This window comes from Pseudomonas cichorii, from assembly GCF_015471405.1.
In the GTDB taxonomy this organism is placed as follows: Bacteria; Pseudomonadota; Gammaproteobacteria; order Pseudomonadales; family Pseudomonadaceae; genus Aquipseudomonas; species Aquipseudomonas serbiensis.
The window spans coordinates 1-57,671 of sequence record NZ_BLVZ01000014.1; the positions used below are offsets into that span (position 1 = coordinate 1).

Sequence of the window (57,671 nt, forward strand, 5' to 3'; positions counted from 1 at the left end):
TGAATGGGTGTCAGGGAGGGAAAACTCAGACCACTGTAAACCATACTCCAAGTGGAAACTTGGACTGGAGTGGTGTTGATCCTAAAGGTAAGACACGCGCAGACCATGTTCGATTACATGGTGTAGATGATCCCGCAAGACAAGTTACCCACGGAGTATTTGCGGAGGAGCCTATATCTGCTACTGAGCAAGCATGGGCTATCGCCAAACGCGATGGTATAAAACCTCATATTGAGACTCCGGGAAATGGTAATTGGATCTATGACGTCCCATACCCTGATGCTGGTATTCAGGGCGGCAAACCAGGTGCGGCAGCAGGCAATCCAATATTGAACTCTATTAGGATTGTTGTGAAGCCGAATACAAATAAAGTTGTAACTGCATTTCCAATGTGAGGACTGTATGGAAAAAATATTTTACGCAACGGATGCATATATCAAAGAGTATGCACAGGGAGCTTATCTGATAATGATAAAATCGTTATCCGGAGCCATATATGGACTTTCCTGTGAGTTTGAAGTTTACACACAGGACATTGTAAATGCGGCAGTTAAAAAAAATGAAGAGTTTAATATAACCGATGAAAGGTTTGATAAAGTGAACTGGATCGAGTTTGATTCGGAAGTCGGTACCATTCCAGCTAGCTGGGAAGACATCAAGAAAGCAGGACTATCTGATTATGTCATAGGATATCAACTAGAAAGTGAGGTTGAAATTCATAGATTTTCATGATTAGTTGAAACACCGAATCGTGTTCTTCGGCAAGTGACTCAGCCGTATCGATAAGTATCAATGGCGTTGGGGAAAGATTGCTCGAATCACAAAAACTCCTCAGCCTGCATATAGAAGACGTCCAAAAAATAGCGTTAAGAGAACCATACTCGGCGTTATGCTGAAATACTTGAGTTCAAAGCCTTTAAGTATTCACGGATGAATCCGCCTCACCAGAAACGAATTCATTCGCGAAAAAATCTGCATTATCAGCGTGGCTCAACCCGCGCCAACGACCGCTCCAGTTCAGTTTTGGCCATGCCAATCAAATGCACCACCGAAAACGCCAGATCACGTTTCGGACCGTTGAGGCTATCGCCGGTTTCGTATGCAGTGGCAGCAGCGCAACGCAGCAGATCGCTGACATACAACAGGGATTCTTCAAGCGTTATTTGCGGTGGATCAGGGGTTACTTGGGTCATCGGGACGATCTCCATCGGGCCTCCCAATGCTCGCTGCTAAACGGACAAAGGTGGCAGCTTTGATACGGGTTAGCAGACCGGTGACCATCCCAAAACCGGCGCACTCGAAAGTGCCCCGCACAAAGCCGCCATAGACGGAGCTTACGCTGGGATTGGACAAACAGGCTGCTAAACCCGATCGCTGATGTTCAGCGACGACCGCAGCCTAGAGCCCGAAATCACCCTGCGCAAGGCCCCGGGATTTTCTCGGAAACTTCATGCAGAGGAAAGGGAAAAGGGTGTCGGATTTGGTGGCAGGTGACAGGATTTTCGTTAGCGGACGTAAATTTTTCGATGGGTCGGTACACCCCATGGATCTTTATCGTCATCAATACAGTCGTCGCGGCCAAGGCCCCTCCCACAGAATGACGTGCATTCATGCCGGGCGTGCGGCGCAATCCTGTTCTCCAGAAAGCAAAAAACCCGCCGAAGCGGGTCGTTTTGCACACAATACCATCCCGACATCCTGTCAGTAGCCTCCTGGCAATGGCCGATCTTCCCTTATCGCTGCATCGATCCTTCGCTGCAGTTGTTGAATTGGATCCTACATTTGCCACGACGCTGGGGATAGAGCCAATCGCGCCTGTTCGTGTAAGCCTTTGGCTATATGGCGCCGACGTCTAAAAAAGCGTGACTGTTGTCTCAGATTTAGTCATGTTAAGCCGACATCATGAAGATAGCGTTGAGAGTCAGTGCAAGGATCTGCCTGATGACTCATAAAAAAAGAAAAAACAACGAATTAGGGTGAACATCATGAATATGCGCAGCTTATCTATCAGCCGCCGTCTATGGCTGATTCTCATTGTCTCTGTGCTGATGCTCTTTGTGCTCGCGGCCGCCATGCTCAAGCAGATCCATGACGATCTCTATCTGGCCAAGGCCGAGAAAACCACGCATGTGGTCCAGACAGCCAGCGGCATTCTCACTTACTACCAGGGGCTGGAAGCCGCTGGCACCCTGACTCGTGAAGCCGCGCAGCAGCAGGCTCTCAGTACCATCAAGGCCCTGCGTTATGGCCAGAACGATTATTTCTGGATCAACGATCTGCGCCCGGTAATGGTCATGCACCCCGCCAACCCCAAGCTTGATGGCCAGGATCTGTCGGGCGTGAAGGACCCGGACGGCTTTGCGCTGTTCAATGAAATGGTGGCCGTGGCCAAGAGCAAGGGTGCCGGGCTGATTCACTATCGCTGGCCAAAACCGGGTGCCAGCGAGCCGGTGAAGAAGACTTCTTACGTGCAACTGTTCCAGCCATGGGGCTGGATCATCGGCTCGGGTGTGTATGTCGATGACGTGGCTGCCGAGTTCAAGCAACAAATGTGGAATGCCGTTCTGTTCAGTGCAGGCATTGTGTTGGTCCTGACGCTGCTGGTGACGCTGATTCTGCGCAGCATCGTCCTGCCATTGCGCTTGACTGTCAGCGCCATGGCCAATATCGCCAGCGGGGAAAGCGACCTGACCCGCACTCTGGAAACCCAGGGCAACGATGAAATCACCCAGTTGGGCAAACACTTCAATGCTTTCACCGCCAAGCTGCGCAGCGTGGTCATCGAGTTGCAGTCTTCGGCTGTAGGGCTGGGCCAGGCGTCAACCGACCTGGGCCACAGCGCCGAGCAGGCTCAAGAGCGCAGCCAGCAACAATCCCAGCAAATGGATCTGGTGGCCACCGCCGTCAATGAAGTGACCTATGGCGTGCAGGACGTGGCCAAGAACGCCGAGCACGCAGCCAGCGAAATGCGCGATGCCGAGTCCCAGGCGCAACAGGGCCAGGTCAATATCGATAACAGCCTGCGTCAGATCGACCATCTGTCCGGCACCATCGGCCAGGCAGTGGAAGTGATGCAAACCCTGGCCAGCGAAAGCACACAGATTGGTGGCGTACTGGAAGTCATCAGCTCGATTGCCGAGCAGACCAACCTGCTGGCACTCAACGCGGCCATTGAAGCCGCACGGGCCGGGGAACAGGGCCGTGGTTTTGCCGTGGTGGCCGACGAAGTGCGGCTACTGGCCCAACGGACCCAGAAGTCCACGGCCGAGATTCAGGGCATGATCGAGCGTCTGCAACGTCACTCCGACGCAGCGGTCAAGGTGATCGGCGACAGCAGCCGCTCCTCGCAACTGACCATCGAGCAGGCCAATCAGGCCGGTCAGAGCCTGACGTCCATCAGCCAGGCCTTGCGTAACCTCAACAGCCTCAATGCCTCGATTGCCAGCGCCACCCTGCAGCAATCCCATGTGGTCGATGACATCAACCAGAACGTCACTCAGGCCGCGCAACTCTCCCAAGGCACGGCCCTTGCCGCTGAACAGTCCACCGCTGCCAGCCAGCATCTGAGAGGATTGAGCGAACAGTTGAATGGCTTGCTGAAACAATTCCGCGTTTAACTCGTTGTGTTCGACAGGCTGCACGGAACCTCGTGCAGCCTTTGTTGCCTGAGGCCTGTCCATTTATTGCAGGGGGTCGTATGCGCACACTGGAACTGGCAGGTCAAAGCGTCCCCGTACTGGGTCAAGGCACTTGGCACATGGGCGAAGTCAGCCATCAACGCTCTGCGGAAATCGCCGCGCTGTGCATGGGCATCGAACAAGGCATGACCTTGATCGACACCGCCGAGATGTACGCCGACGGCGGCGCCGAAGAAGTGGTCAGGCAAGCGATTGCCGGGCAACGCGACAAGGTATTCGTGGTCAGCAAGGTCTACCCGTTCAATGCCAGCCGCCAAGGCATTCCCAAGGCTTGCGAAGCCAGTCTCAGGCGAATGAATACCGATTACATCGACCTCTACCTGCTGCATTGGCCGGGCGAATACCCGCTGGGCGAAACCGTCGAGGCTTTCGAGCGGTTGCGCGAGGCTGGCAAGATCGGCAGTTGGGGCGTTTCCAACTTCGATGTGTCGGACATGATGGAGCTGGACAACCCACGCTGCGCCACCAATCAGGTACTCTACAACCCCGAGCAACGCGGTATAGAGTTCGACCTTTTGCCCTGGGCCAATGACCGGCATTTGCCGATCATGGCGTACTGCCCGATCGGTCAGGCGGGCGACCTGCTCTATCACCCTGCCCTGCACGAAGTCGCCAATCGTCACAGCGCCACGCCGGCACAGATCAGCCTGGCCTGGGTGCTGCGTCAGCCGAACATGATCGCCATTCCCAAGGCGACCAATCCTGAGCACATTCGCCTGAATATCGAGGCCGAAAAAATCGTCCTGACAGCGCAGGATCTGGCCGACCTGGACAGGGCCTGGCCAACGCCGACCCGCAAGCGGCCATTGGCAATGGTTTAGGCGTAGAGCCCCGGAAACAGCCCGCAATATTCCGTCACAAATATGTAATACCGGCTTGTCATGATGCGCGCTTCACCTCCCCGCTCCGGGCAGGCTTGCACGTGGAAAGCCATGAACCACAGCATTGCGCGGCATCAGGATTCAGACCTTTTCGGCCTGCTCTATGGCTTTCGTTTTTGTCCGGGTGAGCGGGGTCGGGAAATCGATTCTGCCGCTGTCATGGATTACCTGCAAAACACCCCGGACAACGACGACTTCATCTGGCTGCACCTGAACCTGTCTCACGCGGCCTGCGAGCGCTGGATGAAAACCCATCTGGAGCTGCCGGACGAGTTCTTCGAGGCGTTGAACGAAGGCTCGCGCTCGACCCGGATCGAACATATCGATTCAGCGCTGCTGGCGGTGGTCAACGATGTGGTGTTCGACTTCAACATGCTGTCGACCGATATCTCGACTTTATGGGTCTGTACCCGCAGTCACTTGATGATCACAGCGCGCCTGCAACCCTTGCGCTCCGTCGACAAGCTGCGTTCCGCGGTCAAGCGTGGCGAGCAATTTCACTCACCACTGGAGTTGCTGGCCCATCTGCTGAGCGATCAGGGCGAGGTGCTGACCCAGTTCCTGCGCAAGACCAGTATCAGCGTGGACAAGATCGAAGACCAATTGCTGTCCCAGCGCCTGAGCAACAACCGCTCCGAACTCGGAGCGATGCGTCGGGTGCTGGTGCGTCTGCAACGTCTGCTGGCGCTGGAACCCGGTTCACTGATGCGCCTGCTGCACCGCCCTCCCCACTGGCTGCGCGAAGAGGACATGCAGGCGTTGCGTCAATCCACGGAAGAGTCGGCCCTGGTCATCAGCGACCTGACGGCCCTGGGCGAGCGCATCAAACTGTTGCAGGAAGAGATCGCAGCCAACCTCAACGAACAAAGCAGCCGCACCCTTTTCACCCTGACCGTGGTCACAGTGCTGGCCTTGCCGATCAACATCGTCGCCGGTTTCTTCGGCATGAACGTCGGCGGTATCCCGCTGGCCTCGGACCCAGAAGGATTCTGGATACTGGTGGCGCTGGTTGCGACCTTTACCCTGATTGCCGGTCGCTGGGCCTTTCGCAAGCGCGGGGATTACTGAGGGTCCGCTGGCACCTCGCCTTGCGATTGGGTATCGATACTGACCACCACCGACATCCCCGGCCTCAGGCGCTCGGCCGCTGGTTGATCGGGGTCGACAATGATACGTACCGGTATGCGCTGGGAGATTTTCACGAAGTTGCCCGTGGCGTTGTCGGCGGGCAGCAGGCTGAATTCCGAGCCGGCCGCAGGCGAGATACGTTGTACACGCCCGGTGAGCCGGGTGTTGTTCAAGGCATCGACGGTAAAGTTCACCGACTGGCCGAGACGCACATTGGCCATCTGGGTTTCCTTCATGTTGGCGATGATCCACAACCGGTTGGGGACCAGCGCCATCAATTGCGCACCCGAGTTCACATAAGCGCCCAGACGCACGCCAATCTGCCCCAATTGCCCGTCTCGGGGGGCCAGGATGCGGGTATTGTCCAGATCGATACGCGCCAGCTCGATGGCTGCCTGGGCGCTTTCCACCGAGGCCTGCAACGAGTCGCGATTGACGATCACTGTTTGCAGGTCCTCACGTGATATCTGCAACGCGGCCCTGGCCTCGGCCACTGCCGCAATGGCCTGGGCATCGGCAGCACGGGTGACGTCCAGTTCGCTGCGCGATACCGAGCCGTCAGTCACCAGCGCCTGATTGCGACGAAGGTCCGCCGCGCTCTTGCTGCCTTGGGCGATGCTGCTCTGCAAGGCCGCCTGACGCTGGGCAATGGTCGCTTCGGCACTGCGCCGTTGTTGCAGGTTATTGGCCAATGCGGCTTTCTGCACCGCCAGTTGCGCCATGGCCTGTTCCAGATTACGGCGATAGATGCGGTCATCCAGGCGCACCAGCAAGTCGCCTGCCTTGACGAACTGGAAGTCCTGCACCGGCACTTCATGCACATAACCGCTCAACTGCGGACCGATGATGGTCGTCTGGCCGCGAACCAGAGCGTTTTCGGTGCTCTGGATCGGGCTTTTGAACGGCGGCAGTTCCCAGGCATACAGCACGATCAGAACGCCCGCCAACGCGATGCCGGCAAAGATCGCCGACGAGATGATGCGCTTGCGCCTTGAGCGCGGTTCGGTGGTGGGTGGCGTGGTTACCGGAGGCGGCGGCGGAGTATCGGGCGCCTGAATGGCCTCATCATTGTCCTGAGAGCTGGGGGACGGTGTTTTTGGCTGGGTCGGTTCATTCATGAAAGGTTGGCGCCACGGCTAGGGACGGAAGGTGGAGTGACAGGTGAAGCAGGCGTCGGTGCAATGGGTCGGGTGGTCATTTTCAGCCACAGCATGCGGGCTGAAATCCAGATCATCGTCAGCACGGCGATCACTGCAATCAACATGAATACATCGTTATAGGCCAGGACATTGGCTTCGCGGGTCGCCAGTGTCGAAAGTGAGCGAATCCCCTGGGTCGTGCGCAACGCGGGGTCGGCAATGGTCGAAGCATAACCGGCAGCGGCGCTTTGCAGGCGGGACTGCACCAGCGGGTCGATCAGGGTCAGGTGCTCGACCAGATGGCTGGAATGGAATTTCTCGCGTACAACCTGAAAAGTACCCAGAGCAGCAGACCCGATCAGCCCGCCAATGTTCTGGGTGATCCCGAACAGCACGGAAAAACTCACCATGTTGCGCGGGTTGGCAATGACGCCACTGATGCCCAGCACCAGTGTCGGCCCAAGGAAAAACGTCCCGCCGAACGCCAGCAGAAACTGGCTGAGGTACATGTTCGATTGCCGGGTCAGGCTGGTGGAGCCGCTGTCCATCCAGGCTCCCACCGCCATCATGGCCAGGGAAATCAGCAGCGGCTTGATCAGGTGTGCAGGGTTGATGGTCAGGGCGCTGACCGCCAGACCGGCAATGCTGCCCAGTAGCATGACCAGATAAAGGGTATGCAACTGCTCGCTGCCCATGTTCAGCGTCTGCAGGAAACCCACGGCCCCCGTGGACTGCTCCGACAGCACGATGCGAAACAGGATCACCGCCAACCCCAAACGCAGAATCGCGCCACTGCCCAGCCAGCGGGTAATCAGCAAAGGGTTGCTGCGATTATGCTCGATGGCCAGCCCCGCACAGATCAGCGCGATGGAAGCAGCAGAGGCGATGCCTATCCAGGGCGCTTCCAGCCACCACTCGATCCGCCCCAATGACAGCACCGCACACAACAGGGCAAAACCGCTGGCCAGCAGGCCAAAGGTCAGGAAGTCGAGTTTCTCGAACGCCTTGAAGCGATCACCGGGCGGCAGTTTGAGCATCAACACACAGCCCAGCGACAACAGCGCCATGCCCAGCTCGAACAGGTACAAACCTCGCCACTCGGCAATCTGTAACAGGTCTTCGGACACCAGTCGCGCCAGCGGCGTCGCCAGTTGCGCTGTACCGAGCCCGAGTACCAATGCCTTGAGCCGCCACTTCTGGGGGAAGGCCTGGATCATGTAATACAGCCCGAGAGTGCTGAGCGCGGCACCCACCATTCCATGGGCCGCACGCACCGCAACCGCCGACTCGATGTCATTGACGAACAAGTGGGCCAGAGTCACCAGCGAATAGAGCACCAGGAACAACTCGGTGAAGGCGCGCAGGCCAAACTGCTGGCGAAACTTAACCAGCAGCAGGTTCATGGACACGTTGGTCATGACGTAGGCCGCCGGTAACCAGGCAATGTCCGCAGAAGTAGCGCCCAGTGCGCCTTGCAGATAAGGCAGGTTGGCGACCACTAGCGCATTGCCCAGTCCGCCGGTCAGGGCAACGATGACACCCACCAGTGCGAAGGCCCAACGCCTGCGCGTGGAGTGCAGGGGCGTGGAAGGCGAGCCCGGCATGGTCGGCCGCTCATGGGGCTGCCATTGGCGGGGAGCGTATTTATCGTTCATGGATTCCTTTCTGGGGTTTCGCGAATGAATTCGCGCCCGTTCAAGCACTGTAGGAGCGAATTTATTCGCGAAAGGTCCAAACAACAGCTGGCAAATTGCTGCTTCAGACTATGCTTAAGCGCAATTTTGTTTTGCTCATTGGCGCTGTTAGGATCTGCTTCACGCTAAAAATAATAAGTAGAAGAAGAGCAAACGAACAAGGAGTTCAGAATGAGTTCACAGGTGTCACCCGCTCTCTCGGTTCGCAAGCCCAGCCAGAAACCGATTCTGGTCGAGGTGCGCAATCATATCGGCCATCTCACTCTGAATCGTCCCGCCAGCCTGAACGCCATTGACCTGGAAATGATTCGCACCCTGCAACGCCAGCTCGATACCTGGGCCGAAGACCCCACGGTATATGCCGTGGTATTGCGTGGCGCGGGCAGCAAGGCGTTTTGTGCCGGTGGAGATATCCGCTCGCTGTATGAAAGTTACAAGAGCGGACAGAACCAGCACCAGACATTTTTCGTCGAAGAGTATGCGCTGGATCTGGCGATCCATGATTACCGAAAACCGGTACTGGCCCTGATGGATGGCCTGGTACTGGGCGGTGGCATGGGGCTGGTTCAGGGGGCCGACCTGCGGGTGGTTACCGAGCGCAGCCGGCTGGGCATGCCGGAAGTGGCCATCGGTTATTTTCCGGACGTCGGCGGCAGTTATTTTCTGCCCCGCCTTCCCGGCGAGCTGGGGACTTACCTGGGGCTTACCGGCACCCAGATCGGAGCGGCCGACGCCTTGTATTGCGGCCTTGCCGACTGGTCCATGAAAAGCGAAATGCTGCCTCGACTGGACCATATGCTCGACCACCTGAAATGGAAGTCCACGCCTCTCAAGGATCTGCAGGGCGCCATGGCAAAGCTGGCCACTCAGCGCCTGCCTTCTCCGCCACTGGAAGCCTTGCGGCCAGCCATCGACCACTTCTTTGGATTGCCGGATTTACCGAGCATCATCGAGCAATTGCAGCAGGTTACGGTCGCCAACACTCATCAGTGGGCACTGGAAACCGTCCGGCTGATGCAGAACCACTCTCCCCTGGCGATGGCCGTGACCCTGGAGATGATCCGCCGCGGTCGGCATCTGTCACTGCAATCCTGCTTTGCCATGGAGCTGCATCTGGATCGACTGTGGTTCAAGCATGGAGACCTGATCGAAGGCGTACGCGCCCTGATCATCGACAAGGACAGGAGGCCGCAATGGAACCCTTCCAGCGTGCAGGGTCTGAACCCCGAGCATGTGCAGGGTTTCTTCAGCAGTCTGGAGGCGTGAATCATGCACGATATCGAACTCACTGAAGAGCAGGTGATGATCCGCGACATGGCGCGAGACTTCGCCTGCAACGAGATAGCGCCACATGCCCAGGCCTGGGAAAAGGCTGGCTGGATAGACAATGCTCTGGTCGAAAAGCTCGGAGAACTGGGCTTGCTGGGCATGATCGTGCCCGAACAATGGGGCGGGACTTATATCGATTACGTGGCCTATGCCCTGGCGGTCGAAGAAGTCTCCGCCGCCGACGCCGCCACCGGCACGCTGATGAGCGTCCACAGTTCGGTAGGCTGCGGCCCCATCCTCAATTACGGCAACGAAGAACAGAAGCAGACCTGGCTGGCGAAACTGGCCAGCGGCAAGGCTATCGGCTGTTTCTGCCTGACCGAACCCCACGCCGGTTCCGAAGCGCATAACCTGCGCACCCGCGCCGAGTTGCAGGGGGATCACTGGGTCATCAACGGTTCCAAACAATTCGTCAGCAACGGCAAGCGTGCGCAACTGGCAATCGTGTTTGCCGTAACCAATCCCGAACTGGGCAAGAAAGGTCTGTCAGCCTTTCTGGTGCCCACAGATAACCCAGGCTTCGTGGTTGATCGCAGCGAACACAAGATGGGCATTCGCGCCTCGGACACCTGCGCCGTGACACTCAACGATTGCCGGATTCCCGCTGCCAGCCTGCTGGGCGAACGCGGCAAGGGCCTGGCGATTGCCTTGTCGAACCTGGAAGGCGGGCGTATCGGAATTGCCGCGCAGGCATTGGGGATAGCCCGCGCCGCATTCGAGGCCGCGCTGGCTTATGCCCGGGAGCGGGTGCAGTTCGACAAACCGATTATCGAGCATCAAAGCGTGTCAAACATGCTCGCCGACATGCACACGCGCATCAACGCGACACGACTGCTGGTCCTGCATGCTGCCCGCTTGCGCAGTGCAGGTCTGCCCTGCCTGTCCGAAGCCTCGCAGGCCAAGCTGTTCGCCTCGGAAATGGCCGAGTGGGTCTGCTCCAAGGCGATACAGGTTCATGGTGGCTATGGCTATCTGGAGGACTATCCCGTGGAGCGCTATTACCGGGATGCCCGCATTACCCAGATCTATGAAGGTTCAAGTGAAATTCAGCGCCTGTTGATTGCCAGGGAGCTGCGTCATTATCTGGTTTAGGCCTGGCGCTCAGGTGAACCGCTGTCGCCCCAGCAAGGAGATCAGCAAGGTAACCGAGTCGGCATTACTGAGCATGACATCGGTGCGTTTCTGGATATCGGCATAGAACACTTCCCTGGCCTCCTCCAGGGTTCGCTTGCCGGTTATACGCAGGATCGCGTTCTTTGCATCCCCTCGCCTCAGATCCTTCCAGTCATCATTTTCAATCTGCTTGAACAACTGGCTGCGATCGGTCTGGTAGGACAGGGATTTCTGTTGCTGGATGATCTGTTCGTTCTTGATGCGTAGCCGATAGCCCGGAGCATCTTCCAGCAAGTCGACAAAGGGGGCATAGGAATCCACGTAGGCAATATCTTCGGTACCTGCAACCAGATGGGACAATTCATGAATCAGAATCGTCGCACGGTAATGGTCGCCATAGTTGAAACTGCCCGACCTGATGACCTTGACCTTGAAGCGATAGCGGGGCAAACGAAAAAACTGCTCGGTCAGAAAAATCCTTTTCAAAGGGTCTTTGGAAAAGACAAAGGCACTGGATGTCTCATTCCCTCTTTTATTGAATCCGACGATATAACGCTGCGAATTGATGGGCGACAATGACGGGGAAATCAGCTCTTCGTAGATGGGTGTCACGACTTGCTTGACCGCATCGTACAGGCGCGTATCCGGATGCCTGGCATCAAAGAAGCTGGCGACAATATGTTCGACACGAGGATCGAGCGTGCCCTCTGCAGAGCGCCGGTTAAGATTATCAAGGCAGTTTTCCAGGTAACGACGAGCCTGAGTATGCCCCTGCTCGATACATTGCGCCCTGTCACGGTAGATCTGACGAATCTCGTGTATGCCGCGGGCATCGACGACCAGACTCTCACTGACTTCCATTTCCACCAGGTTGTTTTTCATGCGGGTAACAACGCCACCGCCGCCCTTGAGGCCACCCTGCAATTGCAGTGCCCAGTGCTGGTTAGTATCAAGCTTGATGGAAGGTCCGACCTTGTCCTGCATGACGATAAACCAACCGTCCTTGCTGGACTGGACCTGATAGACCTTGCCATTGACGGCGGCGTACTGCCTGCCCGTATTCTCATCCCTGGAAACGTTGAGCACTTCATCCTTGCGGAGCGCGTTCAGAGCGACGTCATGTACCTCGAACGCACTCAGGCGGCTGCGTAATTCCTCGGTAAGCGCATTGGTGCTCCAGGAAAACTCAGGGAAGGACGTGGACTCTGCAGACCCGACTGTCACCTCCTCTTCGGATAAAAGACCTTTATGTGGTTCTTGCCGGGATGAAATCAGCACGCTCAAACCTGCTGCAAGTTCCGATACGGCCTTGCCCCACCTCTGCTCGCCAATGGAAACAGCCGAAGAGTGAAACAGATCGCGGCTCTGCCATACACCGACCAACGCACCGAGACGCCCCGGCACGAATGCCAGTACTTGTTCAACCGCAAGGCCGAACAAGTACTTTGACGAGGTGCGCCGGTTCTCGTCATTGGTAACGCTTTGCTGACGTATATCGAACTTGAAAGCCTCAAGAACCCCCGGTAACAGATACTCCAGCGCATTCCCCTCGCAGGGCTCCAGCATGAAAGTCACCGGCAGCGGGCGCTCAAAGGGAAGGCCCATCGAGTCTTCAATGCTGAAAGGCAGATGTGGCTCGTGAAAGCCACCATGGTCATAGATGTGGCGCATGGTCGGGTCAATGCGGTCAAGGACATACGTCTGGAGACTGCCGGAAGTACACAGGTCGGTCACCAGAGCTGCCTGGTCGGCATACTCTCTGAATGTCCACTGCTCGCACAGCGGCGCATAGATCACCCAGGGCCCCGGCTGCTGCGAAGCTTTAGGAGTAATCACGTAAACGCCAAGAACCGGAGTCGGCTCCCAGCCTTTGGGAGCGGGCAGGATCAGCAAGGGACTCAGCACCACGTCCCACCCACGGACCGGCAAGCGGGCAATACCGTCAGGCATATTGAATACAGACTCGATAAAGTCATATGCCTCAGCCGACAGCTTGTTCCTGAGTTTGAGTACAAATGCCTTCAAGACCTCTGTAACCGGAATCTGCTCGGCAAAGTTACTCTTGCGCACAAGATGGGAAGGGCTACGGTTATCGAGCGCCGAATCGACCAGTTGCCGATAGTCGGTAGCGACATCCAGCGACTGCAACAAGTCTCGAATGTATTCGGGGGTCAACGACGCGCTCAAAGGGCTGCCGTCCTTGTGCGCAATGGAAATGACGCCATCCTGTATGGATGAAAAGCGGTTGATGGAAAAATCGGTGAGCGTTTCGCTTATTTTCTGGGTTGCTGCGGGTATGCCTTGGGGTGTCTGGCCGGTCGCAACAATCGCGGGTACATAGTGCGTCAGGGTCACGATCAGTTGATCGGAGTCCAGATTCGCGCCCGGAAAATCGACCGAAAGCCTCTCGCTCAGCTTTTCCTTTGCATGGTCACGAATATCGGGAATATCAAACAGGAAATCTTCGTGCGTACTGCTGGAGATATAAAAACGCTGCACCAGATTGGTAAGCGTAATCAGGTCATCAAACGAAGATTCGGTCACCCAGGTCGGCGCAATGGCTTTATAGATCAACACCTGAAGAGCCGCGCCCAGATCATTCACTGCCTGACGGGTTCCATCGTCGCGCTCGGTAACCGCGAGCGCTTTGCCAAACAGATCGGGGGTCAGGCCCCAGGTCTGCGCCCGGTTGTAGATAAAATTCACGGTCATCCGCTGTCGCTGGTTTTCAGCCTCCTGTAGCGCGTGAACCAGATGCCCCTCAATCACCTGGAACATGACACGGATACCCAATTCGCCAGGTCGCTCAAGGTACTTGAGCAATGCATGCCTGTCCGCCCCGGACAAGAGTTCAAGCACATTATCGATCCTGTCCACACGTCTCAGGCAGGCCAGCAAATTGTCTGCCAGTGCCTGGCGAGAATCGAATTTCGTCAGACCGTTCAACATTGTCCACAGAACATTGGAGCCGGGTTGCCGGGGGTTGTAGAGCACGAAAGCATTCGCCAGTGGAATCGGTGGCAGATCCGGCTCGTAATGCAATGACAGCATGCAGACCTCGACCCGCTCATCGCCCAGTACCTCGCGCAGGTGCGGCAGCGGTCTGTCCAGCACTTGCTGGAGCATATCCAGGACCTTCGTATCGAATACTTCCAGATGCCGTTCCAGAGAGAGTTCCAGACGTAGAGCGTCTTCACGGGAATGAGTCGCCCATACGCCAGGGTGTATTTGCGTATCGAGTCGACGAGTCGGCAGAGAATAGAAGTCTCGCTGCTGGCGGTCATAACGCTCTGCAAAATCGGGCAGTATCCATTTGAGCATCGACTCGAATAACGTCAGCGGCAAACGGATCTCGGGTTGATTCTGAAGCGCAGCGGCCTGCCCTTTCACCACCGTTCCGTCCAGGAGCGGTACAAGGCCTGGTTGACTGACCCGTTGAAGAGCCAGCGAAACCAGTCGAATCGCGGGCTCGCCGGAGCTGGCCCTCACGACCCAGAGTTCACGCGCATCCAGAGGTTCACCGCCGATCAGTGCCAGATAGCGATCAAGTGCATGACGCATGCACGTCTCCACTCCCGAATGCAGCGTGGCCAGACGCTCCATTCGCGCATCGAGGCTGATCATTCTGTCAGCCCAGGCTTGCAGTACGGGGTAATCGTGATCCCCTTGATCGACCGTCGGGACCGAAGGCAAGTGATCCCAGAGCGGCTCGAATTCAATCTGCCCGGCCTGCCAGCGTCCAGAATCGCGCAGGCGCAACAGCCGGGCATCCAGCAGGCCACGCACATCGAGCGCATCGTCGACCCGGACCGATGCCTTTTGATAAACGATTGCCGGCAGGCCCAGCACATAACGAACATTGCGCTTCTGCAAGCCGATGATCGACCTGATGAATTCGGGGAACCATGGAACAGTCAGTGCATCCACACGCAGCTTGAGCGGGCCTTGCATGTCGATCAGGGGGTGATCGTCCAGCGAGGAAAAACTCAGCAGTTCGGCTCGCCCCTGAACACTGGAGAAATGCTCGCTGATCTGCTTCCTGTCAACGTAATGCCTGAACCCGTACAACGATGAAAACAGATACAGCACCGGTAACTGCTCGACCCGAAACTCGATCAGGAATACACCGACCAGCTTGACCGGCTCCTGATCACCGATACTGACAGCCAGCCTGCTGACCGTGACCGATTTCAAATCCTCAGGCGCACCGGGATACGGCAGCAGTGAACTCAGATGACGGCATTCGTGTCCCGTCAGCGCCCCTTGTTCTGTACCGGTCAACAAGGTCTGGCGCAAGGACTCGGCCAGGGCATGGGCGACAACATCTCGTAGCGTGCGGCCATCATTCGTAACCTGACTCCAGTACTCATCCAGCAACTGCTCGTACGTATCGGTGACGATAGACCTCAACTCATCGAGCGCCTGGACGTATGGCTGCGCCTGGACCGGGGTCAGAATCCGGCCTTGAGCATCCAGAAATCTCAGGACAAGCCCTTTTCCAGGCTCTTCACCCGCATATTTATGGGTCGCGACCTCGACCAGTGTCTGGGTGCATGCCACCAGACTGGTCGTCATGACGCTTTCGGATGAGCGTTCCTCGACGATTTGCACGGGATGGTGGAAGACATCGATATCATTGCCGGGCAGAAGCTGTGCAAGCCTTTGCTGCAAGGCTTTACCGAGCGCAGTCTGCAGGGACGGCATGCCGTGCAGTCGTTCGGACAACCGGTCAAGATGCTGCACCTGTTGCTGGACAACAGACTGCATCTGAACCTCGAACAGCGGGCCATCGATCAAGCGCGCATCGACCTCCAGCGACATTTCCCGGATCTCGTCGAACCTTTTCTTGAGGCTGACGAGCAACGCAGCCCTGCTCTTGAAACGCTCGATACCGAACAACAAGGTACTCAGGAACACCGGAGCTTTGCTGTCCTGCGTATCGCTTATCAATAATGCGCCGGCCAGCTCAGCGTTGGGCGTGGAGCCATCATCCATGACCAGCCTGTCGACACGGGGAGGAGGCACGTCCGACTTGCCGGTTTCGCCCACCAGTCGCTGTAGCCATCTGCCCTCGTCGCCCCGGATACGGGATGTGTCGATTGCCGCCTTGATACTCTGCTCGAATCGCACTTTGAGCGACTCGCTGAAAAAATACGGGGGTGATGACATGTGCCATTTCCTTTTCATGAAATCTCGCCACACGCCGGATGACCGGCGCAGGCAAGGAAAAGAAACAGCTTATGGAGGGCGTCGAAATGGCTGCGTTACATAAAGCAATTGATTGCCGGATATTGAAATGAAGCCTCGAGCAATGTCAGTTGGCGGTGACCTTGCTGTTTTTCTCTACCCAGACAGCGTAGGCATTGATGAAGGTTTGCAGGAACGGCCGGGTCTTCTCCGACAGCGTACCGGCCTCGTCGAAAAAGGTACCTGCATTGCCCAGATAGGCTTCGGGCTGTTGCAGGCAAGGAACGTCCAGAAACACCAGTGACTGGCGCAAATGGTGATTGGCACCAAAACCACCGATCGCGCCGGGTGAAGCACTGATCACCGCGCCCGGCTTGCCACTGAAAGCACTTTTGCCATAGGGCCGCGAGCCCACGTCAATGGCATTCTTCAGGGCGCCTGGCACTGAACGGTTGTATTCCGGGGTAACGAACAACAGGCCGTCTGCGGCTGCAAGCTGTTCGCGAAATCTCGTGTAGGCCTGCGGGGCCGAAGTGCCATCAATGTCTTCGTTGTACAGCGGCAGGTCACCGATCTCGACGATGTTCAGCTTCAGTGTGTCAGGGGCCAGATCAGCCAATGCGAGCGCGATCTTACGGTTGATGGAGTCTTTTCTCAGACTGCCGACCAATACAGCGATGGAGTGAACCTGGCTCATGGAGATATCCGTCATCTGATTCAAGGAACCATCAGGTATAGCCCAAGTCATGTTCAAGAGGCGAATGGAATAGCCCACTATTTTTTCGTGCCCGCCAAACTCACCTATGAATCAGTGGTCTACAAGCCTCGGTGGATTCTTAATCCAACGGTTATCTTCAGTTTCAGAGGTTACAAAGCAGATGGCTTCAGTTCTCGTCGGACAGTTTCATGCAAGAGATGCGGCAGGCCGTATCTACCCGGTGCATGAATTCCAGGAATCACAGCCTGATGAGGCTGACGGCAAGGAGCCTGTCAAAACGTATCGCCTGGCTATCGGAGACAGGGTCAACCATTTGGGCGGGGATGATTTTGAAGTGATCCAGTCCGGCGTGAAGATGACCCGAATCCCATAACATCCGTGTGCAGGTGTGGGACCGGATTTATCCGGGAAGATATTTCTTCGCTCCCACCCTTCAGGGAAATATCAGATACCAGAAAATCGCTGTCTCACGAGTCTGCGGGTCGATGCTGCGGTAACGCATGTGATCGAAACCACCCACCACATACCCGCACCGCTCATACAGCCTGCAAGCCGCCAGATTATTGTTCTGGGTTTCGAGCATGATCCCCGGCAGATTGCGCTGGCGGCTCCAGAACTGCGCCACATCCAGCAAGGATCGGGCAACCCCGCAACGACGTGCCGACTCGTCGACCGCCAGCTCATCGATATGGGCAAAACCATTCCAGTGGGTGCTGAGCACGATATGCCCGACCGCCTGCTCTCCCAGCCAGGCAACCAGCACCGTACTGTCGGCGGCGTCGCGGTAATCGCAGAATTCCTGTGAGTCGATGCCGTAGTTCTTGAGATAAGGCTCTACCGAATCGATGACCCAGGACTCGACACTCTCCCCCACGACCACCCGGGCGTAGCCCTGGACCGTAAAGGTGAACTCGCTGTTGAGGATATAGTCCTCGAAGCATTCGTCTGCGACACGAATGCTCAGTGACGGGTTCGCTACAGTCATTTCACCACTGCCATGTTGGTGCAAACCGTTGCCTGGTCAGGACTGGGCCTGAGCCTTGGCCTCTTGCATCTGAACCCACAACGCTGGCGCGCCGGCCGCCTTGGCAATAATGGCCAGGCGTGCTTCATGCTCTGCCAGCTCACTTTCGGTCGCACGAATGATGCGCGACGGCTGGCGACCTGACAGGCGGCGAATCTCGCTGCCGCGGTTGGCATTCCCACCGCTGGAACCATTGTCATCGCTCGCGTTACCGGCCAGAGACAGGCTGGTCTGCCCACCGGTCATGGCCAGATAGACATCGGCCAGGATCTCGGAGTCGAGCAATGCGCCGTGCAGCTCACGGCCCGAGTTGTCTACGCCATAGCGTTTGCACAAGGCATCGAGGCTGTTGCGCTGGCCCGGGTGACGCTCACGGGCCATCAACAGCGTATCAAGCACCGAGCAATGCTGGGTGATATCGGCCTTGTCGTGCGCGCCCATCAACGCGAATTCGTTGTTGATGAAACCAACGTCGAACGCCGCGTTATGGATGATCAGCCGGGCGCCCTTGATGAAGTCGAAGAACTCTTCGGCGACTTCATTGAAGCGCGGCTTGCCAACCAGAAATTCGTTGGTGATACCGTGAACGCCAATCGCACCTTCATCGCTCTCGCGATCAGGTTGCAGATAGACGTGAAAATGCCGCCCGGTCAGGCGGCGGCCAATCAACTCGACGCAACCGATCTCGATGATGCGGTGGCCGTCGGTGACGGGCATACCGGTGGTTTCGGTATCGAGTACTACGGATCTGTTATCTGTGTTTTGCACTGCCATTGACTGTTGCCTCGTCTACAGGCCGCGATCTTAGCACGCTGCAAGGCCGGATGAGCCGTTCAGCTCATCGGGCAAACGGTCAGCCCTGCTTGATGCCGCGCACCTCATCCACACCACGGTTGGCCAACTGGTCGGCACGCTCGTTGCCGGGATGGCCGATATGGCCACGCACCCACTGCCACTTCACGGTATGACGGCTGACCTGTTCGTCCAGTTGCTGCCAGAGGTCGGCATTCTTGACCGGCTCCTTGGCAGCGGTTTTCCAGCCGCGCTTCTTCCAGTTGACCATCCATTCGGTGATGCCTTTCATGACGTATTGCGAGTCCGTCACCAGGGTCACTTCGCAAGGACGCTTGAGTTCTTCCAGGCCGCGAATGGCACCGGTCAGCTCCATGCGGTTATTGGTGGTATTGGCCTCGCCGCCCCACAATTCCTTTTCGACGCCCTTGTAGATGAGCAATGCACCCCAGCCGCCGGGGCCAGGGTTGCCCTTGCAGGCGCCATCAGTGAAGAGTTCAACGCTTTCGCTCATTACGACCGTTCCAGAATCAAGGGATTATTCGGGCAGGACGACAGGCCAGACCATCAAGGTTGCGGCGTGTTGCGGTTGACCTTGGCCATCGGCAACGGGATCAGCTTGCCCATCGGCTCGCGACGGACCTGACGCAAGGGGCGCAAGCCAACCACCAGTTTGCGCGCCACCAATAGATAGAAGCCGCCGCCCGGACTTTGCCGCCCCTCACCGAGGCTTTCCAGACCGCTGAAGCGTGCCTGCCATGCTGCCGAAGAAAGGGGCGGACGATAACACCCGAAGCGCCGCTTCTCCAGTGCGAACCCCAGCAGGTTCAGCCAGTCGGCGACACGGGACGGTGAAATGCAGCGCGCCTTGCGCAAGGCATCGCGAGCGAAGACATGCCGTAAACCCCAGGTGCTCCAGGGGTTGATACCGATAATCAGCAGGTGCCCGCCCGGCCTGACGCTGCTGGCGGCTTCGCGCAGCAGGCCATGGGGCGAAAGGCAGAAATCCAGGCCATGCTGCAGGACCACCACATCGGCGGCATGCTCGCTCAATGGCCAGGCTTCTTCTTCGCAGACGATCTCTACGCCGGGCAGCGGCGCGCCAAGCCTGACATTGCGTTGTACCTGCTTCGCCACGGGCGGGTTTTCGGCAGATGGCCCGTAATGCACAAGATAACCACCGAAATAACGCCCCAGTTCGTCTTCGAGAATCCGACGCTCCTCCTCAAGCAGGAGTTGTCCCAACGGCCCGGACAGCCACTTGCGGGCGGCCTGGATCAAAGCAAGCCATTCAGGATCGGCCTGGGCGAACGCTTCATCGGTCATTTGAGGTCTCCTTGGGGGTTCGCTTGCAGCCGTATCAAAGACTAAGATGCACCATTGTTTCCCGATGTGCGAACTGCGCCATGATACAGATCCACGCCCTGCACGCTTTCAACGATAACTACATCTGGTTGTTACAAGACCTTTCCACTCAACGCTGCGCAGTGGTCGATCCGGGTGATGCGCAGCCAGTACTCGACTGGCTGGAGCACAATCCCGGCTGGCAACTGACCGATATCCTGATCACTCATCATCACAACGACCATGTCGGTGGTGTCGTGCAGCTCAAGCAGGCCACTGGCGCCAGAGTGCTCGGCCCGGCCACGGAAAACATCCCCGCCCGTGACATCGCGCTGGTGGACAACGACAGGGTATCCGTTCTGGGCCTGGATTTCGCGGTCCATGCCGTCCCGGGCCATACCCTTGGCCATATCGCCTTTTATCACGATGACGCGACGGCTCCCGTGCTGTTCAGTGGCGATACCCTGTTTGCCGCTGGCTGCGGACGCCTTTTTGAAGGGACGCCGCAGCAGATGCATGATTCCCTGAGCCGACTGGCGGCCTTACCCGACAGCACGCTGATCTACTGCGCCCATGAATACACACTAAGCAACCTGCGTTTCGCCCAGGCCGTGGAACCCGAAAATCGGGATATTGCCGAACGTCTGGCGCAAGTCAGCCAATGGCGCAGTGAAAATCGTATCAGCCTGCCTTCCAATCTAGCTCTGGAACGACGCACAAACCCCTTCCTCAGGGTCCGGGAAACATCTGTTAAAGAAAAAGCGGACGAACGGACCGGCCGTGAAAACAGCTCGCCGAGCGAGGTTTTTGCTAGCTTGAGGGCTTGGAAAGATACGTTCTAAAGCGCGTGGAATCGGCACGAAAATTCTGAAAGGTTGACCGTTGGGGGGACGCTTTCTAGAATCGCCCGACATTTTCGCCTGGAAGTCCCCCCCAGCCAATGTCGTCACTTACACGCAAACACCTAAATTCGGACGCATTGACTCGGTTGGCTCAGGCTGTGGCTGTAGCCGCGAGTGCGCTGCTGGCAGGCTGCCAGACCACAAGTCATGTGGAGCCAAGCAGCACTTACCGCACGCCCAACCTGTCCACCGGCATCAAGCAAAAACCCATCTTCATTACCCAGACGCCAAACCAGTCGGCCCCGCCCCAGGATATCTGGGACCGGATGCGCCAGGGTTTCCAGCTGCAACAGAACAACGACCAGAACCCCCGTATCGATCAGCAACGCCTGTGGTTCGCCAACAACCCGTCCTTTCTGGAAAACGCGGGCGAGCGCGGCAGCCTCTATATGCACTACATCGTCGAGCGCCTGGAAGAACGCAACATGCCGCTTGAGCTGGCCCTGCTGCCAGTGATCGAAAGCGCCTACAACCCGATGGCGATCTCCCGCAGCCAGGCTGTAGGCCTGTGGCAGTTCATCCCGTCCACGGGGCGCTACTTCAATCTGCGCCAGACCAGCTTCTATGACGGTCGACGCGATATCCAGGCGTCCACCGTGGCGGCAATGGATTACCTGACCAAACTGCATGACATGTTCAACGGCGACTGGCTGTTGGCACTGGCGGCCTACAATGCGGGCGAAGGCACAGTCAGCCGCGCCATCGAACGCAACGAGAAGCTCGGCCTGCCAACGGACTACTGGAACCTGCCGCTGCCTCAGGAAACACGCGACTATGTGCCCAAGCTGCTGGCACTTTCCCAGGTGGTTCTGTCGCCGGATGCCTATGGCGTCAACCTGAACCCGATTGCCAACGAACCCTATTTCGAAGTCGTCGAGCTCAACAAGCGTGTCGATCTGTCCAAGGTCGCAAGCCTGGCCAATATCGACGAAGACGAACTCATCCAGCTCAACCCGGCCTTCAAGAAGCGCCTGACCATTGATGGCCCTCAGCATTTGCTGGTGCCGACTTCAAAGGCGCACATACTGACAGCAAGCCTGTCGGCCATGAAGTCCGAAGAACTGACCGCATGGCAACCCTACCGCGTACGTCGTGGCGATACGCTCGAAAGCCTTGCCAGCCGTTATCAGGTGCCGGTCAGCTCGATCAAGAGCAACAACAGGCTGGCTGGCAACAAACTCAAGGCCGGTCAGTCCTTGAGCATTCCGGTCCAGCCGGGCATGAAGTCTTCGCAGCCTGTGTTCGAGGAGCTGGCCAGCAACGACAAACCGGCCACCAGCCGCAGCTACAAGGTCAGGAATGGCGACAACCTGTCGAGCATCGCTCAGGCCCACAAGGTTGATGTCGAAGAGTTGCAGCGCTGGAACAAGCTGTCCGGCAACAAGCTCAAGATTGGCCAGACGCTGATCGTTCAGGGCGGCAAGGCCGAGAAAGCAGCCACTGCAACGGCCAGCGCCGAGCCCGAAAAGAAATCCATGCAGTACAAGATCCAGAAAGGCGACTCGATGTATCTGGTCGCCAAGCGCTTCAACGTCGAGATGAAGCATCTCAAGCGCTGGAATCCACGTACCGGTCAGGCCCTTAAACCCGGCCAGACCCTGACTGTCTACCTGCCTCATTGATGACGCCGGCCACCTGCCCTGAAGCAACCTCGGGGCAAGTGGTCGTCCAGACCATCGCTCCCGCATTGCCGGCGGTCTTTTTCCAATCCGGACAAGCTGTTACTGTTAGCGACCCGAAAGCCCAAGCCGTCTGGATCGTGATACGTCCCTTCCTGCTAGTCATCTGTCTGGTCTTGAGCTTCTGTGCCAACGCTGCCATCAGCGAAAGCAATGGCTATGCGCAATTTGGCGTTCTCAAGTACCCGGCCAGTTTCACTCATTTCGACTGGGTCAATCCCGAGGCGCCGAAAGGTGGCACCTTGCGAATCATGGCCTTCGGCACGTTCGACACACTCAACCCTTACACCTTCAAGGGCACCAGCCCTGTGTCGACAGGCAACTTCCTGCAATACGGCGTCAATGAGCTGAACGAACCCCTGATGGTCGGCACCGGCCAGTACGACCCGTCCGGCGACGAGCCCACGTCCAGTTACGGGCTGATCGCACAGTCGGTGGAGTTCAGCGAGGACCGCAGCTGGGTGGTGTTCAATCTTCGTCCCCAGGCGCGCTTTCACGATGGCAAGCCGATCACGGCCTATGACGTGGCCTTCTCCTATCGCACACTGCTCAAGGACGGTCACCCGCAATACCGCACGGCCTTGCAGGAAGTGCAGCGAGTCGACATCCTCAATCGCCATCGCATCCGCTTTGTCTTCAAACGCTCAGGCAATCCGCTACTGATCCTGCGCCTGGGTGAGCTGCCGGTACTGCCGCAGCATTACTGGAAAGACCGCGACTTCAAGGCCACGACTTTCGAGCCGCCACTGGGCAGCGGCCCCTATCGCATTACCCGAGTACAGCCCGGACGCCAACTGGTGTTCGAGCGGGTGAAGGATTACTGGGGCAAGGACTTGCCGGTCAATCGCGGTAAATACAACTTCGATCGCGTCGAAGTGGAGTTCTACCGCGACAGCGATGTAGCCTTCGAGGCCTTCAAGGCCGGTGAATTCGACATTTATATCGAACATCAGGCCAAGAACTGGGCCAATGGCTACAACTTCCCGGCGGTCGCCAATGGGCAGGTGATCAAGGCGCAGATCCCGCACAAGATCCCGACTCAGACTCAGGGGCTGTTCATGAATACCCGGCGCGGCACCTTTGCCGATATCCGGGTGCGTGAAGCACTGGGGCTGATGTTCAATTTCGAGTGGACCAACCGCGCACTGTTCAGTGATGCCTACTCCCGCTCCACCAGTTACTACCCCAACAGCGAGTTTTCCGCGACGGATCTGCCCACCGGCCGCGAGCTGGCCCTGCTGGAGCCTTACCGGGACCAGTTACCCGCCAGCCTGTTCACCGCCCCCTTCAGCCCATCGAAGACCGATGCCCGCGGCATTCCGCGTGAAACCCTGCGCAAGGCACTGGGCCTTCTTGCCAAGGCCGGCTGGACGCTGTCGGAGCGAGGCCTGCTCAATGCGGACCAACAACCGCTGCATTTCGAGATTCTGCTGGTGAACCCCAATCTCGAACGCATCCTGCAACCCTATATAGAAGACCTGCGCCGCATAGGGATCGAAGCAAGCCTGCGCACGGTGGACCGCGCCCAGTACAAACAGCGGCTGGACCATTTCGACTTCGACATGATCCTCATGACCCTGCAACAGACACTCAGCCCCGGCCTTGAACAGTGGCAGTATTTCCACTCCAGCCAGGCCACGGTCAATGGCAGCAAGAACTACGCTGGCGTCGCCAATCCTGTGGTCGACAGCCTGCTCAACAAGCTGCTGGCCGCACAGACGCATGATGAACAAGTCGCAACGGCACGCGCACTTGATCGCGTATTGCTGTCCCAGCATTACAGCATTCCGAACTGGTACCTGAACAATCATCGCCTGGCCTATCGCAATCGATTCGCCATGGTCACCACCCCGCCCTATACCATGGGGTTGCGTGCGTGGTGGCTCAAGACTCCGGAGAAGACCCGATGACCCCACTGCGTTCCCTGTTCATGCAGGCTGGCGGCCTGTTGCTGGCCGGTATCGTCTGCACCGTCCAGGCTGCTCCCCAGCATGCCGTGACGCTGTATGACGAAGCCCCGAAATATCCGGCCAACTTCAAGCATTTCGATTACGTGAACCCCGACGCGCCCAAGGGCGGGATTTTCCGTCAGGCAGGCTTCGGCAGTTTCGACAGCCTTAACCCGTTCATCAACAAGGGCGTGGCCGCTGAAGATATCAGCCTGATCTACGACACCTTGACCAGCCGCAGCCTGGATGAGCCGTTTACCGAGTACGGGCTGATTGCCGGCAAAATCGAAAAATCTCCGGACAATGACTGGGTACGTTTCTACCTGCGCCCTGAAGCGCGCTTCCATGACGGCCATCCGATACGCGCCGAAGACGTGGTATTCAGCTTCGAGTCGCTGATGAAACATGGCTCACCCATGTATCGTGGCTACTACGCCGATGTCGACCAGGTGATTGCCGAAGATCCTTTGCGCGTGCTGTTCAAGTTCAAACACAAGAACAACCGCGAAATGCCACTGATCCTGGGTCAGTTGCCAGTGCTGCCCAAGCATTTCTGGGCCACACGGGACTTCAGCAAGAGCAATCTGGAGATCCCGCTGGGCAGCGGGCCTTACAAGGTCGCCGAGGTCAAGGCCGGGCGCTCGATGCGTTATGAGCGGGTCAAGGATTACTGGGCCAAGGATCTGCCGATCAACAAAGGCTCCTACAACTTCGATGTCCTGACCACCGATTACTACCGTGACAACACGGTCGCTCTGGAAGCCGGCAAGGCCGGGCAGTTCGATTACTGGCTGGAAACCAGCGCCAAGAACTGGGCCACGGCCTACAACACGCCAGCGGTGCGGGACGGTCGCCTGATCAAGGAAGAGTTGCCCAACGGCAACCCCACCGGCATGCAGGGTTTCATCTTCAACCTGCGCAAACCGGTGTTTCAGGACATAAGGGTCCGCGAGGCCCTGACCCTGCTGCTGGATTTCGAGTGGACCAACAAGCAGCTGTTCAACGGCTCCTACAGCCGGACCAAAAGCTACTTCGACAACTCCGAGATGGCCTCCAGCGGCCTGCCTTCGGCACAGGAACTTGCCATCCTGGAACCGTTGCGCGGCAAGATCCCTGACCGGGTCTTCAGCGAAGAATACAAACTGCCGGTCAACGATGGCAGCGGCATGATCCGTCCTCAATTGCGCCGCGCCTTCCAGTTATTGCAGGAAGCGGGCTGGAAGATCGTCAACGACAAGATGGTCGATGCCCAGGGCAACCCGGTCAAACTGGAGTTTCTGCTGGCCCAGACCGAGTTTGAGCGCGTCCTGCTGCCCTACAAGCGCAACCTGAACGATCTGGGTATCGAACTGAGCATTCGCCGGGTGGACGTCTCGGAGTACATCAACCGCCTGCGCTCGCGGGACTACGAGATGATCGTCAGCAGCTACCCGCAATCCAGCTCGCCGGGCAACGAACAGCGGATCTACTTTCACTCCTCCAGCGCCGACAACCCTGGCAGCCGCAACTTCATGGGCCTCAAGGACCCGGCCATCGATACCCTGGTGGACGGCCTGATCAATGCCGACTCGCGTCAGAACCTGATCACCCATACCAAGGCCATGGACCGCGTCCTGCTGTGGGGCTTCTATGTGGTTCCCAACTGGCACATCAAGACCTGGCGCGTGGCCTACTGGGACCATATCGCCCACCCCAAGGCCCCGCCACTGTCGGACATCGGCGTCATGACCTGGTGGATGAAACCGGACGCAAAACCGGCGATTCCCGCACAGCCTGCCAACGGGCAAGCTGAACCTGCGAGTACGGAGCAATAACATGCTGGCTTATATTCTCCGGCGCTTGCTGCTGATTATCCCGACCCTGTTCGGCATCCTGATCATCAACTTCATCATCATCCAGGCCGCTCCCGGCGGACCTGTGGAACAGATGATCGCCAAGATCGAAGGTTTCGACGGCGCCACCAGCCGCATCGCCGGTGGTGGCTCGGAAGTCGCGGTGGCAGGCTCCAACTACCGCGGCGCACAGGGCCTGGACCCGGCGCTGATCAAGGAAATCGAGCGCATGTACGGCTTCGACAAGTCGGCACCGGAGCGCTTGTGGATCATGATCAAGAACTACGCGCAGCTGGATTTCGGTGACAGTTTCTTCCGCGATGCAAAAGTGATCGACCTGATTGTCGAGAAGATGCCGGTGTCCATATCCCTCGGGCTATGGAGCACCCTGATCATGTATCTGGTGTCGATCCCGCTGGGCATCGCCAAGGCCACTCGCCATGGCAGCCATTTCGATGTCTGGACCAGTTCGGCAATCATCGTCGGTTATGCAATTCCCGCGTTCCTGTTCGCCATCCTGTTGATCGTGGTATTTGCCGGTGGCAGTTATTTCAACTGGTTCCCGCTGCGCGGCCTGACGTCCAATGGCTTCGACGAGATGAGCACGCTGGGCAAGATAGGCGATTACTTCTGGCATCTGGTGCTGCCGGTGACAGCGCTGGTGATCGGCAACTTCGCCACCATGACCCTGCTGACCAAGAACAGCTTCCTGGACGAAATCAGCAAGCAATACGTAGTGACCGCCAAGGCCAAGGGCCTGAGCAATAACCGCGTGTTGTACGGCCATGTGTTCCGCAACGCCATGCTGTTGGTGATCGCAGGTTTCCCTTCGGCCTTCATGGGGATCTTCTTTACCGGCTCGCTGCTGGTGGAGGTGATCTTTTCCCTGGACGGCCTTGGCCTGATGAGTTTTGAAGCGGCCATCAACCGCGATTACCCGGTGGTCTTCGGCACCCTGTTCATCTTCACCCTGCTGGGGCTGCTGGTGAAACTGATCGGTGACCTCACGTACACCCTGGTAGACCCGCGCATCGACTTTGAAAGCAGGAAGCATTGATATGAAGCTGTCTCCTCTCAATCGCCGCCGCTTCGAGCGTTTCAAGGCCAACAAGCGCGGCTGGTGGTCGCTGTGGCTGTTTCTGATCCTGTTCGGCCTGAGCATGGGCGCGGAACTGATCGCCAACGACAAGCCGCTGGCTGTGCGCTATGACGGCGAATGGTACTTCCCGGTGTTCAAGCGTTACCCGGAAACCACCTTCGGCGGGGAATTCCCGCTGGAAGCCAATTACAAGAGCCCCTACATCAAGGAACTGGTCGCGCAAAAGAACGGCTGGACCCTTTGGGCACCCATTCCGTTCAGCTACCAGAGCATCAACTACGACCTGAAAGTCCCCGCCCCGGCGCCGCCCTCCAGCGAGAACCTGCTGGGCACCGACGATCAAGGGCGCGATGTGCTGGCCCGCGTGATCTATGGTTTCCGCATCTCGGTATTGTTCGCCCTGATCCTGACGGTGCTCAGTTCCATCATCGGCGTGATTGCCGGTGCCTTGCAGGGTTTCTATGGCGGCTGGGTGGACCTGATGGGCCAGCGCTTCCTGGAGGTCTGGTCAGGCCTGCCGGTGCTGTACCTGCTGATTATCCTGGCCAGCTTCGTGCAGCCCAATTTCTGGTGGCTGCTGGGCATCATGCTGCTGTTTTCCTGGATGAGTCTGGTGGACGTGGTACGCGCAGAATTCCTGCGCGGCCGCAATCTGGAATACGTGCGCGCTGCCAGGGCGCTGGGCATGGAGAACGGCGCGATCATGTTCCGCCATATCCTGCCCAATGCCATGGTGTCGACCATGACGTTCATGCCGTTCATTCTGACCGGCGCCATCGGCACACTGACAGCGCTGGACTTCCTGGGCTTCGGCCTGCCCGCCGGCTCGCCTTCGCTGGGCGAACTGGTCGCGCAGGGCAAATCCAACCTGCAAGCCCCGTGGCTCGGGATCAGCGCCTTTGCCGTACTGGCATTGATGTTGAGCCTGCTGGTGTTCATCGGCGAATCCGCCCGCGATGCTTTCGACCCAAGGAAATGAAATGAACAATGACAATCTGATCGAAATCCGCGATCTGGCGGTCGAGTTCGTGACAGGCGAGTCGCGCCAGCGCGTGGTCGAAAACATCAGCTTCGATATCCGTCGCGGCGAAACCCTGGCTCTGGTGGGTGAAAGCGGCTCCGGCAAGTCGGTCACCGCGCACTCGATCCTGCGCCTGCTGCCCTACCCCATCGCCACCCATCCTGCCGGAACCATCCGCTATGCGGGCGATGACCTGCTGAAGATGGACGAGAAAAAACTGCGCTCCATTCGTGGCAATCGCATTGCCATGATTTTCCAGGAGCCCATGACCTCGCTCAATCCGCTGCATTCGGTGGAAAAGCAGATCAACGAGGTACTCGGCCTGCACAAGGGGCTCACCGGCAAGGCAGCCACGGCGCGTACGCTGGAGCTGCTGGAAATGGTCGGCATCAGCGAGCCACACAAACGGCTCAAGGCCCTGCCCCACGAGCTGTCAGGCGGCCAGCGCCAGCGCGTCATGATCGCCATGGCCCTGGCAAACGAGCCCGAACTGCTGATTGCCGACGAACCGACCACCGCGCTGGATGTTACGGTACAGCTGAAAATCCTCGAATTGCTCAAGCAATTACAGGCTCGTCTGGGCATGGCATTGCTGCTGATCAGCCATGATTTGAACGTTGTGAGGCAAATAGCCAATCGTGTATGTGTCATGCAGCGCGGTTGCATCGTCGAACAAGCATTGTGCGAAGAGCTGTTCCGTTCACCACAGCATCCGTACACCCAGGTGTTGCTCAGTGCAGAGCCCAGCGGCGGTCCTTCGACCAACCCGGCTGGCGCTCCACTGCTTGAAGTCGAGGACCTGAAAGTCTGGTTCCCGATCAAGAAAGGCCTGCTCAAGCGAACCGTCGATCACGTCAAGGCGGTGGATGGTATTCGCTTCAGCCTGCCTCAAGGGCAGACACTGGGGATTGTCGGTGAAAGTGGATCGGGCAAGTCGACGCTGGGCCTGGCAATACTCAGGCTCATCGGCAGCCAGGGCGCCATACGGTTTGAAGGCAAGCCGCTTGATGGCCTGTCGCAGCAGCAGATTCGTCCGCTGCGCAGACAGATTCAAGTGGTGTTCCAGGACCCGTTTGGCAGTTTGAGCCCGCGCATGTCAGTGAGCGATATCGTGGGCGAAGGCCTGCGCATTCATGGCATGGGGACGGACGCCGAGCAGGAAGCGGCAATTATCGAGGCACTCAGGGAAGTAGGTCTGGACCCGGAAACCCGGCACCGCTACCCCCACGAGTTCTCGGGTGGGCAAAGGCAGCGAATCGCCATAGCCCGTGCATTAGTGTTAAAACCGGCGCTGATTCTGCTGGACGAGCCGACATCGGCCCTCGACCGGACAGTGCAGCGTCAGGTAGTCGAGTTACTGCGCTCGCTGCAAACCAAGTACAACCTGACGTATTTGTTCATCAGCCATGACCTGGCTGTCGTCAAAGCGCTGAGCCACCAGTTGATGGTGGTCAAGCAAGGCAAAGTGGTCGAACAGGGTGTGGCGCAGGATATCTTCGCCGCACCGCAACATCCCTATACACAGCAGCTACTGGAAGCAGCCTTTTTGGCGCCGGTAGCTGTCGATTAACCTGAAGAGGAACAACACATGGGTTTTCTCGCCGGTAAGCGCGTCCTGATCGTCGGTGTCGCCAGCAAACTGTCCATCGCATCCGGCATCGCTGCCGCCATGCATCGTGAAGGTGCCGAGCTTGCGTTCACCTACCAGAACGACAAACTCAAGGGCCGCGTCGAAGAGTTCGCAGCAGGCTGGGGCTCAGGCCCTGAGCTGTGCTTCCCTTGCGACGTGGCAAGCGACGAAGAGATCAACAAGGTCTTTGAAGAGCTGAGCAAGAAGTGGGACGGCCTGGACGTCATCGTTCACTCCGTTGGCTTCGCTCCAGGCGACCAGCTTGATGGCGACTTCACCGAAGCCACCACCCGTGACGGCTTCCGCATCGCTCACGACATCAGCGCCTACAGCTTCGTTGCCCTGGCCAAAGCCGGTCGCGAACTGATGAAAGGCCGCAATGGCAGCCTGCTGACCCTGTCGTACCTGGGCGCTGAGCGCACCATGCCTAACTACAACGTGATGGGCATGGCCAAGGCCAGCCTGGAAGCCGGCGTTCGCTACCTGGCTGGCAGCCTCGGCCCGGAAGGCACTCGCGTCAACGCCGTATCGGCTGGTCCGATCCGTACCCTGGCTGCTTCGGGTATCAAGAACTTCCGCAAGATGCTGGCAGCCAACGAAGCGCAGACCCCTCTGCGTCGCAACGTCACCATCGAAGAAGTCGGCAACGCCGGCGCCTTCCTGTGCTCGGACCTGGCGTCCGGCATCAGCGGTGAAATCATGTACGTCGACGGCGGTTTCAACACCACTGCGATGGGCAACATCGAAGAGTGATCTTCGATAGGGGCTGGCGTCTGACGTCGGCCCTGAAAACAGAAAATCCGGACGCCCGCCAGGGATCCGGATTTTCTGTTTCTGCCCCCACGCCTATTTAGGCTTGGGTATGCCGAACTGCTCCAGAGTCGGGTTGACGGTACGGCTGAAGGCCTTGCGTTCCTTACGCTCCTTCACCGAATTGATGATCTCCGAAATACCCATGCCGATGCTTATGGCACCACTGACCGCCCAGCCCACGGGGCCGGCCGCCGCACCAATCGCCGAAGCTGCCGCTGCACCCGCCGCCTGACCGGCAACCGCCCCGACAATACGCCCGCCAACAGCCGCGGCTACACGCCCACCGATACCTACCGCTGCGTTTGCACCGCCCCTGCGCACACCCACCTTGTCACCAAAGTCGATCACCTCGTGAATAGTGCTGGCAGCCTGCTTCAGATCATCCTTGGTCTGATTCGTATCCTTGCCAGTGCCACCGGGGGTAAATGCGGTGCTCATTCCGGTGGTACCCGCCGCTGCTTTTTTGGTCGTGGTTTCATTCACCACCTGAGCCAGTGCCGGGTCGCTGTTAATAATCAACTCTGCCTGGCGGTCGGTATTCCTGGCCAGAAAGGCCTGCACGGAAGGATCGTTCTGCAACTGGGTGATCTTTTCATCCAGAGCGGTTTCGGTGGCCGAGGTGTTACGAATCGAGCGTCCCGCCACGACCTGCTCGGAAATCTGTTGCAACTCCACCAGTACGGCGGCTTTCTGCTCGCCGCTGTAGGCCTGAGGGTTGCTGAACACATCGCCGTTCAGCTTGCTGATATCCACACTTGAAACCGCACCGATAGTCGCAGCGTCGGTGAGAACCCGTGAAAAGTCCTCTTCATTGGCTGGGGCCTTGTGCTTGATCCAGGTGCTGATATCCCGCTTGATCATCACGCCGTCAGGAGCCCGCATCGCCAGCTTTTTGCCGCGCATGTTGCCCTGGTCCATCATCTCGAACATGCCTGGCTGCGCCCAGGTGGCGGCAGAGTCCTGCAGGACACTGGAAAGCCCCGGGTTATTGGCGCTCACCGACTCAAGCCCCGCGATGGTGGTGCGGCCATTGACCTTGGTCTGGCCTTCAACGCCCTGGGCGTTGGACGGATCACCGGCTTCGGTTATTGGCTCATGAGCCAGCAGCACGGCTGCCGAACGCACCAACTGCACCGATTGTGCATCGGCATCCGGGTTGTCCTTGCGGAAGTCATTAAGGCTGTCTGTGCCTTTATCGACCTGTTTCTCCATGTTCTTGGCGAAGGTCTTGGCGTCCTTCTTGGTAATCTTGCCGTCCGCCTTGCCACCCTGAGCCGTGTCCATGGCGGTTTTCAGAGTCGGGTTCTCATCCAGGAAGGCCCAGGCCTTGTCCGCATCCGGGTCATTGGCGGCAATCATTCTGGCAGCGGCAATCGGGCGGTTCAGCTCTTTGGCAGCCTGCTCACGCTTGGAGGGCGGCATATCACCCAACAGACCGTCCCATTTGGCCAGTTCCTCGGGCGAGCTGTATTTCGAGTCGTCTAGATACTCATGATTTTCCCGCACAGGAGGCTGGGCCTTGCCTGAGATCTGGCTGCTCAAGGCGCGCAGCAGACGCTGGAGGAACGAGTCTTCAGCGGCCTGAGGAACTGGCAATGCCGTTCCGGCCATCTTGCCAGCCTGGCCATACTCGACACCGGCCAGACCACCGGTAGACTTGTGAAACTCACCCGAGGTCAGACTGAAGGGGACCTCGGTAAGGTTTTCCGGTACTGGAAAGCTCCCAAAACCACTGGGACCACGACCGGTGCTTGAAATGGGATCGCTCATTGCGGTTTCTCTCCCTCGGCACGAAACAAGGATCTACGTACTCGACTGAGTGGCAAAGCGCTGAAAACGGTTCCCTTGCTGCGGAAAAGAATCACAAGAAAATCACAAACCGCACAAAGCAAAACGCCCGGTGAATGCACCGGGCGTTTCGAGTGAATCAAATCGAGCTTAGAAACGCTCGATCTTGGCCTTGCTTTCCAGTTCCGAGCGATAAGCAGCGAAATCCTGCTGACCGGCACGCGACGCCAGGAAACGGCGGTATTGCGCCTTTTCCGCGTCACTCGGCGCTGTTGCCTGATTCACACCATTGAGGCGCACAATCACAAAGCTGCCGTCTGCTGCGGTCAGGCTGGCAAACTCAGGCTTGTCCTTGCCGGTAGGCTTGGGCATACGGAACACTGCTTGCAGCACTGCCGGGTCGACACTGTCCTGGCTGCGGGTAGCCGCTTCCAGAACTGCCCACGCATGACCATCCTGTTTGGCTGCCAACGGGGTCTTGCCATCGCGCAGACCTGCCAGGAGCGCTTCGCCCTTGGCCTTGGCTGCAGCACTGGCGTGCTCCTTGAGCAACTGGGTACGAATGGAGGCGGCGACGCTTTCAAGCGGCAACTGCTGAGGCTGCAAGTGCTCTTTGGAACGTACGACCACTACAGTCTCCGGGTCCAGCTCCAGCGTGTTGCTGTTGGAACCTTCTTCGAGGACTTCCGGGCTGAATGCTGCCTGGATCACCGCACGATTGGCTGTCAGGCCTTCGCCGCCTTCACGACCGAACGGCGCGGTAGTCTGCACCTTGAGGCCCAGATCCTGAGCCGGCTGAGTCAGATCGGACGACTCGAAAGCCGAGTCTTCCAGTTGTTTGGTCACTTCGACAAACTTCTGCTCGACCTGCTGAGCCTTCAGATCATGGGTCAGCTTCTCTTTCAGGCTGGCAAAGCTCGGCACCGAAGGTGCTTCAACGCCCAGCAGCTTGATCAGATGCCAGCCGAAGTCACTGCGTACCGGCTGCGAAACCTGATCCTTGTTCAAGGCATACAGCGCCTCTTCAAAGGCCTTATCGTAGACACCCTTGCCGGCATAGCCCAGGTCGCCACCCTTGCTCGACGAGCCAGGGTCCTGGGAGAACTCCTTGGCCAGCGCTGCAAAGCTTTCGCCCTTGGCCAGACGCTGCTGGATTTCTTCCAGTTTGGCCTTGGCCTGGGTTTCATTGAGCTTGTCGTTCACTTCGATCAGGATGTGCGCAGCACGACGCTGCTCCGCCAGATTGGCGATTTCCTTCTGGTAAGCATCCTGCAAGTCCTCGTCCTTGACCTGCACCTTGTCGAAGAAGGACGACTTCTTCAATTCGATGTAATCAAGCACAACCTGCTCAGGACTCATGAACTCCTTGGCATGCTGGTCGTAGTGAGCCTTGACTTCGTCATCGGTCACTTTCGCAGCAGCCAGATCGACAGGCAGAGTCAAGGTGGCAAAGTCGCGAGTCTGTTTTTCAAGACGGGCGAAGGCCTCGACTTCCGTATCGGTCACGAAGGCACTGCCAGCGATACCGGCACGGACCTGACCGATCAGCATTTCCTGACCCAGCAACTGGCGGAACTGCAACCGGCTGTAGCCCAACTGGCGGATGACCTGATCGAAACGATCGGCATTGAACTTGCCATCAACCTGGAATTCAGGCGTCAGCAGAAGCTGCTGATCCAGCGCAGCCTCGGAAAAAGCGAATTTGGCATCGGCCGCACCTTGCAGCAGCAGCTTGCGGTCGATCAGCCCTTTGAGAGCGGATTCACGCAACAGCTTTTCATCCAGCATCGCAGGATCGAAATCCTTGCCAAGCTGCTGAGCCAGTTGCTGAGCCAGCTGGCGGCGTTGCATGTCGACAGCCTGACTCAGTTCATTCTGAGTCACGTCCTCGCCATTGACCTGGGCAGCATTCTGCTTGTTACCACTGGCGGTGAACATCGCTTCGATGCCCGTCAGGGCCATCAACGCGATGATGATCCCGATAATTGTCTTGGCAATCCAGCCTTGTGAATTGTCCCTGATATTCTGCAGCATTGCGTCCCCCAAAACGGTTGAACCGACTAACCAACCGCAGAGCGTGGGTAGAAAGCGGATAGAAGAAAGGCGCATCCGAGGATGCGCCTTCTCGTAACTGACGAAGCGGAAGGGCTCGAACCCTCCGGTCTTGCAACCGGCTGCACCACCGCTGCGCTACCGGTTCAGATTGGCTCTGACCCGGCGGGCAAAGGCTTCAAGAGGCTTAGTTGACAGCTTCTTTCAGGGCTTTACCGGCTTTGAAACCTGGTTTTTTAGCAGCAGCGATTTCCAGCGTCTTACCAGTCTGTGGGTTGCGACCGATACGAGCAGGACGATCTGTAACGGAGAACGTACCAAAGCCAACCAATACAACAGAGTCGCCAGCCTTCAGAGCGCCAGTGACGGATTCGATAACTGCATCCAGCGCACGGCCAGCAGCAGCTTTCGGGATATCAGCAGATGCAGCGATAGCATCAATCAGTTCCGACTTGTTCACTCTAAGTCCCCTTATCTCTATATTGAGTATGTTTCTAAGTTTTTGGTGGTAAGCAAAACGAGCACTGGTGGGCTTGCTGGTACTTGCCAGAAAGAGCCGCTTTATAACAAGGGCTCCAAAAAGCTGTCAAGGAAGCCCACACAGACTTAATGCGTGCTAATTCTTTCCTTAGAGTCAGACTCGCGTTTTTCATCCTTTGCAACAATATCGGGAGCCACATCCGGCAAGGGCTCCGGCGCGTATTGCAGCGCAATTTGCAGGACTTCGTCAATCCATTTAACAGGCTTGATCTGCAGGTCTTGCTTGATATTGTCAGGAATTTCCTTCAAATCGCGCACATTCTCCTCCGGGATGATCACGGTTTTGATTCCACCGCGATGCGCCGCCAGAAGTTTTTCCTTCAAACCACCAATCGCCAGCACCTGCCCGCGAAGGGTAATTTCACCGGTCATCGCCACATCGGCACGCACCGGAATCTGCGTCAACGCCGATACCAGAGCCGTACACATGCCTACACCCGCGCTAGGGCCATCCTTGGGGGTAGCCCCTTCCGGCATGTGGATGTGAGTGTCGTGTTTCTCGTGGAAATCCAGCGAAATGCCCAGGCTCTTGGCCCGACTGCGCACGACTGTCTGCGCCGCCGTGATCGATTCGACCATGACATCGCCCAGAGAACCGGTCTTGATCAACTGCCCTTTGCCGGGAACCACAGCCGCTTCGATGGTCAGCAACTCTCCGCCGACCTGAGTCCAGGCAAGGCCGGTTACCTGACCGATCTGGTCCTGCTGCTCGGCCAGACCGTAGCGGAATTTTCGCACGCCCAGGAAGTGTTCGAGCATCTCGGCCGTGACACGAATTGCAAAACGTTTTTCCAGCGCATGCTCTTTGACCGCCTTGCGGCAGACCTTGGCAATCTGGCGCTCAAGACCGCGCACACCTGCTTCACGGGTGTAGTAGCGGATGATGTCGCGAATCGCATCGTCGTCGAACTCGATTTCGCCTTTTTTCAGGCCATTGGCCTGAATCTGTTTTGGCGAAAGGTATTTGACGGCAATGTTGACCTTCTCGTCCTCGGTGTAACCGGGCAGACGAATGACTTCCATCCGGTCCAGCAGCGCTGGCGGGATGTTCATCGAGTTCGAGGTACACAGGAACATCACATCCGAGAGGTCGTAATCGACTTCCAGATAGTGGTCATTGAAGTTGTGGTTCTGCTCGGGATCAAGCACCTCAAGCAATGCCGAAGCCGGATCGCCACGCATGTCACTGCCCATCTTGTCGATTTCATCGAGCAGGAACAGTGGGTTGCGTACGCCAACCTTGGTCATTTTCTGTATCAATCGACCCGGCATCGAACCGATATAGGTCCGACGATGGCCACGAATCTCAGCCTCGTCACGCACACCGCCCAGGGCCATGCGCACGAACTTGCGGTTGGTGGCGCTGGCAATGGACTCGGCCAGGGAGGTTTTACCGACGCCAGGAGGCCCTACGAGGCACAACACAGGACCGCGAATCTTTTTCACGCGCTTTTGCACGGCGAGGTATTCAAGGATGCGCTCCTTGACCTCCTCCAGACCATAGTGATCGGAGTCGAGAATGGCTTCGGCACGCGCCAGATCGAGGCGAACCTTGCTCTGCGCCTTCCACGGCACCTGAACCAGCCAGTCGATGTAGGAGCGCACGACAGTCGCTTCAGCCGACATCGGGGACATTTGCTTGAGCTTGTTCAGCTCGGCAGTTGCTTTGGTCAGAGCATCTTTAGGCAGGCCAGCGGCTTCGATACGCTTTTTCAGCTCCTCGATTTCGTTGTGCCCTTCATCGCCATCGCCCAGTTCCTTCTGAATGGCCTTCATCTGCTCATTCAGGTAGTACTCGCGCTGGCTGCGCTCCATCTGTTTCTTGACGCGACCGCGAATGCGCTTTTCAACCTGCAACAGGTCGATTTCGGCATCCAGCAAGGCCAGCACGTGCTCGACACGGGCAGCCAGGTCGATGATTTCGAGGATCTCCTGCTTCTGCTCGATCTTCAGCGCCATATGCGCCGCCATGGTGTCTACCAGGCGACCGGGCTCATCGATGCTGTTGAGCGACGACAGGACTTCGGCAGGGACTTTCTTGCCAAGCTGGACATACTGCTCGAACTGCGACAGCAGGCTGCGCACAAAGACTTCGGATTCACGATCAGGCGCGTCGGTTTCATCGATCAGCGCGACTTCTGCGCGGCAATGACCATCGACTTCAATGAAACGCTCGACAGAGCCACGCTGCTCGCCCTCAACCAGTACCTTGACGGTGCCGTCAGGCAATTTGAGAAGCTGCAATACGGTTGCAATCGTGCCGACGCTATAAAGAGCCTTTTCATCGGGATCGTCGTCAGCCGGATTTCTTTGCGCCAGCAAAAGGATTTGCTTGTCGCCCGTCATCGCTGCTTCTAGAGCTTCGATAGATTTCTCGCGCCCCACGAACAGCGGGATAACCATGTGCGGATAAACCACAACATCACGCAATGGCAAGAGAGGCAATTCAATTGTGGTCTTCATGATTTCGCCTCTACGGCGGCCAATTGGCCGTGGACAGGTGGAAGTTGCTTGAAGTCAAGATGGGGGTAGCGTTCAAAAAAAACAAGCTTTAGTGGCCTGTTTTGAAAATACGCTCTCTTTTTGACGCACGAGCACAGCCATCGGACAGGACGCCGCACCCAGTCATGGCGAGGAATGGCAACACAATCAGGCGGTTACAGGCGCAGCCAAAAAAAGCAGAATGACTTCCCGGACAGGATACTAGTGGCTCATTGGAGAAAAACGTTCCCTAAAGACGAAGGATACGATGCCACTAATAATGCAAAAGGAGGCCCGCAGGCCCCCTTCTGTATGTCTCTCTACGCTTTAAGCGTCAGGAGCAACCTTGGCAGGCGGCTCGCTGTTTTCGTAGATCAACAGTGGCTTGGACGAACCATCGATAACGCTCTCGTCGATCACCACTTTGCTCACGTCGGTCTGCGACGGGATTTCATACATGGTGTCGAGCAATACGCCTTCCAGGATGGAACGCAGACCGCGGGCACCTGTCTTGCGCTCCAGCGCACGACGAGCAACCGATTTCAGCGCGTCGGTACGGAACTCGAGGTCCACACCTTCCATCTCGAACAGCTTGGCATACTGCTTGGTAAGGGCGTTTTTCGGCTCGGTAAGGATCTGCATCAACGCAGCCTCATCCAGCTCATCCAATGTCGCCAGCACTGGCAGACGGCCCACGAACTCAGGGATCAGACCGAACTTGACCAGATCGTCAGGCTCGACTTCACGCAAGGATTCGCCAACCTTCTTGCCTTCTTCCTTGCTGCGGACTTCGGCGTTGAAGCCGATGCCGCCACGGGTGGAACGGTTCTGAATGACTTTTTCCAGACCCGAGAAAGCACCACCGCATATGAACAGGATATTGCGCGTGTCCACCTGCAGGAACTCCTGCTGTGGATGCTTGCGCCCGCCTTGAGGAGGAACGGAAGCCACGGTGCCCTCGATCAGCTTCAGCAAGGCTTGCTGCACGCCTTCACCGGAAACGTCACGAGTAATCGAAGGGTTGTCGGATTTGCGGGAAATCTTGTCGATTTCGTCGATGTAGACAATACCCATCTGGGCCTTCTCTACGTCGTAATCACATTTCTGCAACAGCTTCTGAATGATGTTTTCCACGTCCTCACCGACATAACCGGCTTCGGTCAGGGTCGTGGCATCGGCGATGGTGAACGGCACATTGAGCAGACGAGCCAGTGTTTCAGCGAGCAAGGTCTTGCCGGAGCCGGTAGGGCCGATCAGCAGGATGTTGCTTTTGCCGAGTTCAACATCATCGTTTTTCTTGTCGCGCTGGTTCAGACGCTTGTAGTGGTTGTACACCGCTACTGCGAGAACCTTTTTGGCACGTTCCTGACCAATTACATACTGATCAAGGATGCCGCTGATTTCTTTAGGCGAAGGCAATTTATGCGCGCTGCTCTCGGCCTGTGCTTCCTGCACCTCCTCACGGATGATGTCATTGCACAGGTCGACGCACTCGTCGCAGATAAAGACCGAGGGGCCGGCAATCAATTTGCGCACTTCATGCTGGCTTTTGCCACAGAAGGAGCAATAGAGCAGTTTGCCGTTGTCCTCGCCGTTGCGGGTGTCAGTCATTCGATCGATCCAATCCGGTAGGCTTGCAACACAAGATGAAGGCTATTGCGGGCTTTTTCAAGTCCGCAGGTGGTCGGTTGGTCCAACCACCCACATTTTGAGTTACTTAGGCAGGCATTTGACGTTTGTTGATCACAGAGTCGATCAGGCCGTATTCCGCCGCGCGATCTGCGCTCATGAAGTTGTCACGCTCGGTGTCGCGCTCAATGGTTTCAAGGCTTTGACCGGTGTGGTGAGCCAGCAACGAGTTCAGGCGATGACGAATGTGCAGGATTTCCTTGGCATGGATGTCGATGTCCGACGCCTGCCCCTGGAAACCGCCCAACGGCTGGTGAATCATCATCCGCGAGTTAGGCAGGCAATGACGCTTGCCTTCGGCACCGCCAGCCAGCAGGAAGGCACCCATGCTGCACGCCTGACCGATACAGATGGTCGACACGTCCGGCTTGATGAACTGCATGGTGTCGTAGATCGACATGCCTGCTGTCACCGAACCGCCAGGTGAGTTGATGTAGAGATGGATATCCTTGTCCGGGTTTTCCGCTTCCAGGAACAGCAGTTGCGCCGCAATAAGGTTGGCCATGTAGTCTTCTACAGGACCTACCATAAAGATCACACGCTCCTTGAGAAGGCGCGAGTAGATGTCATAGGCGCGTTCGCCACGGGCGGACTGCTCGATAACCATCGGGACCAGGCCGCCAGCGGCCTGGATGTCAGAGTTCTGCTGAATATAAGAATTGCGGGACATGTCCTGCATTCACTCCCAAATAGTCGAGTCTTGAATACGCACAAGCCAGCGCGAAGGCTGGCTTGTGGGTGTTTTTCGAACGAAAAGAGAAATCAGTCGGCTTTTGGAGCTTCTACCGGCTTGACCGCTTCTTCGTAGGAGACCGATTTGTCGGTCACGCTAGCTTTCTGCAAAACAGTATCCACAACTTGCTCTTCAAGCACAACAGAACGTACTTCGTTCATTTGCTGCTCGTTCTTGTAGTACCAGGCAACAACCTGCTCTGGCTCTTGATAGGCAGAGGCCATTTCCTGGATCAGATCACGAACGCGAGCGTCGTCTGGCTTGAGCTCGAACTGCTTGACCACTTCAGCAACAATCAGGCCCAGCTCGACGCGACGCTTGGCTTGCTCTTCGAACAGCTCTGCAGGCAACTGGTCAGGCTTGATGTTGCCGCCGAACTGTTGAACAGCCTGGACGCGCAGACGATTGACTTCGTTTTCCAGCAGGGCTTTTGGAACTTCGATCGGGTTGGCGGCCAGCAGACCGTCCATGACCTGGTTCTTGACCTTGGACTTGATGGCCTGACGCAGCTCACGCTCCATGTTCTTGCGAACTTCGGTGCGGAAACCTTCGATGCCGGTTTCCTTGATACCGAACTGCTTGAAGAACTCTTCGTTCAGCTCAGGCAGCGTTGGTGCGGAAACACTGTTGACGGTAACGGTGAACTCAGCGGCTTTGCCAGCCAGCTCCAGGTTCTGGTAGTCCTCAGGGAAGGTGACGTTCAGAACGCGCTCTTCACCCGCCTTGGCGCCAACCAGACCGTCTTCGAAACCAGGGATCATGCGGCCGGAACCCAGAACCAGCTGGGTGCCAGTAGCAGAACCGCCAGCGAAGACTTCGCCGTCAACCTTGCCAACGAAATCGATGTTCAGCTGGTCTTCGTTCTGGGCAGCACGATCGGCCGCTTCGAAACGAACGTTCTGCTTGCGCAGGATTTCCAGCATGTTGTCCAGGTCGCTGTCAGCTACGTCGGCGGACAGGCGCTCGACGGAGATGGACTCGAAACCTGCAACAGTGAACTCAGGGAACACTTCAAAAGTGGCGATGTATTCCAGGTCCTTGCCTTTCTCGAAGGACTTTGGCTCTACAGCAGGTGCGCCAGCCGGGTTCAGCTTCTGCTCAACCACTGCTTCGTAGAAGGTAGCCTGAATCAGATCGCCCAGTGCTTCCTGGCGCGCGCCATCTTCATAACGCTGGCGGATTACGCTCATAGGCACTTTGCCAGGGCGGAAGCCCGGGATCTTGGCTTTACGTGCGGTCTGCTGCAGACGCTTGTTGACTTCAGTCTCGATGCGTTCGGCAGGCACGCCAATGGTCATGCGGCGCTCAAGAGCGGAAGTATTTTCAACAGAAACTTGCATGGATATTCCTCGTTGCACAGACGTTAGCCGGCCGTTTCCGACCCCAGAATCAAGGGCATGCATTCTAGTGGGTCAAACTCAAGAAGTCACCCTACTGAAAAAGGGCAGATTTAAGAGGATGGAAGCGGACTGCTGGCGAGCAAAGACAACAAGGCCTTTACAGCACCGGCAAAGCGTCTGGCACGGGCTATATAAAGGAAGCACGTGCACCGGACCGCTACCGATTCCATCCGCGTAGCGCGCCCCGCTCGACCGGCGGCAACGCGCCAACCGACCAGCGAGACGATAAAACCAACACGCTGAAACAAAAAAAGCCGCACTAGGCGGCTTCTTTCAATAGTGAATGTATCAAGGCTTCACTATTTATATCTTGGTGCGGACGGAGAGACTCGAACTCTCACACCTTGCGGCGCTGGAACCTAAATCCAGTGTGTCTACCAATTCCACCACATCCGCGTTACAAGCTTTTAAAGCAAAGGCGCCAGTTTATGATTAATAAATCTGGCGCCTCTCCGAATATGGGGTGGACGATGGGGATCGAACCCACGACAACAGGAGTCACAATCCTGTGCTCTACCAACTGAGCTACGCCCACCATATTGCATGCATCTACTACAACTCACCTACCGTGCCAAAGCCGCCTTTAATGGCGCACCCGGCAGGACTCGAACCTGCGACCATCCGCTTAGAAGGCGGATGCTCTATCCAGCTGAGCTACGGGCACTTATATAATCTGCATTCTTTATTGAGTACAAATTAGAAGGCTTTCAATCACGTCGAGTTGATTTTCAACTCCACCCGACTTACATCAACCAGCGCCAGCTTCTTAAGCAGTGCTGGGTGCTGCCCGGCAAGTGCGACGAATCTTATAGACGCCCCTGGGGGTCGTCAACTCTTTTTTGAAAAAAATTCAGTTAGATAAAGGAGTTAGCTGAATATACAGACCAAGCGCCTTTGCCCCTGCGTCATGTCATGCGAGAATGCGCGCTCATTTTTTCCCTCTCGATGGTTAATCACGCGTCATGACTGCACAACTTATCGACGGCAAAGCGATCGCCGCCAGCCTGCGCCAGCAGATCGCCAAACGTGTCGCCGAACGTCGCGAGCAAGGCCTGCGTACGCCAGGCCTCGCGGTGATTCTGGTGGGCAGCGACCCCGCCTCCCAGGTTTACGTCTCTCACAAGCGCAAGGACTGCGAGGAAGTAGGCTTCATTTCCCAGGCCTACGACCTGCCTGCCGAGACCACACAGGTTGCGCTGACCGAGCTGATCGATCGTCTCAACAGCGACGCCGATGTCGACGGCATCCTGCTGCAACTGCCATTGCCTGCGCATCTGGACGCTTCCCTGCTGCTGGAGCGCATTCGCCCGGACAAGGACGTTGATGGTTTCCATCCTTATAACGTCGGTCGTCTGGCCCAGCGCATCCCGCTGCTGCGCCCATGCACCCCCAAAGGGATCATGACCCTGCTGGAAAGCACCGGTGTCGATCTGTACGGGCTGGACGCCGTGGTTGTAGGCGCCTCCAATATCGTCGGTCGTCCGATGGCAATGGAATTGCTGCTCGCCGGCTGCACCGTCACCGTGACCCACCGCTTCACCAAGGATCTGGCAGGCCATGTCGGCCGCGCCGACCTGGTGGTGGTAGCCGCTGGCAAACCCGGCCTGGTCAAGGGCGAGTGGATCAAGCCTGGCGCAATCGTCATCGACGTCGGTATCAACCGCCAGGAAGACGGCAAGCTGGTGGGTGACGTCGTGTACGAAACCGCCCTGCCCCGCGCAGGCTGGATCACCCCCGTACCGGGCGGTGTCGGCCCGATGACTCGCGCCTGCCTGCTGGAAAACACCCTGTACGCTGCTGAAACCCTGCACGACTGAGTGTTCCCACAATGAAAAACGGCACCTCATGAGGTGCCGTTTTCATTCAGGTCATCGATTACTTGCGTGCCGCCTCCCAGCTTTTAAGCAGCTCGGAATACGCCACGGTCTCGCCTTTGGGCTTCTCGTTGGCCAGTTTGCGTTGCGGAGCAGCCCAGCCGTCCGGAGACGCCTCGCCCTTCTTGTACCACTCTTCTGCCGTGGTTTCCGGGTTCAGCTTCGGTGCACAGCCGCTCTTCTCCTGAGCCTTGGAGCGCTCAAGCCGCATCAGGATAGAGTCCTGATCCTTGGCCAGCCCGTCCAGAGCCTGTTGCGCAGTCTTCTCGCCGGTTACCGCTTCCGCAACATGACTCCACCACAGTTGAGCCAGTTTCGGGTAGTCAGGAACGTTGGTGCCGGTCGGCGACCATTGCACACGGGCCGGGCTGCGATAGAACTCGACCAGACCACCCAGCTTGGGTGCCAGCTCTGTCATTTCCCTGGAGTTGATGTCCGACTCACGAATCGGCGTCAGCCCTACGATGGTTTTCTTCAGGGAAACGGTTTTCGAGGTCACGAACTGCGCGTACAGCCAGGCTGCCAACCTTTGTTTCTCTGGTGTCGAATACAGGAAAGTCCACGATCCCACATCCTGATACCCCAGTTTCATACCGTCTTTCCAGTACGGGCCTTTGGGCGAAGGTGCCATGCGCCACTTGGGCGTGCCATCGGCATTCATCACCGGCAAGCCGGGCTTGGTCATGTCTGCAGTAAACGCGGTGTACCAGAAGATCTGCTGCGCGACGTTGCCTTGGGAAGGCACCGGGCCAGACTCGGAGAACGTCATGCCCGCCGCTTCCGGTGGCGCATAAGCCTTGAGCCAGTCGATGTATTTCTGAGTGGCGAATACCGCCGCCGGGCCATTGGTGTCACCACCACGGGTAATGCTCGACCCCACCGGACGGCAGTTTTCTACGCGAATCCCCCACTCGTCCACAGGCAGACCGTTCGGCAGGCCTTTATCGCCGCCACCCGCCATGGAGAACCAGGCATCGGTGAAGCGCCAGCCCAGTGATGGGTCTTTCTTGCCGTAGTCCATATGGCCATAAATGCGCTTGCCGTCGATTTCCTTGACGTCTTCGCTGAAGAATTTGGCAATGTCCTCGTAAGCAGACCAGTTGACCGGCACACCCAGCTCATAGCCGTACTTGGCCTTGAACTTCGCTTTCAGGTCGGCACGCTCGAACCAGTCGGCGCGGAACCAGTAAAGGTTGGCGAACTGCTGATCAGGTAATTGATAGACCTTGCCGTCGGGCGCGGTCGTGAAGGACAGACCGATAAAGTCTTTCAGGTCCAGGGTCGGCGATGTCACTTTCTTGCCAGCATCACTGGCCATCAGTTCGGTCAGAGATTGCGCCTTGCCGTAGCGGAAATGGGTACCGATCAGGTCCGAGTCGTTTACCCAGCCGTCGTAGATATTCTTGTCCGACTGCATCTGGGTCTGGATCTTCTCGATCACGTCCCCTTCCTGCACCAGGTCGTGAGTCAGCTTGATCCCGGTGATTTCCGTAAACGCCTTGGCCAGGGTCTTGGATTCATATTCGTGGGTGGTCAGGGTTTCCGACACCACCTTGATTTCCATCCCGCGAAACGGTTCAGCCGCCTTGATGAACCACTCCAGCTCGGCCAACTGCTGCTCAGGGGTCAGGGTCGAAGGCTTGAATTCGGAGCCGATCCATTTTTTCGCGGCATCCTCATAGGCATCCGCCCACGCCGTCACGCTCAATCCACTGCATGCCAGCATCGAAGCCAGCGCCACGCTATGTCTCAGCTTGTTGTTTTTGTAGAACATAGACACCTCCAGATGATTATTACCCAGGGCACGTTGCCGCCTCCCGGACAGTCCCGGCACGAAACAGTTGCTCGGCTACCCCCAACGCATTACGACAAACAACCACACCAGCGATACCAGCGAGGCGATCCAGATGCTCCAGTCCGTCACGCCGATGACCAGCAAATGCAGGTAGGCACTTGCCAGCAGTCCGATAAACAAACGATCCCCCCGACTGGTCTCGATCGGCAGAAAACCGCGCCGCTCGACGCAAGGCGAACTCAGTTCCCACACCGTCATGCCCACCAGCAACAAAGCGATGACGCCGAAGAAACTCGCCGTCAGTGAAGTCCAGGCCATCCACTCCATATCTCGACTCCTCAGACCCGGCCCAGGGCAAAGCCCTTGACCACGTGATTGCGAACAAACCAGATCACCAGCATGCCCGGCAGAATGGTCAGCACTCCTGCCGCCGCCAGCACGCCCCAATCGATACCCGATGCCGATACGGTACGGGTCATGACTGCCGCGATGGGCTTGGCGTTGACCGACGTCAGGGTGCGCGCCAGCAGCAGCTCCACCCAGGAAAACATGAAGCAGAAGAACGCCGTCACGCCGATGCCGGAGCCAATCAGCGGCACGAAAATCTTCACGAAGAAGCGAGGAAAACTATAGCCGTCGATATAGGCAGTCTCGTCGATTTCCTTGGGTACACCCGACATGAAGCCTTCCAGAATCCACACCGCCAACGGCACATTGAACAGGCAGTGAGCCAGCGCCACGGCAATGTGGGTGTCGAACAGGCCAATCGAGGAATAAAGCTGGAAGAACGGCAGCAAAAACACGGCCGGTGGCGCCATGCGGTTAGTCAGCAGCCAGAAGAATAGATGCTTGTCACCCAGGAACCGGTAACGCGAAAACGCATAAGCCGCCGGCAATGCCACCGCCAGGGAAATGACCGTGTTCAGGCAGACGTAATACAGCGAGTTGATATAACCGCTGTACCAGCTTGGGTCGGTGAAAATCACCCGATAATTGGCCAGGGTGAAATCCTGCGGCCAGAGCGTCAGGCCACCGAGAATCTCGGTGTTGCTCTTGAACGACATGTTCAGCAGCCAGTAGATCGGCACCAGCAGAAACAGGATGTAGATCAATAACGGCACAGCCTTGCGTGCATTCATGGCCGATCCTCAGTTCTTGTCGCTATGGGTCATGGCGGTATAGAACAGCCACGAAACCAGCAGAATGATCAGGAAGTACACCAGCGAGAACGCCGCAGCCGGCCCAAGGTCGAACTGGCCGATAGCCATTTGCGTCAGGGTCTGGCTCAGGAAGGTCGTGGCGTTGCCCGGCCCGCCCCCGGTGAGGACAAACGGCTCGGTATAGATCATGAAGCTGTCCATGAAGCGCAGCATCACCGCAATCAGCAGCACACTCTTCATCTTCGGCAACTGGATATGCCGGAACACGGCCCAGCTCGACGCACGATCGATACGCGCAGCCTGGTAGTACACGTCCGGAATGGCCCGCAACCCCGAGTAACACAGCAGCGCAACCAGTGACGTCCAGTGCCAGACATCCATGACCAGCACTGTCACCCAGGCATCCATGGTGTTGGCCGCATAGTTGTAGCTGATGCCCAGTTGATTGAGGCTCCAGCCCAGCAACCCGATATCGGCACGGCCAAATATCTGCCAGATGGTGCCCACCACGTTCCATGGAATCAGCAGCGGAATGGTCATGACGATCAGACACAACGACGACCATCGCCCCTTGGTCGGCATGGTCAGGGCGATAGCGATACCCAGCGGAATCTCGATCAGCAGCACGCAGCCCGAGTAAATGAACTGCCGCAGCAGCGAGTCGTGCAAGCGCGGGTCCTGCAAGACCTGGCGATACCAGTCGGCGCCCACGAAATAACGGTTGGTCTGATCGAAGATGTCCTGCACCGAGTAATTGACCACGGTCATCATCGGCACAATCGCACTGAAGGCCACCAGCAGGAAAACCGGCAGTACCAGCCACCAGGCCTTGTTGTTATGGACCTTGTTCATGGCGCACCCCGCTCAGGACCGGACTCAAGCAAGAAATCATCGGCATACACCATCAGCCATTGCGCCGGAAAACTGATCCAGGCCTGGCCTTGTGGCACGGGCTTGTCTTCGGGCAGGCGCACTTTCAGGGTTTGCCCGGCCAGCGAAAGGGTCAAAATCTTGTAGGTGCCCAGATCCGCCACATGCACCACATCGCTACACATCGCCTCTTCATAGAGGCCATCCCAGACGTGAATGAACTCGGGACGGATGCCGATCTTCAGGCTGGTAAACGGTGTATTGGCAATCAATTGCTGCAAAGGGCCGGATAGCGGCACATGCACATCGCCGAAAACCACACCCTCACCCTGAGGCCGGACCTCGATCAGGTTCATGCCCGGGCTGCCAATGAAGTAGCCGACAAAAGTGTGTCGCGGCTTCTCGAACAACTCACGGGGCGTACCGAACTGTACGATCTGCCCGCCGTACATCACCGCAATCTTGTCGGCGAAGGTCGAAGCCTCCAGCTGATCGTGGGTGACGTAAACCATGGTGATATTGAACTGCTCGTGGATCTGCTTGAGCTTGCGGCGCAGTTTCCACTTCAGGTGCGGGTCGATCACCGTCAACGGCTCATCGAACAGGATGGCCGAGACGTCATCACGAACCAGCCCGCGCCCCATGGAAACCTTCTGCTTCTCGTCGGCCGTCAGGTTGCGCGCCTTCTTTTTCAGCAAGGGCTGCAAATCCAGGACCTCGGCGATTTCCTGCACCTTGGCCTGAACCCGCTTCTCATCCAGCCCCTGATTACGCAGCGGGAAGGCCAGGTTATCGAACACGGTCATGGTGTCGTAGACCACGGGAAACTGGAAAACCTGAGCGATGTTGCGACGCTCGGGGCTCAGATCATTGACCTCTTTGGAGTCAAACAGCACTTGCCCCTGGGACGGGCTCAGCAGGCCGGAAATGATATTGAGCAAGGTCGACTTGCCGCACCCGGAAGGCCCGAGCAACGCATAGGCGCCACCCTGCTCCCAGATATGAGTCATTTCCCGGATGGCGTAATCGTCAGGCCCCGGATTGGCGCTGTAGCTGTGAGCCAGGTTCTGCAAACGGATCTCGGCCATCAGGCAACCCTCGCCATGCGCAGACCGGGCGCCTGGATCAGGCGCCCCTGCTGATCGAACACAAAGAGTTTGTGGGTCGGGATATAGACCCGGATCGCGGCATCGACGTCATAGCCATGCACGCCAGGCAAGTGCAACACCAGCGCAAAAAGCTCGTTGCGCACATGCAGAAAGGTTTCGGAGCCGCTGATTTCCGCCAGCTCGACCGTCACCGCCAGTTCCAGATCGTCATCGTTGGACGGCACCAGGCTCAGGTGGCTGGGCCGCACGCCGAAACGGTATTCGCCGTCACCGATCTTGCGCAGGTCCGCATTGAGGGGGAAATGCACGAAATTGGCGAAACTGACTTCATTGCCTTCGATGCGACCGGGCATCAGGTTGATAGGAGGCTCGGAGAACAGTTCCGCCGCCAATACAGTACTCGGCCTCTGATAGACCTCGGCCGCCTTGCCGGTCTGCACCACGCGCCCTTCATGCAGGATGGTGGTCGTCCCGCCCAGCGCCAGGGCCTCGTTGGGCTCGGTCGTGGCATAAATGGCGATGGTGTGGCGCGCCGCGAACAACTCGCGCATTTCCTGACGCAGCTCTTCACGCAGCTTGTAGTCGAGGTTGACCAGCGGCTCATCGAACAGGATCAGCTCGGCATCCTTGACCAGCGCCCTGGCCATGGCCGTGCGCTGCTGTTGTCCGCCGGACAGCTCCAGAGGATGACGCTGGAGGAATTTTTCGATGCGCAGCATCTTCGCGGTTTCCAGCACCCGGCTCTGGATAACCTCTTTGGACATGCCCGCCTGACGCAATGGCGAAGCGATATTCTCGAACACGGTCATGCTCGGGTAATTGATGAACTGCTGATAGACCATCGACACATTGCGCTGGCGTACCGGCCGCTGAGTGACATCGACCCCGTTCATCAGCACCCGCCCCGTATCGGGCTTGTCCAGACCGGCCATCAGGCGCATCAGGCTGGTCTTGCCAGACAGCGTGCGCCCCAGCAGCACATTGAAAGATCCGGGTTCAAAACTCAGGGATGCGTCGTCGACCCATATCTGGCCATCGACTGCGCGACTGACGTGCTCCAACGTAAGTGACATGGCGTGCCCTTTGTTATTTTTTCTTGTCGGGGATACAGCTCAATACAGATTGCATAGAGCGACATTCGTGCCAGATCGCTGCCTTTTCATGAAAGGCGCAAGCTAGAGCGTCCGGCGCTTTTCGAGCGAACGAAGCGTCTTCACAGCTGAACAAAAATGAACAAAAAAAGATGAACACCTGAACAAATTGAACATTGACTTTGAACAATACTGAACGACACTGGATGAACACTTCGGGCACGGACGCTCCATGCAAGACCTAAAACAAAAACAACAAGGCACTCGCAGGATCCATGCTCATGGCCAATTCCAGCGCATCGCTTGCTCACGACATCATCATTCAGGATTCATGGACGCGCTGTCGGGACTTCGGTCTCAGCCATCAGTCGCGCCCCTCGTTCGGCGGGCTGCCGGGCGCGCAGGTTTCACAACTGCTGGAGCGCCATCACTCTCTGGTGCAAACCACCCATCAGGAAGTGCTGCCGGTCTATGAAAACATCCTCAGTAACTCCAACTGCCTGATCCTGCTGGCCGACAATCAAGGCCAGTTACTCAAGTCATGGGGCACCCAGCGCTTCGTCGATGCTTCGCAGACTCAGGGTTTCATGGCCGGGGCAAGCTGGAGCGAGCGCGGCGCGGGGACCAACGCCATCGGCACCGCACTGGCCTGTGAACAGGCAGTGCATATCGAGCCGGACGAGCACTTTCTCAAAGCCAATCGCTTCATGACGGGCTCCGCCTCACCGATATTCGATGCCGAACGGCGCATGATTGCGATACTGGACGTCTCCAGCGACAGCTTCCTGCCGCCCTCTCACACTCTGGGCATGGTGAAGATGATGAGCCAGTCGGTGGAAAACCGGCTGATTCTCGACCAGTTTCGCGACAGCCATTTCCAGCTGACCTTCAATACCGGCCTGAACAATCTGGACAGCCAATGGGCAGGCCTGCTGATTTTCGATGAAAGCGGCACAATCATCTGCGCCAATCGACGGGCCGACAATTTGCTGGGAGTCAGGCTGACCGGCGTCAGCATCGAAGACCTGTTCAAATGCCCGATCCTGCAACTGCTTGGCGAAACCGAAGCACGCCCTTTCGCATTGCATGCCTTCGGCAATAATCGTTTCCAGTGCCTGCTCAAGCGTCCACGGCGCAAACCGATCCAGTTATTGCAACCGGTGCGGCCAGCACAACAGGCCATAACGCAACCGACACTCGACCTGAAGGCCATCGATCTGGGCGATGCGAAAGTCGAAAAAGCGGTTCGCCAGGCTCAACGGCTGCTGGAAAAAGACATCCCGCTGTTGATCCACGGTGAAACCGGGGTCGGCAAGGAAGTGTTCGTCAAAGCCCTGCATCTGGCCAGCTCTCGCGCCAGCCAGCCCATGATTGCCGTCAACTGCGCGGCGATTCCGGCCGAACTGGTGGAGTCGGAACTGTTTGGCTACACCAAAGGGGCTTTCACCGGTGCCCATCAGAAAGGCAGCATCGGCCTGATCCGCAAGGCCGATAAAGGCACACTGTTTCTCGACGAAATCGGCGACATGCCGATGGCAGTGCAGGCGCGCCTGTTGCGGGTATTGCAGGAGCGTTGCGTTCAGCCGCTGGGCAGCAGCGAGCTGTATCCCGTGGATATCCGCCTGATCTCGGCCACCAACCACAGCCTGCGCGAACGGGTCCAAACGGGGCATTTTCGTCAGGATCTGTATTACCGGATCAGCGGGCTGAATATCGAACTGCCGCCGCTACGCGAACGCACCGACAAGCAGGCGCTGGTCCAGCGCATCTGGGAGCAACATCGTGAGCCTCACCAGCGGGCGGGGTTCTGCAACGAGGTGCTTGATCTGTTCGAGCATCATCCGTGGCCGGGCAATCTTCGCCAGCTCAATAGCGTGATTCAGGTGGCATTGGCATTGGCAGACGAGCAGAAGATCACCTTCGAGCATTTGCCGGAAGATTTCTTTCTGGATGCTCAGTTGGATGAAGAGCGAGACGAGCCGGTGGCGGCTCTGCGGCTAAAAGGAAGCTTCCCGTGTACCGAAGACCTGAACCACCTGTTGCAGGCGGCCGGAGGCAACATTTCACAGCTGGCCAAACGGTTGGGGGTTAGCCGCAATACGCTTTACAAGCGGTTGCGGGAGGTGCGCGAATAAGCGGTGACTGCTTCGCGAATGAATTCGCTCCTACCGTAGGAGCGAATTCATTCGCGAAAAAACAGGTCAGTCAGCCAGACGCCAGGTCGTCCCGCCCTTGCCGTCTTCCAGTATCACACCCATGGCGGTGATCTGGTCACGGATCCGGTCGGACTCGGCCCAGTTCTTGGCAGCACGCGCATCCAGACGCGCCTGGATCAGCGCTTCGACTTCAGCCGCATCGACACGCCCTTCGGCGCCGGCACGCAGGAAGTCTTCCGCTTCGAGCTGCAACACACCCAGCACACTGGCCAGTTGCTTCAGACGTGCCGCCAGACCCGCCGCCGCGGCCTGATCGCTGTCACGAAGACGGTTGATCTCACGAACCATCTCGAACAACACCGCACAGGCTTCAGGCGTACCGAAGTCATCGTTCATTGCAGCCGTGAAACGCTCGATGAACGCTTCGCCGCCCACAGGCTCGACAGACGGCAAGCCCTTGAGCGCGTGATAGAAACGCTCCAGCGCACTCTTGGACTCTTTCAGGCTGTCTTCGGAGTAGTTGATCGCACTGCGATAGTGGCTGGAAACCAGCAGGTAACGCACCACTTCCGGGTGATACTTGGCCAGCACATCGCGAATGGTGAAGAAGTTGTTCAAGGACTTGGACATCTTCTCGCCATTGATGCGAATCATGCCGCAGTGCATCCAGGCATTGGCGTAGGTCTTGCCGGTAGCGGCCTCGCTCTGGGCGATTTCGTTTTCATGGTGCGGAAATTCCAGGTCGCTGCCGCCACCATGAATATCGAACGTCTCACCCAGGCAGCAGGTGGACATCACCGAGCATTCGATATGCCAGCCCGGACGACCCGGCCCCCATGGCGACTCCCAGCTAGGCTCGCCGGGCTTGACGCCTTTCCAGAGCACGAAGTCCAGCGGATCGTCCTTGGACTCGTCCACTTCGATACGCGCACCGATGCGCAGGTCTTCGATCTTCTTGCGCGACAGCTTGCCGTAGCCCAGAAACTTGCCGACACGGTAATAAACGTCGCCATTGCCTGGAGCGTAGGCATAACCCTTGTCGATCAAGGTCTGGATCATGGCGTGCATGCCGTCGATATGATCGGTGGCACGCGGCTCCATGTCCGGCTTGAGGATGTTCAGACGCGCTTCATCCTCGTGCATGGCGTCGATCATGCGCGCCGTCAGCGCGTCGAACGATTCGCCGTTATCACGGGCACGATTGATGATCTTGTCATCGATATCGGTGATGTTACGCACATAAGTCAGGTCATAACCGCTGAAACGCAACCAGCGGGTGACCAGATCGAAGGCCACCATGCTGCGGCCATGGCCAAGGTGGCAGAAGTCGTACACGGTCATCCCGCACACGTACATCCGCACCTTGTTGCCATCCAGCGGCTTGAAGACTTCTTTGCTCTTGGTGAGCGTGTTGTAGATTGAAAGCACTGTCCTAACCTCAGCTCCAGGAATCCCGCAATGTCACTGTGCGGTTGAATACCGGGCGACCTGGCTTCGAGTCCTTGATGTCCGCGCAGAAATAGCCTTCGCGTTCGAACTGGAAACGGTCTTCCGGTTGCGCTTGCCCCAATGAAGGTTCAGCACGACAACCCGTCAGTACTTGCAGTGAATCCGGATTGATGTTCTCCAGGAAAGTGGCGCCATCTTCGGCCTTGTCAGGCGTCGGGGAGCGGAACAGGCGGTCATACAGACGCACTTCGCACTCGACGCTCGCGTCCGCCGGAACCCAGTGAATCACGCCCTTGACCTTGCGCCCTTCAGGGTTCTTGCCCAGGGTGTCAGGGTCGTAGGAGCAACGCAGCTCGACGATATTGCCGTCGGCGTCCTTGATGGCTTCGTCGGCACGGATCACATAGCTGCCGCGCAGGCGCACTTCACCGGCTGGCTCCAGGCGCTTGTAGCCTTTTGGTGGCTCTTCCATGTAATCGTCGCGATCGATGTAGATCTCGCGGGCGAACGGCAGCTCGCGCACGCCCAGGTCTTCCTTGGGGTGACGTGGCAATTCAAGCTTCTCGACCTGACCTTCCGGGTAGTTGGTGATCACGACTTTCAACGGGCGCAGCACGCACATGGCGCGTGGCGCGTTGCGGTCCAGATCGTCACGGATGCTGAATTCCAGCATCGCGAAGTCAACCACGCCGTCGGAGCGGTTGGTACCGACCATTTCGCAGAAGTTACGGATCGAAGCCGGCGTGTAGCCACGACGACGGAAGCCCGACAGGGTCGACATGCGCGGATCGTCCCAGCCACTGACGTGCTTTTCATCGACCAGTTGCTTGAGCTTGCGCTTGCTGGTGACGGTGTAGCTCAGGTTCAGACGCGAAAATTCGTACTGACGTGGCTTGCACGGCACCGGCAGGTTGTCCAGGAACCAGTCATACAGCGGACGATGGCCTTCGAATTCCAGGGTGCAGATCGAGTGAGTGATGCCTTCGATGGCATCGGACTGACCATGGGTGAAGTCATAGTTGGGGTAGATGCACCACTTGTCGCCGGTCTGGTGGTGATGAGCATGACGAATGCGGTACAGGATCGGGTCGCGCAGGTTCATGTTCGGCGAAGCCATGTCGATCTTGGCACGCAGCACACGAGCGCCGTCTTCGTACTCACCAGCTTTCATGCGGGCGAACAGGTCCAGGTTTTCCTCGACGCTGCGCTCACGGAACGGGCTGTTCTTGCCAGGCTCGGTCAGGCTGCCACGGTACTCGCGGGCCTGCTCGGGGGTCAGGTCGTCGACATAGGCCTTGCCCGACTTGATCAGCTCTACAGCCCAGTCGTGCAACTGGTCGAAATACTGCGAGGCATAGCGCACTTCGCCCGCCCACTCGAAGCCCAGCCACTTGACGTCACTCATGATGGCGTCGATGTATTCCTGGTCTTCCTTGGCCGGGTTGGTGTCGTCGAAACGCAGGTGCGTCGCGCCACCGAACTCGTTGGCCAGGCCAAAGTTCACACAGATCGACTTGGCATGACCGATATGCAGATAGCCGTTAGGCTCCGGCGGAAAGCGGGTCACGATTTGGGTGTGCTTGCCTGAATCCAGGTCTGCCTGCACGATCGGACGCAGGAAATTGGTAGGGACGACAGGGCCTGCCTTTGAATTCGCAGCGGGTTCTGGAGTGGGCTTGCTCATAGGATCCTTGGACATACAAGTGCGCGGCCAGGGTAGGCCGACTAAATCAAAGCGCTTATCATAGCCGAAGCTGTCAAGCCCCTGACAACAGAGTGCGCATTTGAGGGTGATAAAAGCAGCAAAATACCTGAAATATGTAACCACCCCTGTAAACTGCACGTCAGGGTAATACCGCGCCCATTCACGAATGCCAAGAGAGCGAGTAAGCATGTCCAAAGTAAAATTGACCACCAACCACGGCGATATCGTTCTGCAACTGAACGCAGAGAAGGCTCCGGTCACCGTTGCCAACTTTATCGAATACGTTAACGCTGGCCATTACAGCAACACCATTTTTCACCGTGTCATCCCTAACTTCATGATCCAGGGCGGCGGTTTCGAGCCGGGCATGAAAGAGAAGAAAGACAAGCGCCCAAGCATTCAGAACGAAGCCAACAACGGCCTGCCGAACAAGAAGTACAGCGTTGCCATGGCCCGTACCATGGAGCCGCATTCGGCATCCGCCCAGTTCTTCATCAACGTGGCTGACAACAGCTTCCTGAACCACAGCGCACCGACCGTTCAAGGCTGGGGCTATGCCGTGTTCGGTGAAGTGATCGAAGGCAGCGAAGTGGTCGACAAGATCAAAGGCGTTTCAACCACCAGCAAATCCGGCCACCAGGACGTACCGTCCGAAGACGTCATCATCGAGAAAGCAGAGATCGTTGAGTGATACTGCTGATCTCCGACCTGCATCTTGAGGAAAAGCGCCCGGATATTACCCGGGCGTTTCTGGATCTACTCTCTGGCCGGGCACGCCAGGCCAAGGCGTTGTATATCCTCGGGGACTTCTTCGAGGTCTGGGTCGGCGACGATGCAATGTCGCCGTTCCAGAGTTCGATCTGTCAGGCCCTGCGCGAACTGAGCGACAGCGGCACTCAGGTTTTCCTGATGCACGGCAACCGGGACTTCATGATCGGCAAGGCGTTCTGCAAGGCGGCTGGCTGCACCTTCCTGAACGATCCGAGCGTAGTTGCGCTAAACGGTGAGCCGGTGCTGTTGATGCATGGCGACAGCCTGTGTACCCGCGACGAAGGCTATATAAAGATGCGCCGCTACCTGCGCAACCCGGTGACCTTGTGGATATTGCGGCACCTGCCGTTGAATACCCGCCACAAGCTGGCGCGCAAACTGCGCAATGAAAGCCGTGTGAAAACCCGCATGAAAGCCAATGACATCGTTGATGTCACACCCGAGTTCATTCCCCTGGTGATGGAGCAATATGGCGTCCGCACACTGATTCACGGACACACCCATCGCCCGGCCATTCACAAGCTACAGATAGGCGACCAGACAGCGCAACGCATCGTATTGGGCGACTGGGACCGTCAGGGCTGGGCCTTGCAGGTGGACGAACAGGGCTTCTCCCTGAACGCCTTCGACTTCCCGCCTGAGCAGATGACACTGCTGAACTGAATCTGCTCAGTGGGAGGGAGCTTGCTCGCGACGGGGCCGGTAAATGTGAAAACTCATCACCCTCCAGGCCCTCTTCGCGACCAAGGTCGCTCCCACAGGACCGTGTCCGACCAGGCTATTTAATGACCGCCCGGCCCGGCCTTGGCGACAAACGGCGGTTTGGCCAGCCAGACCAGCAGAATCAACCCCGCAAACACCCAGCCCAGCATGTAGAAATAATCCACCGTGGACATCATGTAAGCCTGGCTGTTGAGGGTCTGTTCCAGTTGCGCATAAGCCTGCGGGCTCGCGCCTCCCAAACTGTTGAGCGCGTCACGGGTGGCCGGGTCGAAGGTGCTGATGTTTTCACTCAGGTAGGCGTGATGCTGATCGGCGCGGCGAATCCATATCCAGGTCGTGAGGGATGCCGCAAAGCTGCCGCCCAGAGTCCTGAGGAATGTCGCAAGCCCGGAGCCATCGGCGATCTGATGGGGCGGCAAGTCCGATAGCAGGATGCTCAAGGTCGGCATGAAGAACAGCGCCACACCAATACCCATGAACAACTGCACCAGCGCCACATGCTCGAAATCCACCTCGTTGGTAAATCCTGCCCGCATGAAGCAGCTCAAGCCCATGGCCAGGAATGCCAGACCGGCCAGCAAGCGCAGGTCGAACCTGTTGGCGTATTTACCGACGAAGGGCGACATCAATACCGGCAGGATACCGATAGGCGCCACAGCCAGCCCGGCCCATGTCGCGGTGTAGCCCATCTGGGTCTGCAACCATTGTGGCAGCAGCAGGTTGATCCCGAAGAAGCCGGAGTATCCACCGACCAGCACCAGAGTGCCGATCCGGAAGTTGCGATAGGCAAACAGCCGCAAGTTGACGATGGGATGCTTGTCGGTCATTTCCCAGATCACGAACACCGACAACGCCACAATGGAGATCACCGAACCGATCACGATGAAGTTCGACTCGAACCAGTCCATGTCGTTGCCCTTGTCCAGGACGACCTGCAATGCCCCGACACCAATGATCAGGGTCAGCAGCCCGACGTAATCCATCGGCTGACGACTGGTGCTCACCGGGCGCTTGGCCATTTGCGTACGCACCACCCAGGCCGCAAACAGGCCAATGGGGACATTGATGAAGAAAATCCACGGCCAGCTGTAACTGTCGGTGATCCAGCCGCCCAGAATCGGCCCGGCAATCGGCGCGACCACCGTGACCATGGCCAGCAGCGCCAGCGCCATCCCCCTTTTGGCGGGCGGGTAAACCGCGATCAGCAGCGTCTGGGTCATGGGATAAAGCGGCCCGGCCACCACACCTTGCAGCACCCGGAAGCCGACCAGTTCGGGCATCGACTGGGAAATGCCGCACAGGAACGAAGCCAG

43 protein-coding genes, 3 tRNA genes and 2 pseudogenes (1 of these 48 running past the window's edge) are annotated in these 57,671 nt (G+C 57.6%); 20 read left to right on the forward strand and 28 right to left on the reverse strand.

The genetic code is table 11. The features are described 5' to 3' along the window. Both JL015_RS20835 and JL015_RS20840 read left to right on the forward strand, forming a co-directional pair. Positions 1–395, forward strand: a pseudogene (locus JL015_RS20835) (hypothetical protein); the annotation flags it as partial. Between the two features lie 7 nt (positions 396–402). Further along, positions 403–732 (forward strand): hypothetical protein, encoded by a 330-nt coding sequence (locus tag JL015_RS20840; protein WP_201019777.1) that lies wholly within the window; start codon positions 403–405, stop codon positions 730–732. Between the two features lie 248 nt (positions 733–980). On the opposite strand, the gene JL015_RS20845 is transcribed toward JL015_RS20840, so the two are convergent. Next, positions 981–1,193 carry a DUF6124 family protein gene (locus JL015_RS20845; protein ID WP_201019778.1) on the reverse strand — a complete coding sequence of 71 codons (213 nt, stop codon included), beginning with the start codon at positions 1,191–1,193 and terminating at the stop codon, positions 981–983. Positions 1,194–1,985: 792 nt separating this feature from the next. Here JL015_RS20845 and JL015_RS20850 point away from each other — a divergent pair. The 3 genes from JL015_RS20850 (at position 1,986) to JL015_RS20860 (ending at position 5,647) form a co-directional block, all read left to right on the forward strand. Continuing rightward, positions 1,986–3,617 carry a methyl-accepting chemotaxis protein gene (locus tag JL015_RS20850; RefSeq protein ID WP_201004287.1) on the forward strand — a complete coding sequence of 544 codons (1,632 nt, stop codon included), beginning with the start codon at positions 1,986–1,988 and terminating at the stop codon, positions 3,615–3,617. Positions 3,618–3,697: 80 nt separating this feature from the next. Further along, complete coding sequence (locus JL015_RS20855) at positions 3,698–4,519, forward strand: aldo/keto reductase (RefSeq protein ID WP_201004289.1); 822 nt, start codon at positions 3,698–3,700, stop codon at positions 4,517–4,519. 111 nt (positions 4,520–4,630) lie between these two features. Continuing rightward, positions 4,631–5,647 (forward strand): transporter, encoded by a 1,017-nt coding sequence (locus JL015_RS20860; RefSeq protein WP_201019779.1) that lies wholly within the window; start codon positions 4,631–4,633, stop codon positions 5,645–5,647. On the opposite strand, the gene JL015_RS20865 is transcribed toward JL015_RS20860, so the two are convergent. Continuing rightward, entirely contained in the window at positions 5,641–6,825 is a 1,185-nt protein-coding gene (locus tag JL015_RS20865) for an HlyD family secretion protein (RefSeq protein ID WP_201019780.1), read from the reverse strand. The genes JL015_RS20860 and JL015_RS20865 overlap by 7 nt on opposite strands. Then, a complete protein-coding gene (locus JL015_RS20870; protein WP_201019781.1) occupies positions 6,822–8,501 on the reverse strand; it encodes an MFS transporter in 1,680 nt (559 codons plus the stop codon). The genes JL015_RS20865 and JL015_RS20870 overlap by 4 nt, the downstream gene beginning before the upstream one ends. Before the next feature lie 210 nt (positions 8,502–8,711). On the opposite strand from JL015_RS20870, the gene JL015_RS20875 reads away from it, so the two are divergent. Then, positions 8,712–9,806 (forward strand): enoyl-CoA hydratase/isomerase family protein, encoded by a 1,095-nt coding sequence (locus JL015_RS20875; protein WP_201019782.1) that lies wholly within the window; start codon positions 8,712–8,714, stop codon positions 9,804–9,806. A 3-nt stretch (positions 9,807–9,809) separates the two neighbouring features. Further along, a complete protein-coding gene (locus JL015_RS20880; protein ID WP_201019783.1) occupies positions 9,810–10,961 on the forward strand; it encodes an acyl-CoA dehydrogenase family protein in 1,152 nt (383 codons plus the stop codon). 9 nt (positions 10,962–10,970) lie between these two features. Here JL015_RS20880 and JL015_RS20885 read toward each other — a convergent pair whose 3' ends face one another. Both JL015_RS20885 and JL015_RS20890 read right to left on the reverse strand, forming a co-directional pair. After that, positions 10,971–16,151, reverse strand: coding sequence for a dermonecrotic toxin domain-containing protein (locus JL015_RS20885; protein ID WP_201019784.1), 5,181 nt, complete (start codon positions 16,149–16,151; stop codon positions 10,971–10,973). Positions 16,152–16,296: 145 nt separating this feature from the next. Beyond that, complete coding sequence (locus JL015_RS20890; protein WP_201019785.1) at positions 16,297–16,866, reverse strand: NADPH-dependent FMN reductase; 570 nt, start codon at positions 16,864–16,866, stop codon at positions 16,297–16,299. Positions 16,867–17,047: 181 nt separating this feature from the next. On the opposite strand from JL015_RS20890, the gene JL015_RS20895 reads away from it, so the two are divergent. Next, a complete protein-coding gene (locus JL015_RS20895) occupies positions 17,048–17,260 on the forward strand; it encodes a hypothetical protein (RefSeq protein WP_025259241.1) in 213 nt (70 codons plus the stop codon). Positions 17,261–17,320: 60 nt separating this feature from the next. On the opposite strand, the gene JL015_RS20900 is transcribed toward JL015_RS20895, so the two are convergent. The 4 genes from JL015_RS20900 to JL015_RS20915 all read right to left on the reverse strand — a co-directional run bounded on the left by JL015_RS20900 (position 17,321) and on the right by JL015_RS20915 (position 20,029). Then, the gene (locus JL015_RS20900; protein ID WP_201004305.1) at positions 17,321–17,872 is read right to left on the reverse strand and encodes a GNAT family N-acetyltransferase; all 552 of its coding nucleotides are present in this window, start codon (positions 17,870–17,872) and stop codon (positions 17,321–17,323) included. 36 nt (positions 17,873–17,908) lie between these two features. Beyond that, entirely contained in the window at positions 17,909–18,685 is a 777-nt protein-coding gene (gene dnaQ / locus JL015_RS20905) for a DNA polymerase III subunit epsilon (RefSeq protein ID WP_201004307.1), read from the reverse strand. A 79-nt stretch (positions 18,686–18,764) separates the two neighbouring features. Next, on the reverse strand, positions 18,765–19,217 hold the full coding sequence (rnhA, locus tag JL015_RS20910) for a ribonuclease HI (protein ID WP_025259238.1): 453 nt from the start codon (positions 19,215–19,217) through the stop codon (positions 18,765–18,767). 53 nt (positions 19,218–19,270) lie between these two features. After that, positions 19,271–20,029 (reverse strand): class I SAM-dependent methyltransferase, encoded by a 759-nt coding sequence (locus JL015_RS20915; RefSeq protein ID WP_201019786.1) that lies wholly within the window; start codon positions 20,027–20,029, stop codon positions 19,271–19,273. An 80-nt stretch (positions 20,030–20,109) separates the two neighbouring features. Between JL015_RS20915 and gloB the strand changes: the two genes are divergently transcribed. The 8 genes from gloB to fabI all read left to right on the forward strand — a co-directional run bounded on the left by gloB (position 20,110) and on the right by fabI (position 30,912). Next, on the forward strand, positions 20,110–20,889 hold the full coding sequence (gene gloB, locus JL015_RS20920; protein ID WP_201019787.1) for a hydroxyacylglutathione hydrolase: 780 nt from the start codon (positions 20,110–20,112) through the stop codon (positions 20,887–20,889). Positions 20,890–20,987: 98 nt separating this feature from the next. Then, the gene (locus tag JL015_RS20925) at positions 20,988–22,571 is read left to right on the forward strand and encodes a lytic transglycosylase (protein ID WP_201019788.1); all 1,584 of its coding nucleotides are present in this window, start codon (positions 20,988–20,990) and stop codon (positions 22,569–22,571) included. Positions 22,572–22,708: 137 nt separating this feature from the next. After that, a complete protein-coding gene (locus tag JL015_RS20930) occupies positions 22,709–24,538 on the forward strand; it encodes an extracellular solute-binding protein (protein ID WP_201019885.1) in 1,830 nt (609 codons plus the stop codon). Further along, positions 24,535–26,391 (forward strand): extracellular solute-binding protein, encoded by a 1,857-nt coding sequence (locus tag JL015_RS20935; protein WP_201019789.1) that lies wholly within the window; start codon positions 24,535–24,537, stop codon positions 26,389–26,391. The genes JL015_RS20930 and JL015_RS20935 overlap by 4 nt, the downstream gene beginning before the upstream one ends. A gap of 1 nt (position 26,392) precedes the next feature. Beyond that, positions 26,393–27,466, forward strand: a complete 1,074-nt coding sequence (locus tag JL015_RS20940; protein WP_201019790.1) for a microcin C ABC transporter permease YejB — start codon at positions 26,393–26,395, stop codon at positions 27,464–27,466. Position 27,467: 1 nt separating this feature from the next. Continuing rightward, the gene (locus JL015_RS20945; protein ID WP_201004318.1) at positions 27,468–28,487 is read left to right on the forward strand and encodes an ABC transporter permease; all 1,020 of its coding nucleotides are present in this window, start codon (positions 27,468–27,470) and stop codon (positions 28,485–28,487) included. Between the two features lies 1 nt (position 28,488). Beyond that, positions 28,489–30,099 (forward strand): ABC transporter ATP-binding protein, encoded by a 1,611-nt coding sequence (locus JL015_RS20950; protein WP_201004320.1) that lies wholly within the window; start codon positions 28,489–28,491, stop codon positions 30,097–30,099. Positions 30,100–30,117: 18 nt separating this feature from the next. Next, positions 30,118–30,912 carry an enoyl-ACP reductase FabI gene (gene fabI / locus JL015_RS20955; protein WP_201019791.1) on the forward strand — a complete coding sequence of 265 codons (795 nt, stop codon included), beginning with the start codon at positions 30,118–30,120 and terminating at the stop codon, positions 30,910–30,912. A gap of 93 nt (positions 30,913–31,005) precedes the next feature. Here the strand turns inward: fabI and JL015_RS20960 are convergent, their stop codons facing one another. The 10 genes and pseudogenes from JL015_RS20960 to JL015_RS21005 all read right to left on the reverse strand — a co-directional run bounded on the left by JL015_RS20960 (position 31,006) and on the right by JL015_RS21005 (position 42,319). After that, entirely contained in the window at positions 31,006–32,742 is a 1,737-nt protein-coding gene (locus JL015_RS20960; RefSeq protein WP_201019792.1) for a type III effector HrpK domain-containing protein, read from the reverse strand. Between the two features lie 930 nt (positions 32,743–33,672). Then, positions 33,673–34,869, reverse strand: a pseudogene (locus JL015_RS28305) (SurA N-terminal domain-containing protein); the annotation flags it as partial. A gap of 130 nt (positions 34,870–34,999) precedes the next feature. Then, a complete protein-coding gene (locus tag JL015_RS20970; protein WP_002552737.1) occupies positions 35,000–35,272 on the reverse strand; it encodes an HU family DNA-binding protein in 273 nt (90 codons plus the stop codon). A 146-nt stretch (positions 35,273–35,418) separates the two neighbouring features. Next, complete coding sequence (lon, locus tag JL015_RS20975; protein WP_201004328.1) at positions 35,419–37,815, reverse strand: endopeptidase La; 2,397 nt, start codon at positions 37,813–37,815, stop codon at positions 35,419–35,421. 345 nt (positions 37,816–38,160) lie between these two features. Next, positions 38,161–39,444 carry an ATP-dependent Clp protease ATP-binding subunit ClpX gene (clpX, locus tag JL015_RS20980; protein WP_025259224.1) on the reverse strand — a complete coding sequence of 428 codons (1,284 nt, stop codon included), beginning with the start codon at positions 39,442–39,444 and terminating at the stop codon, positions 38,161–38,163. 106 nt (positions 39,445–39,550) lie between these two features. After that, positions 39,551–40,192: an ATP-dependent Clp endopeptidase proteolytic subunit ClpP gene (clpP, locus tag JL015_RS20985; RefSeq protein ID WP_025259223.1), complete on the reverse strand. Its 642-nt coding sequence runs from the start codon at positions 40,190–40,192 to the stop codon at positions 39,551–39,553. A gap of 92 nt (positions 40,193–40,284) precedes the next feature. After that, entirely contained in the window at positions 40,285–41,595 is a 1,311-nt protein-coding gene (gene tig, locus JL015_RS20990) for a trigger factor (RefSeq protein ID WP_201019793.1), read from the reverse strand. A gap of 371 nt (positions 41,596–41,966) precedes the next feature. Next, positions 41,967–42,051: transfer RNA gene (locus tag JL015_RS20995), tRNA-Leu, on the reverse strand. A 63-nt stretch (positions 42,052–42,114) separates the two neighbouring features. Beyond that, positions 42,115–42,190, reverse strand: a tRNA-His gene (locus tag JL015_RS21000). 52 nt (positions 42,191–42,242) lie between these two features. Further along, positions 42,243–42,319 (reverse strand) — tRNA-Arg (locus JL015_RS21005). A gap of 298 nt (positions 42,320–42,617) precedes the next feature. Here JL015_RS21005 and folD point away from each other — a divergent pair. After that, on the forward strand, positions 42,618–43,472 hold the full coding sequence (gene folD, locus JL015_RS21010; RefSeq protein ID WP_201019794.1) for a bifunctional methylenetetrahydrofolate dehydrogenase/methenyltetrahydrofolate cyclohydrolase FolD: 855 nt from the start codon (positions 42,618–42,620) through the stop codon (positions 43,470–43,472). 58 nt (positions 43,473–43,530) lie between these two features. On the opposite strand, the gene JL015_RS21015 is transcribed toward folD, so the two are convergent. The 6 genes from JL015_RS21015 to JL015_RS21040 all read right to left on the reverse strand — a co-directional run bounded on the left by JL015_RS21015 (position 43,531) and on the right by JL015_RS21040 (position 49,536). Further along, the gene (locus JL015_RS21015) at positions 43,531–45,303 is read right to left on the reverse strand and encodes an ABC transporter substrate-binding protein (protein WP_201004334.1); all 1,773 of its coding nucleotides are present in this window, start codon (positions 45,301–45,303) and stop codon (positions 43,531–43,533) included. Between the two features lie 75 nt (positions 45,304–45,378). Next, positions 45,379–45,651: a DUF2160 domain-containing protein gene (locus tag JL015_RS21020; protein WP_201004336.1), complete on the reverse strand. Its 273-nt coding sequence runs from the start codon at positions 45,649–45,651 to the stop codon at positions 45,379–45,381. An 11-nt stretch (positions 45,652–45,662) separates the two neighbouring features. Next, positions 45,663–46,463: a carbohydrate ABC transporter permease gene (locus tag JL015_RS21025; protein ID WP_117165301.1), complete on the reverse strand. Its 801-nt coding sequence runs from the start codon at positions 46,461–46,463 to the stop codon at positions 45,663–45,665. 9 nt (positions 46,464–46,472) lie between these two features. Further along, a complete protein-coding gene (locus tag JL015_RS21030; protein ID WP_201004338.1) occupies positions 46,473–47,336 on the reverse strand; it encodes a carbohydrate ABC transporter permease in 864 nt (287 codons plus the stop codon). Continuing rightward, positions 47,333–48,442, reverse strand: a complete 1,110-nt coding sequence (locus tag JL015_RS21035; protein ID WP_201019795.1) for an ABC transporter ATP-binding protein — start codon at positions 48,440–48,442, stop codon at positions 47,333–47,335. The genes JL015_RS21030 and JL015_RS21035 overlap by 4 nt, the downstream gene beginning before the upstream one ends. Next, a complete protein-coding gene (locus JL015_RS21040) occupies positions 48,442–49,536 on the reverse strand; it encodes an ABC transporter ATP-binding protein (protein ID WP_201004342.1) in 1,095 nt (364 codons plus the stop codon). The genes JL015_RS21035 and JL015_RS21040 overlap by 1 nt, the downstream gene beginning before the upstream one ends. A 299-nt stretch (positions 49,537–49,835) precedes the next feature. Here JL015_RS21040 and JL015_RS21045 point away from each other — a divergent pair, with 299 nt between their 5' ends. Beyond that, positions 49,836–51,689, forward strand: a complete 1,854-nt coding sequence (locus tag JL015_RS21045; protein WP_201019796.1) for a sigma-54-dependent Fis family transcriptional regulator — start codon at positions 49,836–49,838, stop codon at positions 51,687–51,689. Between the two features lie 66 nt (positions 51,690–51,755). On the opposite strand, the gene cysS is transcribed toward JL015_RS21045, so the two are convergent. Both cysS and JL015_RS21055 read right to left on the reverse strand, forming a co-directional pair. Next, positions 51,756–53,138, reverse strand: coding sequence for a cysteine--tRNA ligase (gene cysS / locus JL015_RS21050; protein ID WP_201019797.1), 1,383 nt, complete (start codon positions 53,136–53,138; stop codon positions 51,756–51,758). 10 nt (positions 53,139–53,148) lie between these two features. Beyond that, positions 53,149–54,843 carry a glutamine--tRNA ligase/YqeY domain fusion protein gene (locus JL015_RS21055; protein ID WP_201019798.1) on the reverse strand — a complete coding sequence of 565 codons (1,695 nt, stop codon included), beginning with the start codon at positions 54,841–54,843 and terminating at the stop codon, positions 53,149–53,151. Between the two features lie 208 nt (positions 54,844–55,051). Between JL015_RS21055 and JL015_RS21060 the strand changes: the two genes are divergently transcribed. Both JL015_RS21060 and lpxH read left to right on the forward strand, forming a co-directional pair. Next, positions 55,052–55,555: a peptidylprolyl isomerase gene (locus JL015_RS21060; protein WP_201004349.1), complete on the forward strand. Its 504-nt coding sequence runs from the start codon at positions 55,052–55,054 to the stop codon at positions 55,553–55,555. Continuing rightward, on the forward strand, positions 55,552–56,298 hold the full coding sequence (lpxH, locus tag JL015_RS21065) for a UDP-2,3-diacylglucosamine diphosphatase (RefSeq protein WP_201019799.1): 747 nt from the start codon (positions 55,552–55,554) through the stop codon (positions 56,296–56,298). The genes JL015_RS21060 and lpxH overlap by 4 nt, the downstream gene beginning before the upstream one ends. Before the next feature lie 119 nt (positions 56,299–56,417). On the opposite strand, the gene JL015_RS21070 is transcribed toward lpxH, so the two are convergent. Continuing rightward, on the reverse strand, positions 56,418–57,671 hold the 3' portion of the coding sequence (locus JL015_RS21070) for a DHA2 family efflux MFS transporter permease subunit (protein WP_201019800.1). 276 nt of this gene lie beyond the right edge of the window; 1,254 of the gene's 1,530 nt are visible here — the last part of the coding sequence; its start codon lies beyond the right edge, outside the window; its stop codon occupies positions 56,418–56,420.

Bases quoted from the DNA above. Each gene is read 5' to 3' on its own strand.
- JL015_RS20840 (WP_201019777.1), top strand. From the start codon at position 403: ATGGAAAAAATATTTTACGCAACGGATGCATATATCAAAGAGTATGCA.
- JL015_RS20845 (WP_201019778.1), bottom strand. From the start codon at position 1,193: ATGACCCAAGTAACCCCTGATCCACCGCAAATAACGCTTGAAGAATCC.
- JL015_RS20850 (WP_201004287.1), top strand. From the start codon at position 1,986: ATGAATATGCGCAGCTTATCTATCAGCCGCCGTCTATGGCTGATTCTC.
- JL015_RS20855 (WP_201004289.1), top strand. From the start codon at position 3,698: ATGCGCACACTGGAACTGGCAGGTCAAAGCGTCCCCGTACTGGGTCAA.
- JL015_RS20860 (WP_201019779.1), top strand. From the start codon at position 4,631: ATGAACCACAGCATTGCGCGGCATCAGGATTCAGACCTTTTCGGCCTG.
- JL015_RS20865 (WP_201019780.1), bottom strand. From the start codon at position 6,825: ATGAATGAACCGACCCAGCCAAAAACACCGTCCCCCAGCTCTCAGGAC.
- JL015_RS20870 (WP_201019781.1), bottom strand. From the start codon at position 8,501: ATGAACGATAAATACGCTCCCCGCCAATGGCAGCCCCATGAGCGGCCG.
- JL015_RS20875 (WP_201019782.1), top strand. From the start codon at position 8,712: ATGAGTTCACAGGTGTCACCCGCTCTCTCGGTTCGCAAGCCCAGCCAG.
- JL015_RS20880 (WP_201019783.1), top strand. From the start codon at position 9,810: ATGCACGATATCGAACTCACTGAAGAGCAGGTGATGATCCGCGACATG.
- JL015_RS20885 (WP_201019784.1), bottom strand. From the start codon at position 16,151: ATGTCATCACCCCCGTATTTTTTCAGCGAGTCGCTCAAAGTGCGATTC.
- JL015_RS20890 (WP_201019785.1), bottom strand. From the start codon at position 16,866: ATGAGCCAGGTTCACTCCATCGCTGTATTGGTCGGCAGTCTGAGAAAA.
- JL015_RS20895 (WP_025259241.1), top strand. From the start codon at position 17,048: ATGGCTTCAGTTCTCGTCGGACAGTTTCATGCAAGAGATGCGGCAGGC.
- JL015_RS20900 (WP_201004305.1), bottom strand. From the start codon at position 17,872: ATGACTGTAGCGAACCCGTCACTGAGCATTCGTGTCGCAGACGAATGC.
- dnaQ (WP_201004307.1), bottom strand. From the start codon at position 18,685: ATGGCAGTGCAAAACACAGATAACAGATCCGTAGTACTCGATACCGAA.
- rnhA (WP_025259238.1), bottom strand. From the start codon at position 19,217: ATGAGCGAAAGCGTTGAACTCTTCACTGATGGCGCCTGCAAGGGCAAC.
- JL015_RS20915 (WP_201019786.1), bottom strand. From the start codon at position 20,029: ATGACCGATGAAGCGTTCGCCCAGGCCGATCCTGAATGGCTTGCTTTG.
- gloB (WP_201019787.1), top strand. From the start codon at position 20,110: ATGATACAGATCCACGCCCTGCACGCTTTCAACGATAACTACATCTGG.
- JL015_RS20925 (WP_201019788.1), top strand. From the start codon at position 20,988: ATGTCGTCACTTACACGCAAACACCTAAATTCGGACGCATTGACTCGG.
- JL015_RS20935 (WP_201019789.1), top strand. From the start codon at position 24,535: ATGACCCCACTGCGTTCCCTGTTCATGCAGGCTGGCGGCCTGTTGCTG.
- JL015_RS20940 (WP_201019790.1), top strand. From the start codon at position 26,393: ATGCTGGCTTATATTCTCCGGCGCTTGCTGCTGATTATCCCGACCCTG.
- JL015_RS20945 (WP_201004318.1), top strand. From the start codon at position 27,468: ATGAAGCTGTCTCCTCTCAATCGCCGCCGCTTCGAGCGTTTCAAGGCC.
- JL015_RS20950 (WP_201004320.1), top strand. From the start codon at position 28,489: ATGAACAATGACAATCTGATCGAAATCCGCGATCTGGCGGTCGAGTTC.
- fabI (WP_201019791.1), top strand. From the start codon at position 30,118: ATGGGTTTTCTCGCCGGTAAGCGCGTCCTGATCGTCGGTGTCGCCAGC.
- JL015_RS20960 (WP_201019792.1), bottom strand. From the start codon at position 32,742: ATGAGCGATCCCATTTCAAGCACCGGTCGTGGTCCCAGTGGTTTTGGG.
- lon (WP_201004328.1), bottom strand. From the start codon at position 37,815: ATGAAGACCACAATTGAATTGCCTCTCTTGCCATTGCGTGATGTTGTG.
- clpX (WP_025259224.1), bottom strand. From the start codon at position 39,444: ATGACTGACACCCGCAACGGCGAGGACAACGGCAAACTGCTCTATTGC.
- clpP (WP_025259223.1), bottom strand. From the start codon at position 40,192: ATGTCCCGCAATTCTTATATTCAGCAGAACTCTGACATCCAGGCCGCT.
- tig (WP_201019793.1), bottom strand. From the start codon at position 41,595: ATGCAAGTTTCTGTTGAAAATACTTCCGCTCTTGAGCGCCGCATGACC.
- folD (WP_201019794.1), top strand. From the start codon at position 42,618: ATGACTGCACAACTTATCGACGGCAAAGCGATCGCCGCCAGCCTGCGC.
- JL015_RS21015 (WP_201004334.1), bottom strand. From the start codon at position 45,303: ATGTTCTACAAAAACAACAAGCTGAGACATAGCGTGGCGCTGGCTTCG.
- JL015_RS21020 (WP_201004336.1), bottom strand. From the start codon at position 45,651: ATGGAGTGGATGGCCTGGACTTCACTGACGGCGAGTTTCTTCGGCGTC.
- JL015_RS21025 (WP_117165301.1), bottom strand. From the start codon at position 46,463: ATGAATGCACGCAAGGCTGTGCCGTTATTGATCTACATCCTGTTTCTG.
- JL015_RS21030 (WP_201004338.1), bottom strand. From the start codon at position 47,336: ATGAACAAGGTCCATAACAACAAGGCCTGGTGGCTGGTACTGCCGGTT.
- JL015_RS21035 (WP_201019795.1), bottom strand. From the start codon at position 48,442: ATGGCCGAGATCCGTTTGCAGAACCTGGCTCACAGCTACAGCGCCAAT.
- JL015_RS21040 (WP_201004342.1), bottom strand. From the start codon at position 49,536: ATGTCACTTACGTTGGAGCACGTCAGTCGCGCAGTCGATGGCCAGATA.
- JL015_RS21045 (WP_201019796.1), top strand. From the start codon at position 49,836: ATGGCCAATTCCAGCGCATCGCTTGCTCACGACATCATCATTCAGGAT.
- JL015_RS21055 (WP_201019798.1), bottom strand. From the start codon at position 54,843: ATGAGCAAGCCCACTCCAGAACCCGCTGCGAATTCAAAGGCAGGCCCT.
- JL015_RS21060 (WP_201004349.1), top strand. From the start codon at position 55,052: ATGTCCAAAGTAAAATTGACCACCAACCACGGCGATATCGTTCTGCAA.